This is a genomic window from Sphingomonas sp. R86520 (assembly GCF_042466285.1).
Classification (GTDB): Bacteria; Pseudomonadota; Alphaproteobacteria; order Sphingomonadales; family Sphingomonadaceae; genus Sphingomonas.
Genome location: NZ_JAXHBZ010000001.1, coordinates 1760344 through 1818014 on the forward strand (window position 1 = coordinate 1760344; position 57671 = coordinate 1818014).

The 57671-nt window shown below is 65.4% G+C and carries 48 protein-coding genes (2 of these 48 only partly in view); 17 read left to right on the forward strand and 31 right to left on the reverse strand.

The window, feature by feature from the left end; translation table 11 throughout:
* Positions 1-1768, reverse strand: the 5' portion of a protein-coding gene (locus SJY41_RS07965; RefSeq protein WP_380780609.1) for a putative bifunctional diguanylate cyclase/phosphodiesterase. 374 nt of this gene lie to the left of the window's left edge; 1768 of the gene's 2142 nt are visible here — the first part of the coding sequence; its start codon is at positions 1766-1768; the stop codon falls past the left edge of the window.
* A 233-nt stretch (positions 1769-2001) separates the two neighbouring features.
* Complete coding sequence (locus tag SJY41_RS07970) at positions 2002-2553, reverse strand: YkgJ family cysteine cluster protein (RefSeq protein ID WP_380780610.1); 552 nt, start codon at positions 2551-2553, stop codon at positions 2002-2004.
* Positions 2554-2845: 292 nt separating this feature from the next.
* On the opposite strand from SJY41_RS07970, the gene SJY41_RS07975 reads away from it, so the two are divergent.
* Genes SJY41_RS07975 through SJY41_RS07985 form a run of 3 tightly spaced genes read left to right on the forward strand, consistent with a single transcriptional unit; the run spans position 2846 to position 6981 of the window.
* On the forward strand, positions 2846-4006 hold the full coding sequence (locus tag SJY41_RS07975) for an HlyD family secretion protein (protein WP_380780612.1): 1161 nt from the start codon (positions 2846-2848) through the stop codon (positions 4004-4006).
* Positions 4003-5520 (forward strand): DHA2 family efflux MFS transporter permease subunit, encoded by a 1518-nt coding sequence (locus SJY41_RS07980; RefSeq protein WP_380780614.1) that lies wholly within the window; start codon positions 4003-4005, stop codon positions 5518-5520. Before SJY41_RS07975 ends, SJY41_RS07980 begins: the two co-directional genes overlap by 4 nt.
* 6 nt (positions 5521-5526) lie before the next feature.
* The gene (locus tag SJY41_RS07985; protein WP_380780616.1) at positions 5527-6981 is read left to right on the forward strand and encodes an efflux transporter outer membrane subunit; all 1455 of its coding nucleotides are present in this window, start codon (positions 5527-5529) and stop codon (positions 6979-6981) included.
* A gap of 89 nt (positions 6982-7070) precedes the next feature.
* Here the strand turns inward: SJY41_RS07985 and SJY41_RS07990 are convergent, their stop codons facing one another.
* The 5 genes from SJY41_RS07990 to SJY41_RS08010 all read right to left on the reverse strand — a co-directional run bounded on the left by SJY41_RS07990 (position 7071) and on the right by SJY41_RS08010 (position 13598).
* Positions 7071-7316 (reverse strand): hypothetical protein, encoded by a 246-nt coding sequence (locus tag SJY41_RS07990; protein WP_380780617.1) that lies wholly within the window; start codon positions 7314-7316, stop codon positions 7071-7073.
* Positions 7317-7408: 92 nt separating this feature from the next.
* On the reverse strand, positions 7409-8617 hold the full coding sequence (locus SJY41_RS07995; RefSeq protein WP_380780619.1) for a histidine-type phosphatase: 1209 nt from the start codon (positions 8615-8617) through the stop codon (positions 7409-7411).
* Positions 8614-9705, reverse strand: a complete 1092-nt coding sequence (locus tag SJY41_RS08000; RefSeq protein WP_380780621.1) for a Ca2+-dependent phosphoinositide-specific phospholipase C — start codon at positions 9703-9705, stop codon at positions 8614-8616. Before SJY41_RS08000 ends, SJY41_RS07995 begins: the two co-directional genes overlap by 4 nt.
* Positions 9705-12386, reverse strand: a complete 2682-nt coding sequence (locus SJY41_RS08005) for a TonB-dependent receptor (RefSeq protein ID WP_380780623.1) — start codon at positions 12384-12386, stop codon at positions 9705-9707. The genes SJY41_RS08000 and SJY41_RS08005 overlap by 1 nt, the downstream gene beginning before the upstream one ends.
* Positions 12387-12590: 204 nt before the next feature.
* The gene (locus SJY41_RS08010; protein WP_380780625.1) at positions 12591-13598 is read right to left on the reverse strand and encodes a class 1 fructose-bisphosphatase; all 1008 of its coding nucleotides are present in this window, start codon (positions 13596-13598) and stop codon (positions 12591-12593) included.
* Positions 13599-13764: 166 nt separating this feature from the next.
* Here SJY41_RS08010 and SJY41_RS08015 point away from each other — a divergent pair, with 166 nt between their 5' ends.
* Entirely contained in the window at positions 13765-15963 is a 2199-nt protein-coding gene (locus SJY41_RS08015; protein WP_380780627.1) for a xanthine dehydrogenase family protein molybdopterin-binding subunit, read from the forward strand.
* Between the two features lie 172 nt (positions 15964-16135).
* Here SJY41_RS08015 and SJY41_RS08020 read toward each other — a convergent pair whose 3' ends face one another.
* Positions 16136-19507, reverse strand: coding sequence for a TonB-dependent receptor (locus SJY41_RS08020; protein ID WP_380780629.1), 3372 nt, complete (start codon positions 19505-19507; stop codon positions 16136-16138).
* A gap of 161 nt (positions 19508-19668) precedes the next feature.
* Here SJY41_RS08020 and SJY41_RS08025 point away from each other — a divergent pair, with 161 nt between their 5' ends.
* On the forward strand, positions 19669-19974 hold the full coding sequence (locus SJY41_RS08025; RefSeq protein WP_380780630.1) for a tryptophan 7-halogenase: 306 nt from the start codon (positions 19669-19671) through the stop codon (positions 19972-19974).
* A complete protein-coding gene (locus tag SJY41_RS08030; protein WP_380780632.1) occupies positions 19971-21479 on the forward strand; it encodes a tryptophan halogenase family protein in 1509 nt (502 codons plus the stop codon). Before SJY41_RS08025 ends, SJY41_RS08030 begins: the two co-directional genes overlap by 4 nt.
* 53 nt (positions 21480-21532) lie before the next feature.
* On the opposite strand, the gene SJY41_RS08035 is transcribed toward SJY41_RS08030, so the two are convergent.
* The 5 genes from SJY41_RS08035 to SJY41_RS08055 all read right to left on the reverse strand — a co-directional run bounded on the left by SJY41_RS08035 (position 21533) and on the right by SJY41_RS08055 (position 25376).
* Positions 21533-22573: a cupin-like domain-containing protein gene (locus tag SJY41_RS08035; RefSeq protein WP_380780634.1), complete on the reverse strand. Its 1041-nt coding sequence runs from the start codon at positions 22571-22573 to the stop codon at positions 21533-21535.
* Positions 22574-23109: 536 nt separating this feature from the next.
* Positions 23110-23541 (reverse strand): DUF1178 family protein, encoded by a 432-nt coding sequence (locus SJY41_RS08040; protein ID WP_380780635.1) that lies wholly within the window; start codon positions 23539-23541, stop codon positions 23110-23112.
* Positions 23538-24362, reverse strand: a complete 825-nt coding sequence (locus SJY41_RS08045; protein WP_380784086.1) for a carbon-nitrogen hydrolase family protein — start codon at positions 24360-24362, stop codon at positions 23538-23540. The genes SJY41_RS08040 and SJY41_RS08045 overlap by 4 nt, the downstream gene beginning before the upstream one ends.
* A gap of 2 nt (positions 24363-24364) precedes the next feature.
* Positions 24365-24619 carry a glutaredoxin 3 gene (gene grxC, locus SJY41_RS08050; protein ID WP_380780637.1) on the reverse strand — a complete coding sequence of 85 codons (255 nt, stop codon included), beginning with the start codon at positions 24617-24619 and terminating at the stop codon, positions 24365-24367.
* A 31-nt stretch (positions 24620-24650) separates the two neighbouring features.
* On the reverse strand, positions 24651-25376 hold the full coding sequence (locus SJY41_RS08055; protein WP_380780639.1) for a ComF family protein: 726 nt from the start codon (positions 25374-25376) through the stop codon (positions 24651-24653).
* 16 nt (positions 25377-25392) lie between these two features.
* Here SJY41_RS08055 and SJY41_RS08060 point away from each other — a divergent pair, with 16 nt between their 5' ends.
* A complete protein-coding gene (locus SJY41_RS08060; protein ID WP_380780641.1) occupies positions 25393-26298 on the forward strand; it encodes a class I SAM-dependent methyltransferase in 906 nt (301 codons plus the stop codon).
* A gap of 59 nt (positions 26299-26357) precedes the next feature.
* Here the strand turns inward: SJY41_RS08060 and SJY41_RS08065 are convergent, their stop codons facing one another.
* The 10 genes from SJY41_RS08065 to SJY41_RS08110 all read right to left on the reverse strand — a co-directional run bounded on the left by SJY41_RS08065 (position 26358) and on the right by SJY41_RS08110 (position 41529).
* Positions 26358-26750 (reverse strand): response regulator, encoded by a 393-nt coding sequence (locus SJY41_RS08065; protein ID WP_380780643.1) that lies wholly within the window; start codon positions 26748-26750, stop codon positions 26358-26360.
* A 64-nt stretch (positions 26751-26814) separates the two neighbouring features.
* Entirely contained in the window at positions 26815-29328 is a 2514-nt protein-coding gene (locus tag SJY41_RS08070) for an ATP-binding protein (RefSeq protein WP_380780644.1), read from the reverse strand.
* A gap of 5 nt (positions 29329-29333) precedes the next feature.
* Positions 29334-30686, reverse strand: coding sequence for an EAL domain-containing protein (locus SJY41_RS08075; RefSeq protein ID WP_380780646.1), 1353 nt, complete (start codon positions 30684-30686; stop codon positions 29334-29336).
* Positions 30687-31264: 578 nt separating this feature from the next.
* Complete coding sequence (locus tag SJY41_RS08080) at positions 31265-32749, reverse strand: flavin-containing monooxygenase (RefSeq protein WP_380780648.1); 1485 nt, start codon at positions 32747-32749, stop codon at positions 31265-31267.
* Between the two features lie 63 nt (positions 32750-32812).
* On the reverse strand, positions 32813-37060 hold the full coding sequence (locus SJY41_RS08085) for a translocation/assembly module TamB domain-containing protein (RefSeq protein ID WP_380780650.1): 4248 nt from the start codon (positions 37058-37060) through the stop codon (positions 32813-32815).
* A complete protein-coding gene (locus SJY41_RS08090; RefSeq protein ID WP_380780652.1) occupies positions 37060-39246 on the reverse strand; it encodes an autotransporter assembly complex family protein in 2187 nt (728 codons plus the stop codon). The genes SJY41_RS08085 and SJY41_RS08090 overlap by 1 nt, the downstream gene beginning before the upstream one ends.
* 93 nt (positions 39247-39339) lie before the next feature.
* Positions 39340-39771 (reverse strand): hypothetical protein, encoded by a 432-nt coding sequence (locus SJY41_RS08095; RefSeq protein WP_380780654.1) that lies wholly within the window; start codon positions 39769-39771, stop codon positions 39340-39342.
* Positions 39768-40523 carry a prepilin peptidase gene (locus SJY41_RS08100; RefSeq protein WP_380780656.1) on the reverse strand — a complete coding sequence of 252 codons (756 nt, stop codon included), beginning with the start codon at positions 40521-40523 and terminating at the stop codon, positions 39768-39770. Before SJY41_RS08100 ends, SJY41_RS08095 begins: the two co-directional genes overlap by 4 nt.
* The gene (locus SJY41_RS08105) at positions 40520-41038 is read right to left on the reverse strand and encodes a GNAT family N-acetyltransferase (protein WP_380780658.1); all 519 of its coding nucleotides are present in this window, start codon (positions 41036-41038) and stop codon (positions 40520-40522) included. The genes SJY41_RS08100 and SJY41_RS08105 overlap by 4 nt, the downstream gene beginning before the upstream one ends.
* On the reverse strand, positions 41038-41529 hold the full coding sequence (locus SJY41_RS08110; protein ID WP_380780660.1) for an SH3 domain-containing protein: 492 nt from the start codon (positions 41527-41529) through the stop codon (positions 41038-41040). Before SJY41_RS08110 ends, SJY41_RS08105 begins: the two co-directional genes overlap by 1 nt.
* 123 nt (positions 41530-41652) lie before the next feature.
* On the opposite strand from SJY41_RS08110, the gene SJY41_RS08115 reads away from it, so the two are divergent.
* Positions 41653-42651 carry a 2-hydroxyacid dehydrogenase gene (locus SJY41_RS08115; protein ID WP_380780662.1) on the forward strand — a complete coding sequence of 333 codons (999 nt, stop codon included), beginning with the start codon at positions 41653-41655 and terminating at the stop codon, positions 42649-42651.
* A 73-nt stretch (positions 42652-42724) separates the two neighbouring features.
* Positions 42725-42925, forward strand: a complete 201-nt coding sequence (locus SJY41_RS08120) for a hypothetical protein (RefSeq protein ID WP_380780664.1) — start codon at positions 42725-42727, stop codon at positions 42923-42925.
* 41 nt (positions 42926-42966) lie between these two features.
* Here SJY41_RS08120 and SJY41_RS08125 read toward each other — a convergent pair whose 3' ends face one another.
* The 4 genes from SJY41_RS08125 to SJY41_RS08140 all read right to left on the reverse strand — a co-directional run bounded on the left by SJY41_RS08125 (position 42967) and on the right by SJY41_RS08140 (position 47095).
* On the reverse strand, positions 42967-43212 hold the full coding sequence (locus tag SJY41_RS08125; protein WP_380780665.1) for a hypothetical protein: 246 nt from the start codon (positions 43210-43212) through the stop codon (positions 42967-42969).
* 156 nt (positions 43213-43368) lie between these two features.
* Positions 43369-44007 (reverse strand): LysE family translocator, encoded by a 639-nt coding sequence (locus SJY41_RS08130; RefSeq protein WP_380780667.1) that lies wholly within the window; start codon positions 44005-44007, stop codon positions 43369-43371.
* A gap of 479 nt (positions 44008-44486) precedes the next feature.
* A complete protein-coding gene (locus tag SJY41_RS08135; RefSeq protein ID WP_380780669.1) occupies positions 44487-45890 on the reverse strand; it encodes an NAD(P)H-dependent flavin oxidoreductase in 1404 nt (467 codons plus the stop codon).
* Between the two features lie 68 nt (positions 45891-45958).
* Positions 45959-47095 (reverse strand): glycosyltransferase family 4 protein, encoded by a 1137-nt coding sequence (locus SJY41_RS08140; RefSeq protein WP_380780671.1) that lies wholly within the window; start codon positions 47093-47095, stop codon positions 45959-45961.
* 275 nt (positions 47096-47370) lie between these two features.
* On the opposite strand from SJY41_RS08140, the gene SJY41_RS08145 reads away from it, so the two are divergent.
* Positions 47371-47727 (forward strand): hypothetical protein, encoded by a 357-nt coding sequence (locus SJY41_RS08145; protein ID WP_380780673.1) that lies wholly within the window; start codon positions 47371-47373, stop codon positions 47725-47727.
* A gap of 50 nt (positions 47728-47777) precedes the next feature.
* Here the strand turns inward: SJY41_RS08145 and SJY41_RS08150 are convergent, their stop codons facing one another.
* From SJY41_RS08150 to SJY41_RS08160, 3 genes are all read right to left on the reverse strand, one after another.
* A complete protein-coding gene (locus tag SJY41_RS08150; RefSeq protein WP_380780675.1) occupies positions 47778-48884 on the reverse strand; it encodes a glycosidase in 1107 nt (368 codons plus the stop codon).
* Positions 48885-48950: 66 nt separating this feature from the next.
* Entirely contained in the window at positions 48951-49709 is a 759-nt protein-coding gene (locus tag SJY41_RS08155; RefSeq protein ID WP_380780677.1) for an SDR family oxidoreductase, read from the reverse strand.
* Between the two features lie 55 nt (positions 49710-49764).
* Entirely contained in the window at positions 49765-50646 is an 882-nt protein-coding gene (locus tag SJY41_RS08160) for an alpha/beta fold hydrolase (RefSeq protein ID WP_380780679.1), read from the reverse strand.
* 37 nt (positions 50647-50683) lie between these two features.
* Here SJY41_RS08160 and SJY41_RS08165 point away from each other — a divergent pair, with 37 nt between their 5' ends.
* The 7 genes from SJY41_RS08165 (at position 50684) to SJY41_RS08195 (ending at position 57474) form a co-directional block, all read left to right on the forward strand.
* Positions 50684-52045: a protein adenylyltransferase SelO family protein gene (locus SJY41_RS08165; RefSeq protein ID WP_380780681.1), complete on the forward strand. Its 1362-nt coding sequence runs from the start codon at positions 50684-50686 to the stop codon at positions 52043-52045.
* Between the two features lie 35 nt (positions 52046-52080).
* Positions 52081-53493: a succinylglutamate-semialdehyde dehydrogenase gene (gene astD, locus SJY41_RS08170; RefSeq protein ID WP_380780683.1), complete on the forward strand. Its 1413-nt coding sequence runs from the start codon at positions 52081-52083 to the stop codon at positions 53491-53493.
* An 85-nt stretch (positions 53494-53578) separates the two neighbouring features.
* Positions 53579-54370, forward strand: a complete 792-nt coding sequence (gene cobA / locus SJY41_RS08175) for a uroporphyrinogen-III C-methyltransferase (RefSeq protein WP_380780685.1) — start codon at positions 53579-53581, stop codon at positions 54368-54370.
* Complete coding sequence (locus SJY41_RS08180) at positions 54367-54663, forward strand: DUF2849 domain-containing protein (RefSeq protein WP_107955139.1); 297 nt, start codon at positions 54367-54369, stop codon at positions 54661-54663. The genes cobA and SJY41_RS08180 overlap by 4 nt, the downstream gene beginning before the upstream one ends.
* A gap of 1 nt (position 54664) precedes the next feature.
* Complete coding sequence (locus SJY41_RS08185; RefSeq protein WP_380780687.1) at positions 54665-56296, forward strand: nitrite/sulfite reductase; 1632 nt, start codon at positions 54665-54667, stop codon at positions 56294-56296.
* Positions 56289-56729: a DUF934 domain-containing protein gene (locus SJY41_RS08190; protein ID WP_380780688.1), complete on the forward strand. Its 441-nt coding sequence runs from the start codon at positions 56289-56291 to the stop codon at positions 56727-56729. The genes SJY41_RS08185 and SJY41_RS08190 overlap by 8 nt, the downstream gene beginning before the upstream one ends.
* Entirely contained in the window at positions 56722-57474 is a 753-nt protein-coding gene (locus SJY41_RS08195) for a phosphoadenylyl-sulfate reductase (RefSeq protein WP_380780690.1), read from the forward strand. Before SJY41_RS08190 ends, SJY41_RS08195 begins: the two co-directional genes overlap by 8 nt.
* A gap of 162 nt (positions 57475-57636) precedes the next feature.
* On the opposite strand, the gene SJY41_RS08200 is transcribed toward SJY41_RS08195, so the two are convergent.
* On the reverse strand, positions 57637-57671 hold the 3' portion of the coding sequence (locus tag SJY41_RS08200; RefSeq protein ID WP_056050676.1) for a replicative DNA helicase. Its footprint extends 1456 nt past the window's final position; 35 of the gene's 1491 nt are visible here — the last part of the coding sequence; its start codon lies off the right edge, out of view — the gene reads right to left on this strand; the stop codon is at positions 57637-57639.

A 57671-nucleotide genomic window follows, 5' to 3' on the forward strand; every position in this document is an offset into this window, starting at 1 on the left:
CCGCACCTCGACCCAGAAATACCGTTTCGGTCACCTCGAGTTCGATACGGGACGTCGCGATCCCGGCGCGATACAAGCGTTCGAGAACGCGCGAGACGAGAGACTCGTGCCGGAACTCTGCGGGCGACAAGTTCACCGCGATCCGCCCGAATTCAACGCCGTCATCGAGCCAGCGCCGCATATCGCCGACGATCTGGGTCAGCATCCGCTCGCTTATGCTCGTCGCAAGGTCCAGGTCTTCGAATGCGGCGGCGATGGTTCCCGGCGCCTGGAGACCCAGAGTGGGGTGCCTCCAGCGCAATAGCGCTTCGAAACCACAGATCGCGTTGTCGTGCAGCGAGACCTTCGGCTGATAATACGGCACGATCCGATCTTCGCGCGCGGCGTCGCGTGCGACGCTGATCATCGAGGACCGTCTCTGAAGATCCGCGCGCATCGCCGGTCTGAAAGTCCGCAACCCGCCGCGATTGCTGGCCTTTGCGGCATAAAGCGCGATGTCGGCGGCCTTCAGAAGTTCTGCGGCATCGGCGCCGTGCTGCGGAAACACCGACCCGCCGGCTGTCGCCTGGCAATCGACGATGCGCCCTTCATACGTGAATGGCTCGCGCAATGCATCCAGCGCCGCGTGGACCTTGACGACCATGACGTCTTCGTCGGTCAGTTCGAGGATCGCGGCGAATTCATCACCGCCGAGCCGACCGACGGTGCCGCGCTTGCCGAAAAATTGGGTGAGCCGGTCCGCCAGGGTCTGGAGGAGCAAATCGCCAGCGTCATGCCCGATGGTATCGTTGGTTTCCTTCAAATGATCGACATCGAACAACACCAGCGCGACGTGCGTGCTCTGGCGAACGGCAGCGGCGATCGCGTGCTCCAGTCGGTTTACGAACGCCGTCCGGTTGGGCAGGCGCGTCATCCCGTCGTGATCGGCAGCCCATCGGATCCGGTCTTCGACGCTGCGCTCCTCGGTCACGTCGCGTATCGTCACCAGGACACGGTGCAACCGGCCCAACGGCGCCTCGATCCGCCAGCCGGCGGTCTTCATCCACCGTTCTTCGCCGGTGTCGGTGCGCCGAATGCGCACCATCGTTTCGAACCGGTAACCGCTATGACCTGCGCGAACCGCACCGATTAGGGCCAGCAGCTTCGAGCGATCGTCCGGCACCACGCAGGACAGCGCGATATCGATCGACGGTATCGCGTCGACAGGCAGGCCAAGCATCGCCTTGAACTCTTCCGACCATTCGCGCCGATCGTCGAAGGCATTATAGTCCCAGATACCGATACCCGCCGCCTGAGCGGCCAGCCGGAACCGCTCTTCGCTATCGCGCAGCGCGTGCTCGGCAACCTTGCGGTCGTGGACATCCTCGAGCGTGCCATACCAGCGAACCACCTGCCCCGAGACGTCCAGCCGAGCCACGGCACGCGCACGAACCCATCGATACCCGGTGGCGCACGTCGCCAGCCGATACTCGACGTCGATCGGCGATTTCGTCTCTACCGATATATTCCAGGCTTTCGTCGTATCTGCGACATCGTCGGGGTGGAGCTTTGTGATCCACTGATCTCCGAGCGCTGCGCCGGGGTCCGTTCCGGTCATCTCGGCCCATCGACGGCTGACACGTTCGACCCTGCCCTCGGGCGTGGCCGTCCAGTTTATCTGGGGACTAAGATCCACCGCGTACCGAGCGTCTTCGTCACGTTCGTCGGGGAGGTCTCCTGGTGAAGGAGGGGGAAGGATGTCCGTCGCCGTGTCTTCGGCCGGCAACATGTCTTCGGAAACAGGGTCTCGCGACCCCTCCCCGTTCTCGTCAGCCCTGAAGCCGTGATACCCCAGCTGATCCAAACCTGCGTCTCTCCGACCACCGTGCGTTGCTGCACGTGAACCGTTGATCGGGGGTCGCGCCTAATGAAACGTAACCAAACCATTACGGGGTGGAGCACATGCCAAAGCAGATGGAGATGGCCAACGCGTATTGATGCTCGCCTACCCGTCCGGGCGTCTCAGACGAATGCGCTGTACTTCTCGCGCCATGCCCGCACTTCCTCCTGCAGATGCGCGGGTGGAGCATCTCCCGAGATGACGAGGCGGGCGACGTCGTCTTCGGGATGCATGAGCATCTTCCTGGACCCGTCGCTGAACCAGACCGGGACCAGTTGATCGCACAGGGTGTCGAGCACCGCAGCGGCCATGCCATTCTGTATCGCTTCGCTGCCGGGGAGCGCACGGACGTTGATCGAGACGCCTTCGAGACAGTTTTGCGGCTCGCTGACGAAATTCAACGACACGATGAGACCGGACCGATCGGGCCGCGCCGCATCCGGCATGGCCGCGACCCGCCGCCAAGCGCAGAACCATGTACGGCAGATGTGGGGGCGTACGGCATGGATGCGGCACCCGCCCGCGGAAAGGTTGGCGCAGGGTGTTCCCGCAGGTTTGGTGAAATCGGGCGTATCCACGGTGAGCACGGTGCAGCATGCCGTGCAATCGCCGCAGGCGCGGTCGGCGAGGACCGGTCCCAGTAAAATGGTCTCCACGTCGGGCTTCGTGTGCATCCACGTCCGGTGCCCCTCCGCCGATTGGAAAACAAGACCCGAGGCCGATCCACGCTGCGTTCCGCCGCCTGCAACAGGTGCCGGGGCTCGGCGCTTCCCGCGCCACTTCGCGTTGGTATCGATGGAAGCAGCGTGGCTCGACCCGTATGACGTCCCCCCCCGCCCTTACGAAATATATACGTAAGCATTGCTGCACCAAACAGCTGATGCTACCGACGGTCCGACTTCGAGCCTGCTAGCGCTCTGGAGCACGGCTGCGAGCAGTACGGCCTTAAGACAAACGTCGGGAATCATGAGCTTGGATAACGAAGCACGCCGTTCGGGCGCTGACACGGGACTTGAACAGTCGGTACCAGTGACCGAGCCCGCGCCGATCGTGCAGGGTGTCGATACCCCCTCCCCGCGTCGACGCCGGTTGCGCACGCCGTTGCTGCTCGCGGCACCGATCGTCGCGGTCGTCCTCGGCCTGTTCTTCTACCTCAGCGGCGGCCGGTATCAGGAGACCGACAACGGCTATATCCAGTCGGGTCTCGTCCCCGTCAGTGCCAGCGTCAGCGGACCGGTCGTCGCGATCGCGGTCGTCAACAACCAGCGCGTGAAGGCCGGCGACGTCCTGTTCCGGATCGATCCGGCGCCGTACCAAGCCGCCGTCGACGAAGCCGCCGCCGAACTCGCCAACGCCCGTGCGCAGGTCTCGTCGCTCCGCGCCAGCTACCGCGAAGGCGAAGCGTCGCTCCAGGCCGGTCGCGACAAGCTCGCTTATGCGGACCGCGAGGCCGCCCGGCAGAAATCGCTGCTTGCCGAGGGTATCTCGTCGCAGAACCAATATGACCAGGCGGTGCTTGCCGCGCAGACCGCCCGCCAGCAGATCCAGACGTCGGTCCAGCAGAACGCGGGTGTCGCGGCCACCCTGACCGGCAGCGTCACCGCGCCGACCGAACGCCAACCCGGCGTCCAGCGTGCGCAGGCGGCACTGGAGCGGGCCACGCTCAATCTCGGCTATACCGTCGTCCGCGCGGCGCAGGCCGGCATCGTCACCAAGGTCAACCAGTTGCAGGTCGGCAGCTATGTCTCCGCATCGAAGCCAGTGTTCACGCTCGCCGGCACGCGGCTGTGGGTCGAAGGCAATTTCAAGGAAGACCAGCTCAATCACATGCGGATCGGCCAGCGCGCCACCTTCCGTGTCGACGCCTTCCCGGATTTGAAGCTCACCGGCCGGGTCGCCAGCTTCAGCCCCGGCACCGGCAACAGTTTCTCGCTGCTCCCGGCCGAGAACGCGACCGGCAACTGGGTCAAGGTCGTCCAGCGCCTGCCGATCGAGTTCAGCATCGACGCGCTGCCCAGGGACCTCCCGCTTCACGCCGGTCTCAGCGTCGAGGTCGAAGTCGACACCGGCTATACGCGGCATTTGTTCGGTGCAGCGACGCACGAGGGGGCGGCGGGCGGCCGATGACCGGCGCCTATCCGGAGCCGACCGCGCGCCGGTTCATCACCGCATCGGTCATGGCGGCAACCGTCATGAATTCGCTCGACAGCACGATCGCCAACGTCGCGCTGCCGCATATCCAGGGTAGCGTATCGGCGTCGGGCGAGGAGATCACCTGGGTCCTGACCTCGTACATCGTCGCCGCGGCGATCATGACCCCGCTGACCGGCTGGCTCGCCGGGCGGTTCGGACGCAAGCGGCTGATGCTGTGGTCGATCGTCGGCTTCACCGTCGTCTCGGGGCTCTGCGGAGTCGCCAACAGCCTCGGCGAGCTGGTCGGGTTCCGCCTGCTCCAAGGCGTGTTCGGCGCTGCCCTCGTGCCGATGAGCCAAGCGATCCTTCTCGACATCAACCCACCTGAACGCCACGGCCCAGCCATGGCGGTCTGGGGCATGGGCGCGATCCTGGGGCCGATCGTCGGCCCGGCGCTGGGCGGTTGGCTGACCGACAATCTGTCGTGGCGCTGGGTGTTCTACATCAACCTGCCGATCGGCCTGCTTGCGTTCGCCGGGCTGTCCGCCTTCCTGACCGAGACCAAGGATGCCGCGCGGCCCCGGCTCGACCTGTTCGGCTTCGCGATGCTCGCACTGGCGATCGGCTCGATCCAGCTGATGCTCGATCGCGGCCAGACCAAGGACTGGTTCAGCTCGCTCGAGATCTGCATCGAGGGCGCGATGGGGCTGTTCTTCGGCTATCTCTTCGTCGTCCACACGCTGACCGCGAAGAAGCCGTTCATCGACATCGGCATGTTCAAGGACCGCAACTTCCTGACCGGGTCGATCTTCGGGTTCTTCCTAGGCACCGTATTGTTCGGCGTGCTCGCGCTGCTGCCGACGATGCTGGAGACGCTAATGGGCTATCCGGTGGTGCTGACCGGTCTGGTCACCGCGCCGCGCGGGGTCGGCACCTTGTTGTCGATGATGCTCGTCGGTCGCCTGATCAAGACCGTCGATGCGCGGCTGCTGATCCTCATCGGGTTCGCGATCGCGGCGTACTCGCTCTACGTCATGTCGGGCTTCTCGCTCGGCATGAACGAGAACCTCGTGATCCTGTCGGGGTTCGTGCAAGGGCTCGGCACCGGCCTCGTCTTCGTGCCGCTGACGACGATCGCGTTCGCGACGCTCGATCCCAAATACCGCAACGAAGGCGCGGCGATGTTCACGCTGACCCGCAATATCGGCTCCGCGGTCGGCATCTCGGTGTTGCAGGCGCTGACGATCCGCAACGGCGCGACCGTCCATTCGCGTCTGGTCGAGGGCATCCGGCCCGACAATCCGGCAATGGCTCAAGGCTTCGACTTCGACCTGCCGAGCGCGGTCGCCGCGCTCAACGCGCAGATCAATCGGCAGGCATCGATGGTGTCGTATGTCGACGCCTTCTGGCTGCTGTTCATCCTGACCCTCGCGGTGATCCCGCTCCTGCTGTTGATGCGTGGCCCCCGCGCCGGCGCGGACGCAGGGCCGACCCTCCACATGGACTGACCCGTCATGCGCTATCTTCCCCTTCTTCTCGCCGCCAGCGCACTGGCAGGCTGCACGGTCGGCCCGAACTTCGCGCCGCCGCAGGCGCCGACGGCCACGACCTATCTCGGCGCGAACGAGCGGTCGGCGCCGTCGCCGGGAACACCGGGCATTGCGCTCGGCGCCGGCCCCGCGTCGCGCTGGTGGACCGCGTTCGGATCGCCCGAACTCGACGCGCTGGTCGACCGGGCAATGGCCAACAACCAGAGCCTCGCCGCCAGCAACGCCACGCTCGACGCGGCCCGACACGAACTGCGCGCGGTCGCCGGCCGCCGCCTGCCGCAGGTCGACGCGAACGCGCGGGTCGACCAGCAACAGGTCAATCTCGCAGGCTTCGGCTTCTCCGGCTCGAACCCGCTCGCGACCGGCGGCAACCCCGAATTCCTGCTCTATTCGGCGGGCGGCGGAGTCAGCTACGACCTCGACCTGTTCGGCGGCCTGCGTCGCCAGATCGAGCAGAGCGCGGCGCAAGTCGAGGCGCAGCAACGCCAGACCGAGGCCGCGCATCTGTCGATCGCCGGCCAGGTCGTCACGCAGGTCCTGACGATCGCCGCGATCCGCGCGCAGATCGCCACCGCCAACACGCTGCTCGCGGACGATCAGCGCAACGTCGACCTGACCCGCAAGCGTCGGACGGGCGGCGACGGCACGCTGGTGGAGGTACTCAACGCCGAGAGCCAGTACGCCGCCGACCGCGCCGACCTGCCGCAACTCGATCAGCAACTCGCCGAGGCTCGCCATCTACTGGCGACTCTGGCCGGGATCGCGCCCGCCGATCTGGGGCCGACCGACATCGACTTCGACCGGCTGACTCTGCCCGCGTCGATCCCCGTCGCGCTGCCCTCCGAGCTGGTCCACCGCCGCCCGGACATCCTCCAGGCCGAAGCCGATCTCCACGCCGCCGCGGCTGCGATCGGCGTCGCGACGGCGCGGCTCTATCCGGACATCACGCTCGGCGCGACGCTGACGCAGGGCGCACCGGGGGTCGACGGCCTCTTGAAGAACGCGTTCCGGGGTTACGACATCTTCGCCGGGCTGACCGCGCCGATCTTCCACGGCGGCACCCTGAAGGCGCAGCGCGCGGCCGCGATCGACCGCGCACGGGCAAGCGAGGCCACCTATCGCCAGACCATGCTGACCGCATTCGGCCAGGTCGCCGACGTCCTGTCCGCGATCCAGAGCGACGCACGCTCGGTTACCAACCAGAACGACTCCGTCTCGGTCGCCGATCGCTCGCGGCATTTGTCGCGCCGCAGCTTCGACGTCGGCAATTCCGGTATCCTCCAGGTGCTGGAATCGGAACGCCTGTATCAACGCTCGCGCAACGGCCTGGTGCTGGCACGTACCCGCCAACTTTTGAACGTCGCGCGGCTCTACGCCGCAACCGCGGGCGGATGGACCGGGCAAGCCCCCGGCCGATGATGACGTGCGACGACAGCGGCCATCCTGGCGGTTCGGCCTCTGTAATTTTCCTGCGGTATCCGGTCTGACGCCGACCGGGCGCGCAGCTCTCAGTCGCGGGGGGCGCGTGCGATAATCGCCTGCGCCGGACGAAGCCGAGCCTTCCATATTTTTACCGAAGGATGCCCGGCAGCCAGACCGGCAAGACGTCCCTCGATCTGCACAACCTCCCGCTTGGCCGCTTCGAGCTCGGCGGGCGTCGGCGGGGGCTGGATGTTGGCGCGTGCATGTGCGCCCGTACGTCCCTTGCTTTTCGTCATCGGTGCCTGATGGCCTTTGATGCCGGCGCTGGTCAATGCGGGACGGCATCGAACAGCTGGATTATCTCGGCGCGTTGGCCTTCGGCGTTGCGCACGTCCCCTGCCGGTCCGGCAAGAATGCGCGGACATCATCTGCGTATCTGGAGCGGAGCCAGATGTGACCCGAGCAGCCTGGAAAACGTTGCGGCAGGACACAACAGGCCCGCACAACCCGGGATCTTCAGCGCCACGAGCGAAGCCGACTGCCCGAGCCCCCGAAGCGTCGCAGGCGACTGCGTACGGTACGACACCCGGACGAACCGCGCCCCGGTGCGCGCGTCCCGCAGGCGTTCGATCAGCAGCGCCCCGCCCGGCGGAACGTCGTTGATGGCATAGCCCGGCGCCCTGAGGTCGACCCGAAGCGCGGCGGCGAGTGCCGTGACGTTGGTGTCATGCCCCATGAATACCGTCAGCCGCGGTCCCGTCGCCGACAAGGACGCCAACACCGCGCGGCCAAGCACGGCGGCCTGGTGCGCCGCCATATAGGGCGGGTGGGTGAACACGGCGAACAACGCGGCATGAAGCGCGCCGAGCTGCTCGAGCGTCACAGGATCCGCACGCCCCCAACCGACGCTTTCGCGCGGCAGGCCCTCGACCTCCTCCAGCAGCAGTACCTGGGCAATACCGGAGGCGGCACGGATCGGCCCCGCCAGGACGAGATCATGGCCGTCGGCGCTCGGACCAACCGCAGCTGTGCCGGCAGGCACGCATCCCCGCTCCACCGCCGTACAGCCCAACACCTCGTCGAGACGGGCGAGCGCCGCGCCGTGACGTCGGACGAGCGCCGCCATGCCGCCCGTCTCACGGTTGATGGAAGCGATCGCGGCGGCCGCGTCGAAGTCCGTGGCCCGCGCGCGCAGCGGCTCGAAGATCGGGTCGGCGACACCCAGCGGTTCATGCGCGATGCCGAAATTGCAGCTGGGCGCAAAACCCGCCGCATAGGCCTTCCCGCTGGCGATCGTCCGCTCCGAACTGTTGGTCTTGATCCGGATCGCCGGGCACCCACTCGCCCTGAGCAATCCGTGCGCAACGAGCAGCTGCCGGTCGTAAGCCGCCACCTGCTCAAGCGCTCGCACGCCGTGGGGCGTGATCCGGCTTTCCGCCACCGGCCAGGTCGGCCACGGTGCGCCGGTTCGCGTGTCCGCCAGCACCTCACCGTCGAGCGGCGCACGGATGCCGTGCCGCATGACCAGCACCGCGCGCTCGATCACCAGGACGCGCTTCGGCGCGGCAACGGCAAACGGCCCGACCAGCAGCCCGGCGGCGGCGCACAGGGTACTGAGCAGCTTGATCCTCATGGCTTCAAGTTACACCCGCCGGGAACGCGCACCGGACTGCAGCGCGCCATCGCCTTCCCCGCCAGCGTCACCGCGAAGCGCGCATGCAGCGGATCGGGCGCCCCGGGGTAATAGTCGGTGCTGACCGCCTGTGCGCCGCTCGCCATCGCCGCACTCGCCTTGGAATAGTCGCGATTGCGGGCTTCCACCGTGTTGGCGTCGGTGCGCGTGCGGACGATCACGCCCTCGCCGACCCAGCGGCGGATGCGTTCGCCATCGACCAGCGGATCCTGGACGATCTGGATCGCGGACTCGGGCTGGTCGTCCGGGTACCAGCCGAACATCGCCCGACCGGCGAGCGAAGGATGGCCGTCGCGGTAGACGTCCGACACGGACTTGCGCACGTCGAGCAATATGTAGATCCGCCCCCGCGCCGCCGCCAATGTTGGCCAGCCGTGTGCATGTACCGCCTCGCGCAAGCTGGGTGCCGTACCGCGCACCTCGTCCGGCGTAATCAGCCGCTTACCCGGCAGCACCGATCGGATCTCCCCGTCGAGTGAATCGAGCAGCGTCTTGTCGTCGAGCGGTATGGGGCTGCTGATCCCCGGCCGCGCCGACGCGGTGTCGGCTGCGTTGATCGTGACCATGATCGGCAGATGCCGCGGGTGCGCCCGCGACCAGCGGTCGACCTCACCGAGGCAGCGCAGCAGCGTCACACAGGTGCTGATGTAGTCGATATCGGGGATGTGGAAGACCTTGAACCCGGGCTTGAGCATCGCCGCGTGATCGAAGCTCGTGGTTTCGCCGGCGGCCTTTGCCCATGCCTCGCCCTTCGGCGACGCGTAGCGCGCGCCCTCGGGGTCGGCGAAGACGTCGATCTCGATCTGGCGCACGCCGCGATCGAGCTGTTGCGACAGCGGGAGGTGGTAATAGTCCAGCCCTTCCGCCAACCGCGGCTCGGCCGCGCGCAGCTTTGCCATCACCGCGGTCGGGATCCGTGCCTTGAAGCTGTTGTGCGAACCGACGACCTGGATGTCGTTCATCGCTCGCTGTGCCGCAGCACCGGTCGAAACCAGCGCGGCGGCGACGAGGAGCATTGCCCTGAGCATCAGAACTGCGCCCGCACGCCGAACAGGATGGTCCGGCCGTAATTGTTGATCTCGCCGAACTGAAGCTCCTTGTCATTGTAGCTATAGGTGTTGGCATTGGCGATGTTGATCGCCTCGACGCTGAAGGTCAGCGCGTTCGTCGCACGCACCGAGATATTACCGTCCAGCGATCCGAACGCCGCGACATAGGTCGGCACCTGCGTGGTGCTGCCGATGCCCGACAGATACTTGTCGCGCCAGGTATAGGAGATCCGCGCCGCCAGCGGTCCCTTGTCGTAGAAGCCGACCACGTTGAAGCTGTTCTTCGACAGACCGATCAGCTGATCCTTGATCGGTCGCGCGCCCGCGGTGTAGCTCGCCTGCACCGACGTGTGCGTATAGGAGGCCTGCACGCCGAGCCCGTCGAACGGAGCCGGCAGGAACGTGAACACCTGGTTATAGGCTGCTTCGGCACCGTAGACCTTGGCGCTGCCGCCGTTGACCTGCGTGCTGAGCAGCACGGTGCCGCGGCCGGGGATCTCGACGTTGATGTTCTGCGCGGTGATGTAGTCGTCCATCGCCTTGTAGAACAACGCGCCGGTGAGCGAGCCGGAGCGGTTGAAATACCATTCGAGCGAGCCGTCGAACTGCGTGGCGAGGAACGGCTGCAATGCCGGGTTGCCGCCGCTTGCGGTCGGCTGGTCGGTCGAGACGCTGATCTGCGGCGCGCTCTGCGTCACGTTCGGCCGCGTGAGCACCCGGCTGGCGGCAAGGCGCCCGACCAGATCGCGGGACAGCTCGGCGCGCAAATTGAAGCTCGGCAACCAGTTGCTGAACGTCTGCGGGAAACGTGCCGGGGTGACCACATTGCCCGCGGTCAGATTCCCGCTCGCCACCTGATCGGTATGGACATAGCGCACGCCGGCATTGCCGGTGACCGCCACGCTGCCGACCGGGAACGCATAGTCCGCACGGACATAGCCGCCCGCGGTCTTCTCCGTGACGACATAGGATGCGCGCAGGTCGCCCGCCGACAGCGGGCTGTTGGCGATCGCGTCGGTGAACAGCTTGTCGTAGAACACGCTCGTGATCGGCACGAGCCAGGTGCGCGGGACGTTGCCGCTAACGCCCGACAGGAAATCGTCGAACGGCAGCTGTTCGTAGCCGTTGGGCGCGAAGCTGGTGAGCGACGTGTTGGCGGCCGGGTTCACCGTGAAGTCACGACGGCGATAGTCGCGCTTGCGCCAGTGATACTCGCCGCCAGCGGCCAGCTTGGTGATGAAACCGTCCATGTCGTGATCGACATCGAGCCGTCCGTACGTGTCCCAATCCTTGCTGTTCTTGGGCGCGATATTGAAGGGGTAGAGCGTATAATTGGCAGGATCGAGGACGTTGACCGGCGTCGAAAGGGTCGGGATCACCTGATAGCCGCCCGATGAATCATAGGTCAGCGGCGCGAAGAACTGGATGCGGCTGCGTACCGTCCCCTCCGCGTTGCTCGGATGATAGCTGTGCGCGAACGACCAGTTGGCGTTGGCGACGACGTGCCAGCCGTCCGGTGTCCAGGCCTGCTTCAGCCCCACCGTGATCAGGTCGTGGCGGTTGAGGCTGTATTCGCGCGTGCCCATGAAACGCACGTCGTTGATCGTCGCGGCGACCACCGTGTTGCCATCGAGCTTGACCGATCCGGGGACCAGCACCGGCTTGTGACCGGCGACGCTGGCATCGTCCGGATAGATATCGAGGCCGTATTCGTCATAGGCGATGTCGAGCCGGGTCGCGAGTATGTCGAGCGTAGTCTCCAGCTCGGCGCTGGGCTTCCACTGCGCCGAAATCATGCCCGACAGGCGCTTGCGATCCTCGGTTTCGACGGTCGGTCGCGTGCGTCCGGGCGTGTAGAAGCCGGTCCCCAGCGTCGAGGCGAACTTATCGAGATACCAGCCGGTATTGTAGAGCCGGTCGTTGCGCACCTCCTTGCCCCAATATTGCGCGCCGGCCAGGATGCCGAACGTGCCGTCGTCGGTCTTGGCGCTGGTCAGCACGGTGGCGTTGGGCTTCACCTTGTCGGTCAGGGTCGTGTAGGTGCCGCGCAGGTTCAGCGTCGTCTTGTTGCCGACGTCGAGCGGGCGGAACGTCTTCACGTCGATATTGCCGCCCAGCGCGCCCTCGGTCATGTCCGAGGTCGGCGTCTTGACCACGTCGATCTGCGACACGAACTCGGCCGGCAGCATCTCGAAACGGAACTGGCGACCGTTCGCGCCGCCATTCTCGATCAGGTCGTTGATCGCCACCGGGCGGCCGTTGAGCAGCGTGCTCTGGAACTGCGGGCCAAGCCCGCGGACGCTGACGTACAGGCCCTCGCCGCGCGGGCGGGTGATGGTGACGCCGGGAACGAGCTGCAGCGCTTCGGCGACGTTCTGCGCGGGAAACTTGCCGATGTCGGTCGCGTTGATCGCGTCCACGCCGTAGCCGGCCTGCCGCTTGGTCTCGGTCGCCGCGGCGAGGCTGCGCGCATAGGAGCCGGTGACGACGATATCCTGGGCGGTATCGGTGCTGGAATCGACCGCGATATCGGTAGCAGTCGTCCCGCTGTTCGCGCTGGACGCGCCAGCGTTGGTCTGCGCGCTGGCCGATTGACCGGCGCCCAGAGCCGCGAGCGTAAGCGGCAGCGTCGCCAAAAGCAGGCGCGAATAATGCAACATGTCGTGTGTTCTCCCCCCGGACCAACCGGTCCGAACGAGGGAGGCTTTAGAAAGCGCATGTTGCGGTTTGACGGCCTGATCGTTTCAGAGGCGTTACGATCTAGCGTCAGAATTGTTGCACCGCACAACAGAATAACACAGGGACATCAAGCCGCATGTCTGCGCTGACGCAATGTGACGACCTTCGCCGCGGAGCTGCCGACGTCAGTTCCGATACGCGCTGGTCAGTGCCTCGACCTCCGCAGGATCGCCCATGATCAATCCCACGCGTTGATGCAGGGCGGTTGGCGAGATCGTCATGATCCGCTCTTCGCCGTCGCTCGCCGCGCCGCCGGCCTGCTCCATCAACATCGCCATCGGGTTGCCCTCGTACATCAGCCGCAACTTGCCGACCTTCCCGGGCTTGGTGACGTCGCGCGGGTACAGGAACACGCCGCCACGCTTCAGGATACGGTGAACGTCCGCAACCATCGAGCCGGTCCAGCGCATGTTGTAATCGGCGCCCAGAACGCCCTGCGTTCCGGCGACGCGGTCGTCGATGAAGCGGTGCACTGCCGGCGACCATTGCCGTGCATTGGACATGTTGATCGCAAACTCACGCTTGCCGGCGGGGATCTTCATGTCGGTATCGGTCATCACCCACGACCCGATCTCGCGGTCCAGCGTGAATTCATGCACCCCGGCGCCCAGCGTAAGGACGAGGATCGTCTGCGGTCCGTAGACGGCATAGCCGGCCGCAACCTGAAATTCGCCCTTCTGCAGGAAGTCGTCCTCGACGACATCCTTGCCTTCCACGCGTGCGGGTGCGCGAAGCACGGAAAAGATCGTGCCGACCGACAGATCGACATCGATGTTGCTCGAGCCGTCGATCGGATCGAACAGCAACAGATATTCGCCTTGCGGGTACCGATTGGGCACGAGATGGATCGTTTCCATCTCCTCCGACGCCATCGCTGCCAGATGCCCGCCCCACTCGTTGGCCTCAAGCAGCATTTCGTTGGCGATCACGTCGAGCTTTTTCTGCACTTCGCCCTGGACGTTCTCACTGTCCAGACTGCCGAGTACGCCGCCGAGCGCGCCTTTGCTGATGGAATGGCTGATCGCCTTGCAGGACCGGGCCACGACCTCGATCAGAAGGCGAAGTTGCGGCTGCAGAGTCCCAGCCTCGCGTTGTTGTTCGATCAAAAACTGGGTCAGGGTCTTGCGCTTCATCGAGCTCCGGCCTGCAATTTAAGGAAAAGATGCCACTGGCTAGCCTGTGTGACGACGTTGCGCCATCCGCTTTAACGCTATTCGGCTGTGCCAAAAGTCGTTGTCGGACGTTGACCAGCCGGCGCGGTTTGGACCGGTATTCGTTTCCGACCGAGCAGGAGGTGTGATGGTGATTTCGTCTTCGCCGAACCGACGTTCAGGGTTCGGGATCCGGGCGCAAACGCACGGTGGCGTCACGCGTGTCGGTGAACCGCAAACGCGGATCGATGGCCCCCTGAAGGTGCGCGGGATGGCGGATTTCCCAGGTGACGTGGCCGTTCCGAACCTTGCCCACGCCGCGCTGGTCGTCAGTCCGATCGCGCGCGGACACATCACCGACATTTACAAGGACGCTGCCGCCTCCGCCCCGGGGGTGATGCTGATCCTGACCTACAAGGAGGTCGGCGACGCGATCCGACCGATCGACCACCTGATGGAGGGCGGCTGGACGAACAGTAGTTGGCGGCCGCTCGCGTCGTCCGAAATCCGCTATGCCGGCCAGATCGTCGCGATGGTCGCCGCCGATACGCTCGAAAATGCCCAGGCCGGCGCGGCCGCGATGCGGCTTTCGTATCACGCCGAGCAACCGGTCGTCGCTTTGACCGATCCGGGCTGCGTCACGCAACCGCTTACCGCGATCGATCCCGAACACCACGCGCGTGAGAAGGGCGATCTGCTGGCAGCGCTCGCGGCGGCTGCGGTCACGGTCGACGAACGTTACACGACCCCGGTACAGCATCACAATCCGATCGAACTGCCCGGCACCACCTGCCAGTGGAACGGCGACATGCTGACGGTCCACGAACCGACCCGCTATATCGGCGCCGCACAGCACGGGCTCGCCGCGCAGTTGGGCATTGCGCCGGAACAGGTGCGCGTGATTTCGCATTTCATCGGCGGGCACTTCGGCGCGAAGCTGGCCCTGTCGCAGCATACCGCAATCTGCGCGCTGGCGGCCCGTCGGCTAGGGCGTCCGGTCAGGCTGGATGTGTCGCGCCGTGATCAGTTCACCGTCGCCAATCATCGGACGGAAACCAGTCACCGCCTTCGCCTGGGCGCAGATAAACGAGGTCGGTTGCTGGGTATCGGCCACGACGCCGCGACCGTGAGCTCACGCTTCGACAATTTCGCGATGGAAGGCACCGACGTGTCGACCGCATTGTACCACGCGGATGCGGTCGCGTGCGAAGAGCGCCTGGGTCGGGTCGATCGCAACACCCCCGGCCCGATGCGCGCGCCACCCGAAGTGCCGTTCCTGTTCGCGCTCGAAAGCGCCATGGACGAGCTTGCCCATGCGCTCGATCTCGACCCCGTCGAACTGCGCCGCCGTAACGATACCGACGCCGATCCCGTCACCGGAAAGCGGTTCACCACGCGGCCGCTGATGCGCTGTTTCGATGCAGCCGCGGAAGCGTTCGACTGGGGACGCCGTATGCCCGAACCGCGCAGCACGTTGCGCGACGGGTGGTGGATCGGTCACGGCTGCGCAGCGGCCGCCAGACCCGTCAAGCTCGGACCCGTTTCGGTGCGGGTCGTACAGGATGCGTCCGGCGCCGTGCGGGTGGAGACGGCGCATCACGAGATCGGTAACGGCCTGTACACGGTGCTCGCGACGATCGCCTCGGAGCGGCTCGACGTACCGCTCGATCGCGTGACCGTGCTCCTTGGCGACAGCGCGCTGCCGCACGCCGGAATATCCGGTGGCTCGTCCACCACGACTAGCCTGGCGAATGCGCTGCGTGAAGCCTGCACCGCGTTGCTCCGCAAACCGGCAGGCGCGCGCGAGGTGACACTGGATTATCTCCCGCCCGGCGCGGACGAGAAGGCCCTGGCTGCGCTGCGTGACGGTCACATCAAACTGCTGGCCGGCTCGGAAAACCAACTGGCGTGGGCGTTCGGCGCGCATATGGTGGAAGTGAAAGTACACGCCGCGACCGGGGAAGTCCGTGTGGTCCGCCATGTCGGGGCGTTCGCCGCGGGCCGCGTGCTCAATCCGCTGACGGCACGCAGCCAGCTTCTCGGCGGCATGATCTGGGGACAGAGTTCGGCGCTGTTCGAAAAAACCGAGATCGATCCGCGCACCGGCGTCTACATGAATCGCGATCTCGAGGAGTATCTCGTGCCGACCGCAGCAGATGTCGGCGACATCGAAGCGATCATGGTGCCTGACGACGACGCAGCGGTAAACGCCGAGCATGTCAAAGGTCTGGGCGAGATCGGCATCATCGGTGTCAACGCGGCCATCGCGAATGCCGTTTTCAACGCGACCGGCATCCGCGTGCGGAATCTCCCGATCCGCGTCGAAGACCTTCTTGGTGCCGTCTAGGCGAGCATCCGCGAGAAGCCTCGCAGCCCGATCTTCCCACGTCCGGGGCGTCAATATGACCGGCGAGGTCGCCATCCTGCTCGACCGGCACGTCATTGCCCTCTCTGTGGGGGTATCCAGCGGACGATGGATACCCCGTATCTAGAGACGCATCGGAGCCTTTCGCCTGCCCTTACTTGAACGCGGCGCGGATCGAGAAACTGAAGCGCCGGTCGCTGATGAACCAGTTGCGCGGACGCGTCAGCAGATCGTCGTTGATGACATACGACGTACGCGTCACCGACTTGGTCAGGTTCACGCCCTGGAAGCCCATCCGGATCGACGGAGTCACCGCAAAGAACACCGATGCGTCGAGCTGGCCGTAGGATTCCGCATAAACGGGTGCGAACGGCGTGATTACGTCGCGGATCGTCAACAGGTTGCGCGATCGCCAGTTATACGCCGCACGCAACTCCAGGCCGTTGCGTTGATAGAACGGACCGATGTTGAACTGGTATTTCGACAATCCCTGCAACGGCAGTTTGCCGGTATCGACCGACGAGATGATCCCGGCAGCGACGTTCGGATCGCTCGGATCCAGTTGCTGCTGCGATACGCCGGTCGAATGCACGAAGGTAAAGTTCGCCGACAATCCCAGACCGCCGAGGACCGACGGCAGGAACCCGTAGGTTTGTTGATAGCCCACCTCGAACCCGCGAACCTTGCCGGTATCGGCGGAGTTCAGCGGCGTCGTCACGATCGCATCGAACGTCGCACCGTTGTTGGTGAAGCTCAGGCGCTGCGTTCCCACCGACTGCACGCCGTACAGATTCTTGGCGAAAGCCGAGAATGTAAGCTGACCGACGCTGGAGAAATACCATTCCGCGGTGAGATCGTAATTGTCCGCACGAACCGGCTTCAGGTCGGGATTTCCGACGTCGAAGATGGCGACGGCGCCGTTGTTGAACAGGATGGTCTGGTCGCTGGTATTCAGGTTGATGTTATAGAACGACCGGGTCTGCCCGAAATCGGGCGGCGCGACGCTTTTGTTGAACGCTGCCCGGAACTGCAGGCCACCGCCGACCGCCAGTTTCGCGTTGAAGCTCGGCAGGAAGTAATCGTAGGTCAGCCTCGCATCGTTGGGGATGAGGGCGCCGTTCTGGAAGGCCACGGCGGCCTGCTGCGTCGCGAGCGGCAACGAACAGAATCGCGAGATCGCAGCGCCGTTCGCGGGTGGGACGCAATTGAACGACTGGTTCGGGAACGAGAAGAAGCCGGACGAGATGCGCCGTGTCTTGGTGTAGCGCACGCCGACATTGCCGCTGAGGTTCCACCCGTTCGACAGATCGTTGCCGAACCGGACCGAAACATAGGCGGCGTTATTGCGTTCGCTGACCGGGTTGACCTCGCCCGGACGGAACGGCGTGCCCGCGATCACGCCGGCCCGCTGCGCCAACGGCACCCAGCCATCGGCACCGGAATTGTTCGACGTGAAGTCACGCCATTCATGCGCGATCTGGCTGATCTGCTGAACCGCTGTGCCATAGTCCTGCAGCGCACTGCCCGGATAGAACACGCGACCGCCGTTCGACGGATCGTTCGCCTGCCCGCGGAAGAAGTTCTCGTACAAGAACGCCTGCTGCGGCCCGGTCTCGCCGGTCGTACGGGTCGCCGGATTGCCATCGATCGGCCGGTCGAACCAGACCGGACCGCCCGCGCCCACCGAGGCGCCGGCCGCATTGGTGCCGCCGCCCCAGATCTCGCTGAGCACGCCCCAGTTATAGGCGGTCGAGCGGGCCTCGTTCTGCCGATCGGAAAAGCGATAGCCGGCCCGGATCGAGGTCAGCCAGCTGTCCTCGGGGAACGAATAGTCGAGATCGATCCGCGCAGCGTCCTCGTCGCCCTTGCTGTCCTCGATATGGTCCATCGCCGAGCGGTAGAAGCTGTTATACGGATCGAGATAGCTCGGATGCACTGCGTTCTGGTAATTGTTCGGCTGGTTGGTGACCGGGACGAAGTTGACGTAAGCCGGATCATTGCCGTTCAGGCGGATGTCGGCGTTCTGATACGTCGTGCCCCAGACCGTCAGGTCGGTGACGTTCACCTTCGACCAGACATGCTGGTAATCCACCGTGACGCCCAGGCGCGTCGTCGGCTGCCATTTGAGGTTCAAGCTGGCATCGTTGGTGACGAAGCGAGACGTGTTGCCGCGCGCAATGTTGTTGCTCTGCAGGCCGTTGGTTGGCGTGCGCATATCGGTGCCCTGATCGGCACGGTAGCCGTTCGGGCCCGTGATCAGACCGCTCGTGAACGCGTTGTCCGCGTCATAGGTGAAGCTCGTGCCCGGGAAAGGCTGCGAGTCGCCGGCGCTCAAGACGTTGTCGGTCGCGACCTCGATCGAGTTCTCGGTCCAGGCCTCGCGGGAGTCCGACCGCAGGAACTGCGCGGTCGCGGTCATCTTCTCGTCGTTGCTCCGCCACTGGCCAGCGGCCGAATAGCCATAGCGCGTACGATTGAATTCCTGGCTGCGGATCGCCGCACCGCGCGGCACGTACACCGTCGTACCGACATTGGGCACGTTGTTGGCATCGAGTGGCTGAAGCAGCGCCCCCGAACCGGTCAGTACGCGCTCGCCCCAGTTCGAGATCTGGACGCTGTCGGCACGCGAACGGACCTGGGACCGCACGAAGCTGCCTAGAATGCCGAACTGGCCGATGCCGGTCTGCCAGCGGTCGCTCGCGAGTACGGACACAGTCGGGGCGGATTTCTTGACGAAGTCGCCGTAATTGTTCTCGAGCGTGCCGCCCAGCGTGAGGCCGCTGGAGTCGAAGGGAAGCCTGGTACGCAGGTTGACCGTACCAGCGATGCCGCCCTCGATCATATCGGCCGACGGGCTCTTGAAGACGTCGACGCCGCCGAGCAATTCCGATGGTACGTCGGCAAACGACAGGCCACGGCCGTTGTTGGCGCTGAATGAATCCCGGCCGTTGATTTCAGACCGCGTGTAGGTCAGCCCGCGGACGACGACGCCGGAGCCTTCGGTCGAGAAATGGTCGGGATCGACGCCGGCCGAGAAATGGCTGATCGACACGCCAGGAACGCGCTGCAGCGCCTCGGTCACCGACCGGTCAGGCAGCGCCCCGATATCTTCTGCAGAGATCGAGTCGACGACGACTTCGGAATTCTTCTTGATCGCCTGTGCGCTTTGCAGGCTCCGGCGGATGCCGGTCACGACGATATCCTGATTGGACGCTTCGTCCTGCGGGGTCGCGGTGGATTCTTCGGCACGGGTCGGCGTTACGCCACCCGAGGGAACCTGCGCGTTCGCCGAGGGCTGCGCCGGGCCCGCGACGGCCGAACCTGAAGCATCAGCGGCGGCGCGATCAGAAGGTGCGGTACGCTGCATCGCGCTGGGCGTCGGCGTAGACTGACGTGTTTCAGTGTCAGCCTGTTGTGCGAAGGCTGCTTGCGGCGCCGCCGAAAGGCACAATGCGATTAGCGATACGCTGCCCTTCAGCGCCACTGAACGGCCGGACAGGTCCACGAATTTCGGTCTCACCCGCATTTCAAAATCCTCACCCTGTGGTAGCGCTAACATTCAACGTAGCACTTTGCACGGGATCGTTGATAACCGTATGGTTCGCAGGAGACCAGAGGTAAAATACTGAATTGCAGCGAAATACGATATACGTGACCGAATTGTGACACTGCGGAGGGGCTGAAGTGATGCGACTGGGAGTGATTCCGAACGGTGCCAGTGTTGGCGGTACCTCGACTTGGATCGCCGCCGCGACGTCGACGCTGCAATCCGATGGACGGCTGATGGCGGCCACGTCGGCGGAGTCGGCACGGATCGGAATGGGGAATGTCCCCAAGGCGACGATACCGGCCCGCCGTTCCTTTAATCAAAGATCGGGTATCGAACGCAGGCGGTTCATCGAACGCACCGATACGACGTTCGAACGCGAGATCGCCTTCCGCGGTCGGAACCAGCCGCGTTCGCACGTTGCCGCCGAACTGATCGCCGCGTGACTGCGGTTCCAGCTGCCCGTCGCATCGTCATAGTCGGCGGCGGGACTGCGGGGTGGATGGCGGCCGCCGCGTTCGGCCGGCTGCTGGGACCAGCCGGCATCCGCGTGACGCTGATCGAATCCGACGACATACCGACGATCGGCGTCGGTGAGGCGACGATCCCGCCGATCCGCACGTTTCACGCCATGCTGGGAATCGAGGAGGACGCGTTCCTGCGTGCGACCGGTGGCAGCTACAAGCTCGGTATCCGGTTCGAGGGCTGGACACGACCGGGCGAAGCCTATGTCCATCCGTTCGGACAGATCGGTACCGACATCGCCGGCATACCCTTTGCCGCGCAGTGGCTGCGCGTCCGCCAGTCCGGCGCGGCCGGACAATTGGACCGGTATTCGTTGGAAGCCCGCGCCGCCGAGAGCGGCCGCTTCTCACGTCCGATCGCCAATGGCGACTCGCCCCTTTCGCGGATCGGTTACGCCTATCACTTCGACGCTGGGCGCTACGCGACGTTTCTGCGTGGCCAGGCCGAGGCGCACGGGGTCGTCCGCCGCGAAGGGCTGGTCGATTCCGTCGAACACGCCGCAGGACAGATCGACGCGGTGCGTCTCGCCGATGGTAGCCGCATTGCCGGCGACCTGTTCGTCGACTGCTCGGGTTTTCGCGCGTTGTTGATCGAGGGCGCTTTACAGTCCGGCTGGACCGACTGGGCGGAATGGCTCCCGTGCGACCGTGCCGTGGCCGTGGCGTCGGTCGCCGATGCCGCCCCGCTACCCCTGACCCGGGCCATTGCCGAACGCGCCGGATGGCGCTGGCGCATCCCGCTGCAACACCGCACCGGCAACGGGTATGTCTTTTCCAGCCGGCACCTTAGCGAGGACGAGGCAACCGCAACCTTGATCGCGGGCCTTGAAGGCGACGCCCTTGCCGAGCCTCGCACGATCCGTTTCGCGACCGGGCACCGGAATCGCTTCTGGAGCGGCAACTGCATCGCCCTGGGCCTCGCGGCCGGGTTCATGGAACCGCTCGAATCGACGAGCATCCATCTGGTGCAGAGCGGGCTGCAACATTTGCTGAAGATGCTGCCCCTCGGCAGCCACCCTGCCCCCGCGATCGTCGACCGCTACAACCGCGTCATGACCGCCGAGTTCGTCCGCATCCGCGATTTCCTGGTGGCGCATTATCATCTGAACGCGCGCACCGAACCCTTCTGGCGGGAACGGGCCGCCGCCGCGATACCCGAAGGCCTTGCGGAAAAGCTTGGCTTGTTCCGCGCGGGCGGGCGCATCTTCCGCGAGGCGGACGAGCTGTTCAACGAGACCAGCTGGCTTGCGCTGCTGACCGGTCAACATGCCCCGGTCGCTGGCCATGATCCGATCTGCGACGCCGTGCCGCTTGACGCCGCAACGAACCGGCTCGCGCAGATCGAACGCGTCGTCGCCGCGTCGCTGGCACATATGCCACCGCACACCGACGCGCTCGCGCGGCTGAATGCGAACAGGCCGGGGTAAGCCCTACCCTGTCCGCCAGCGGCTGCGGCGATCGCTATACCAATGGCCAGCGATCAACGCCGCTGAAGCGACTTCAGCAGATAGTTGCGGATCCGTTCGGTACGGTCGGGCGATGCCGGGCCCAGCACGCCCCGCGCCGCTTCGGGCAGATGATCGCCTGCGGCCGCCGCATCGTCACCGAACACGTAATGCTCGAACCACGCGCGCCATCCTGCTTTCTCGGCCGCCGAACGATCGCGTACCGCCATCATCGCGTGGACCATCGCATGGAAGGGAGACACGGTCGGATCGTAGGACCACCAGTAATTGCATAGGATGTTGAGCGTTCCGAACGCTTGGACGTGATGCCACCAGATCGCGGGTATGAACAGGGCATCACCCGGCTCCAGGTCGGCAACCAACGCGTGGTCGAGCGCGTGTGCATAGCGCGGATAGCGATCCAAGTCGGGCGCCAGCGGATCGACCATGCTTGACGGTGGCCCCGCGAGAGTCCGGTCGAGCGGCCCGATATACAAATTGCCGACCTGATCGGGCGGGAACAGCGTGAAGCGACGCCGCCCCGCGACGACACACGCCAGGTTGGTCGATCCATCATAATGCGTCGCGGTCTGTGATCCGTTGCCGATCCACAGGCGCGGCGTCGCATCGCCGAGCGGCAAATCGAGCGGATTAGCCGCCGCCCAGCCCGGCAGGTGCTCGGGCGCCGTCGCTGCATTGGCGTAGAGGATATGCCGCTCCCGCTCCGGCAACGTCGACAACCGGAGCAATTCATTCAGCAATATTTCGAGGAGCGCCTGCTCGCGGTGGAAATTGAACCCTTCGAGATTTTCACCGCGATAGAAGAAGCGGCCACCGAATTCCGGACTGCCGATCAGCACCTCCATCGGCTTGCCGCCATCACCAAGGCTTTTCAGATACGTTGCCGTTGCCCGATCGCCGTCTCGCCCCGCGCGTACGCTCGCCCAGTGCGCGACCTGCCCACGCAAGACGATCGGCCTGTCCCGCGTCGCGACGTCGGCGGCAAAGGTCGCGGTGTCGACGCCAGCACGTTCGTCGACGCGGGCATCTGTGGCGGCGCGAGGAAGCATATTCATGCCCGTGCGATATCGCAGGCGAATGCCGCACGCCATATCCAGCGTGATGCTTGAAGTTAACCTTCGTTACGGAGCATCCCCACCGTTGGCATGAAGGCCACGAGCGATTTGCAGGATCGCACGTCCGGTCTGCGATGCGGTCGACGCGCATCCGTGGACCGCAGGTCACCGGGCATCAGCCGGTGCCCAACATCGCAAGGCAAAAAAAATGGCCGGATGAACCGGCCAAAAGTTTTAGGAGAGGATGCCTGAAAGGCACCCTTAAATTGCCCGACCAAGGGTACAGACGCAATTGAGTTGTGCGGCTTAACGATTGCACGAAGTGCAACTGGACCGACGCATCCGGCTATTCGCCGCCCGTCGTTTCCTCCGCGGGACGCCCTACCGCGGCGCCCGCCTCGAGCGGTCCGTCGAAGACCCAACCCGATATCGACTCGTCGTTGATCAAGAGACATTGGAAGATACCCGTGGGATTTGGCAACGGGCGCCGATCTTCCCGTCGGTAGCCGTCATCGATGATCGCCATTGCCGAAGGATCAGTTGGCCTTGCCCGGTGGGACGATCGGTAAGCGCAGCGGCAGGACGGGCACGCCTTCGTCGACAAGCGCCTTTACCTCGGCAAGGCTTGCCTGGCCGTGGATCGTCGCCTGCTTTTCCTCGCCGAGATGCATCGCACGAGCCCGGTCGGCGAATGCGCCGCCGACCCATTCGGACGATTCCAGCGCCTTGGCCTGTTGCGTGGCGAGCCTCTTCATCGCCGCTTTTACGGCGTCAGGACTGGGCACGGGAGCCTTCCGGTTGCCCTTCATCGGGATCGCCGGCGCCATCAAGGCCTTCGCGATGTCGGTATCGTCGCAGATCGGACAGCGGACATGCCCGGCGGACAATTGCGATTCATAGGCGCTGCTCGATCCGAACCACGCCTCGAAAACGTGACCGCTGCCGCATTTCAGATCGAAGACGATCACGGCGCGAGGGTGGCGACGGGTATCGGTCGGCGATGCGCCAGCACGGGAATGCGCGTCCGCACTTGCTCGACCCGGTCGAGGTCGAGGTCGGCATAGCCAAGCCCGGCACGCTCGCCCATATCGAGGACCACGTCGCCCCAGGGATCGACGACGAGCGAATGGCCATAGGTCGTGCGGCCATCCGCATGAACGCCGGTCTGCGCGGCGGCGACGACGAACGCGGCAGATTCGATCGCCCGCGCGCGCAGCAGCACGTGCCAATGCGCCGCACCGGTCGGACGCGTGAAGGCCGCCGGTACCGACAGGAGTGTCGCACCGGCATCGCTGAGCGCGCGGTAAAGGCCGGCAAACCGGAGATCGTAGCAGATCGATGTACCGACTTTGCCTGCGGGGGTATCGACGACCATTGCCGCGTCGCCGGCGACATAGGCCGCCGATTCCCGCCAGCTTTCACCGGTTGGAAGGTCGACGTCGAACAGATGCATCTTGTCATAGCGGGTACGGACGGTACCGGTCGCGTCGATGACGAAACCACGGTTGGCGAACTTGCCGTCCGACCTTCGCACCGCGAGCGATCCGAGATGGACCCAGATCTTCGCATCCGCCGCCGCGCTGCAGACGGCCGCCAGCACCGGGTCGTCCTGCTCGGCGACGATCGAGGCCGCGCCGCGCGATCGATCCCGGTCGATCAGCCCCGACATTTCGGGCGTGAACAAAATCTGCGCACCGGCCGCCGCCGCGGTGCCGATCGCCTCGACCAGCGTCGCCGCATTGACCAGCGGATCGATCCCGCCCGTCATCTGGAGGACGCCGATCTTGATCGTCATCCGAGCAGCGGGTCGAGACCACCCCTTGCATCGAGCGCCGCGAGATCGTCGGACCCGCCGATATGCTTTCCGTCGATGAACACTTGGGGCATCGTCATCCGTCCGCCCGAACGCTCGACCATCTCAGCCTTTTTCGGGCCTCCCATGGTGACGTCGAACTGCTCCGGCTCGACGCCCTTGGAGGCAAGAAGCTTTAACGCCCGCGTGCAATACGGACAGAAAGCCTTTGTATAGATTTCCACTTTAGCCATTCGGCGGAAATGTGGTCTCGACAGGGACTTGTCAATCGTCGGCGGTCGCGGACAGCACGCGCGCCCAGCACAGGATCGTGACGGACCGCACGCCGGCCCTCAGCATGACCCGCGTGCACGCATCCGCGGTCGCACCGCTGGTGTAGACGTCGTCGATCAACGCCACGGTGCGCCCCTGCAGACGGCTCGGGATCGGGACGGCGAATGCGCCCGCAACCATTTGCGTTCGCTGCCGCCCGCCAAGGCCGCGCAACGGGGCGGTGCGGCGCGTGCGGACCAGAGCGTCGCAGTCGTGGCGGATGCCCGACAGCGTCGCGATCCCGTCCGCGATCAACGCCGCCTGATTGAAGCCGCGCGTCCAGATCCGCCAGCGGTGCAGCGGCACCGGTATCAGCAGGTCGACGTCCGCCGGGAGCAACCGTCGCATCTGACGCGCCATCGTCTCGGCAAAGGCGATGCGGCCGGCATATTTCAGTCGCAACGCCAGGTCGCGGGCAACCGGGCCGTAAGCGACAGCCGCGCCGACTCCTGAATGGCGGGGCGGGTCGGTCAGGCAGGCGGCGCACCGGGCGTCGTCGCCGCGGTCGAACGCGAACGGACGGTTGCAGCCGGCGCACCAGGGCGGCCCGAGGAACCGAAGTCCGGCCCAGCATAAAGCACAAAATCGGTGATCTTCGCCGACGGGTATCCCGCATCCTGCGCAGCGCGGCGGCAAGGCGATCGCGACGATGTGGCGAAGCGGCGCGAATATCCTCATCTGACCTCCCCCCGCCATGCCCCGCGTACCGCGTCGGACAACCAAGTGCTTGTCGTGGAAGCCCGACCACGCCACAAGCGCAACCGTGTCCGAAACCGCACCCGAAATCTTCGACCGTTCCGCCCGTCGCCTGCGCCGCGATCGTGCCGCTCCCGGTTTTGCCGGGCATGATTTCATACGCGCGACGATGCTCGACGGCATCGCCGAACGGCTCGATGCGGTGACGCGCAATTTCACCGACGTGCTGGATCTCGGGTGTTTCGACGGCGCGTTCGTCGCACCGCCGGGCGCGCGGGTGGTCCGCTGCGACGCCGGCTTCGCCTTTGCCGCCGGATCGTCGGGCGTACAGGCGGACGAGGATCGCCTGCCGTTCGCCGATGCCTCGTTCGACCTGGTGGTAAGTGCCGGCGTTCTCGATCAGGTCAACGACCTGCCGGGCGCCCTGACGCTGATCCGCCGCACTTTGCGCCCCGACGGCCTGTTCCTGGGCGCCTTCGTCGGCGCGGGAAGCCTGCCCGCACTTCGCGGCGCGCTGAGAGCCGCCGAAAGCGATCGTCCGGCGGCGCGGCTCCATCCGCAGATCGACGTGCGCTCCGCCGGCGATCTTCTCATGCGCGCCGGATTCACGCTGCCGGTCGCCGATGTCGAGACGCTGGACGTCGGCTACCGCGATATCGGCCGGTTGTACGGCGACCTTCGCGGCATGGCGGCCAGCAACGTGCTGGCCCAGCGCCAGCCGCTGCGCGCCGATACGCTAGCGCGGACGATCGCGGCGTTCGCCGCTGCAGCCGACGACCGCGGCCGTACCCACGAAACGTTCCAAATGGTGTTTCTGACCGGCTGGTCGCCAGACCCGTCTCAGCCCAAACCGGCGAGGCGCGGCAGCGCTACCGCCTCGCTCGGCGACGCCCTGCGCCGGTAAGCGCACCTGTCAGCGTGCGCCGGTGAGCGCCCGTCAGCACGTGCCGGTGAGCGCGCACGTCAGCCGATCATTCCCTCGCCTTCGATGCCCCGCGCCAGGATCGCGCCCATCGCCTCGAACAGGGCATCCATCGCGACCGGCTTGAAGATCACGTCGTCGGCACCCGCTGCCAGACACCGCTCGCGCAGATCCGGCGCGATGTCGGCAGTGACGACGATGATCGGCACGCTCGCCTTGGCATCGCCGCGAGCACGGATGTGTTCGATCGCGGTGATGCCGTCCATCCCGGGCATGCGCAGATCGACGAGGACGATCATGAAGTCCTGTTGGCCGAGGATCTCGAGGCCGCGTTCGGCACTTTCCGCCTCGACCATGGCAACGCCTGCGACATCGAGCATGTCCTTGACGACTCGTCGGTTCATCCGGTCGTCCTCGATGAAGAGGACTTTCACGACCGTCTCCGCGATAGTTCGAGTAGCGGAGGAAAGATGATGGCCATGGCGCAGCGTCTACGCGTCATGCCGCATGCGATACAAGGTCCGGAGTGGTGCTGTTGGTCGCAACGGGTTTGCCGAACATCGCTTCGACGAGCCCCGCACCGCTGACCGGTTTGGCGACCACGCGTGTCACGCCGGTCGCAAGCAGGTCCTGACGTTCCGATTCCGCCTTGGCGGGCCACAGGAGGGTCGTCTCGGCACCGCTGCCTTTGGCTGCGCTGACGATTTGCGACAGCGCGATTTGGGGCTCGTTCCCGGCGCGTATCGTCGCGTCTTCGATCAAAGCGCGGGACACGCCGCCCGCCGCGAGGCACGTGACCGCTTCGTCGACGGACCCCGCAAACACGATCGGCCCGGCATGGGGCGCCAGAAGCGCCTTGAACATGCTGCGCGTGATCGGATTGCGATCGACGATCAGCGTCGCCATCCCCGTACCCGAAGCGACCGTATCCGGCGTTGACTGATCGGTCGCTTCCGGTACGCGTACCAGCGGCAGGACGAGCGTGAAGGTCGCACCCTGCCCGACGACGCTGCTCACCGATACATCGCCGCCCATCGCGCGCGCCAGATTGCGACAGATCGACAGGCCCAGACCGGTACCGCCGAACTGCCGGGTGGTTCCCGCATCGGCTTGGCGGAACGACTCGAAGATGTCCTCGAGCTTGTCCGCTGGGATGCCGATCCCCGAATCGGTGACCGCAACGCGTAGCCGATCGTCGTCGCCGACGTCGATCCGCAGCATCACATGGCCGGACTTGGTGAACTTCAACGCGTTGGACAACAAGTTGAAGACGATCTGACGAACCCGCGCCGCGTCGCCCAGGATCATTGCCGGACAGCCGCCGACGTCGACCGTGAAGGTAAGCCCCTTGGCCCGCGCCTGTTCTTCCCACATCCGGGCCGCGTCGGTTACGGTGGCGCACACGTCGAACGGCGCTGATTCGATCGTGAGGTTGCCCGTTTCCATCTTGGCGACGTCGAGGATGTCGTTGACCAGGGCACGCATCGTCATCCCGGCGCCGTGCACGACGCCGAGCCGGTCGCGCATGGCCGGTGAAAGCTTCGCATCGGCAAGCATGACCTGCGTCATCCCGAGGATACCGTTCAGCGGCGTCCGGATTTCATGACTGGTGGTGGCAAGGAACTCGGTCTTGGCGGCAAGCGCCTTGCCCAGCGCGCTGTTCGTAATGGCGAGGTCGTCGTTCGCGGCACGAACCTGATCACGGCTCCGCCGGATCGTGAACAGGCCGTAAGCGAGCAATATGATCACCACCGTCACCGCGGCCGCCGCGCTGAGCACGACGTAACGCTCGGTCTGCGCACGCGCCCGCTCGAAGGCGATGCTACGCTGCAGCTCGGTGGCCTTGAGCTGGCTGATCCTCAACTCCTGGTTCGCAAACCGGAACCGAGCGGCCATCAGCGCGGTCTTCGTACTCGTCGCGAGCTTGGTCGCGTTGTCGTCCAGGCGTTTCAGCGCCTGAAGATGGCTGAGCGCACCGTTGGAGTCCCCGGTTGCGATCGCGACGTCATAGGCCGTCTGATGGACGTCCCGGAAGGCGATACCGGTCGTCTTGACGTCGATCCCGACCAACGCCGGATCGAGCAGCGCCTTGGCGCGGGCTGGAAATCCGTGCTGCAGTGCCGATTGCGCCGCCGTCGCGATCAGTCGGGCTTTCAGTCCGGCGTCCTTCGGATCGGCAAACTTCCTGCCCATCGCAATCGCCTGGTCTGCCGAGCGCAGATCGCCGCTCGCCAGTTCGACCCGAGCGATATTGATATAGATCTGCTGGACCAGATTGCGACTGTCCAGGCGCCTGGCCAGGTCCAGCGCCATTTTCATCTGTTTTTCGGCGAGCGCATATTGGTGGCTCTCGGCGAACGCGAGGCCCCGATTGTTGTAGATCGACACCGACATGTTGATATCGGATTTGTAGACCTCGATCGCCTGTTCGTAATAGCGGGCCGCCGCCTCAGGATCCAACGCCTGTGTGTAAAGCAATGCGATGAAGACCAGCGCTTTGGCCTGACCGCGAGGGTCGGGCAACATGCGGTAGATTTCGAACGCCTGCTGATAGTCGAGAAGCGCATCGCCCACGCGGCCCTGGTTGCTGTCCAGCCAGCCCAGCGACAACAGGATGTCGGCCTGCAGCTTCGACTTCGGCTGGAGGCGGCCGACCGTCGCGGTCGCCTTCCTGATCGGAGCGTCAGCGCGATCCGAATCGTTCGCGCGGAGATAGGCCTCGCCTTGCAACCAACGGGCCGTCGCGACCGCGATGTCGCGCCGCGCGACTTTCGGAATGAGTGCGCCGAACCGCTCCGCGTCGACTGCTCGGACCAGGGCGTCGTTCGGATCGATCAGCATCGCGGCTTTTGCAGCGGCGACCGCCGTCTCGTACTTCTCCGTCGCCGCAGCCGCCGCCTCGGATACAGCAGGACCGGAGGTCGCCGGGGCCGACACGCGCGAGGCCGAAACAGCACTCGCGCCAAATAAAAGGGTTCCAGCAGCGACCGCCGCGATCCAGCGGTACGTCATCGATCTCAGCCGCGTTTCCAAACAGTGGCCAGCCGATTGAACGGCGCGCGCATGTCCGCCGCCATCGCCTGATACTTGCCGTCTTCCATGAAGTGGATCAGCGCGTCGAGATTGATCGGGCGACTGATCAGGAATCCCTGGATCATGTCGCATCCCATTACCGACAGCAAGGCCATGGCGGCCTGTGTCTCGACGCCTTCGGCAACGACTTCCATCTCGAGTGCATGCGCAAGGTCGATCGTCGACCGAACGATGAGCGGATCGCGGTTGGAGCTCGTCAGCTGCGTGACGAACAGCTTGTCGATCTTCAGTTCGCGCGCCGGCAATTGCTTCAGATAGGCCAGCGACGAGAGACCCGCGCCATAATCGTCGATCGCGATCACGATGCCGATCTCGGCGAATATCTTCAGGTTGAGGATCGCACTGTCGGGGTCACGAATGACGGACGTCTCGGTGATCTCGAACCCGAGTTGCGCTCCACTCTCTTCGACCAGCGCGCACGCCTGCCGGACAAAGCGTTTATCGGCGAGGAGTACGCCCGCGATATTGATGAAGATGCGCAGGTCATGGCCGTGCGCGGCGAGCGTCTTCTGATCCTTGATGGACCGACGGATCGTCCACAACGTCAGCGCGACGATATCCTGCGACTCTTCCGCCAGGGGAATGAAGTCGCCGGGCAGCACCAGCCCGCGCGTTGGATGGTTCCAGCGAACCAGTGCCTCGACGCTAGCGATTTCTTGGCGTCGAAGGTGAACCTTGGGCTGATATTGGAGGAACAGCTCTTCCCGGTCGATAGCCCTGGTCAAGTCGCGGGCAAGGTCGGAGCGATCGATCGAGGCCGTATTGCCGGTCACGTCCCGCGCGACGGTAACACGCTCGGTGCGGGCCTCGGCCAGCGCGCTTTCCGCCTCCTCGACGAGATGCACGTCGTCGCCGTGCCCTGCCGCTGCGGCCGCACCTAGGCGGATGTGAATGAGGTGCAATTCGCCATCGATGTCGAATTGCCCCTCGAACGCCGCTTCCAACGCACTGACCGCCACGTCCAATGCGAGTCTGGCGTCGCATTCGAACGCGATTTCGGCGCGGTCTCGTCCGAAGATATCGACTCGTGCGTCCGGCAGCGCGTCGCTGATCCGCGCGGCGACGTCGAGAATGAGCATGTCCGCCCTCGCCCTGCCCAGATGCCGCCGCAACACCGCGAAGTTCGCGATTTCAGCAAGAATGAGAAAGCGCCAGTCGACTTGCGCAGCGCGGACGACGGGAAGCCTCGCACCAATCGCGGGCAAATCGGCATCGCATGGCCGTGCGTCACCACGCGCGATGCTGTTCTCGAACTGCGAGTGGCGAACGTCCGTCATGCAGCCCGGGATATCCGAGACGGATAAAGATACCCTTAAGGATATACCACGCGCCATCCCATCAAAGATGGTTAACAAATTACAAACGATATTGTTTAACGCATCGTTAGTGAGTATGAAGTCGAGGCGCCCACTAGGGTGTCAATAAGGGAGCAAAAACATGCTGAAGCTCATCATTTCGCTTATCTATGACGGCATTCGCCCCTGGTGAATGCGGTTCGTCGGCCCGAAAATCGATGACCTGTTGAATAAGAACAGGTTTCGGCGTTCGGGCCGGCACTTTAATGCTAGATATGGCGGGTCGGTTCGCATCTTAACTTAGATCATCGTCGAACAGCCCAAAGTATTGTCGGCATCGAGGCTGATAGTCGTACAGCTTCTCGAACCCGAACCACCCGTCCAGTTAGCCGCGACCTACGCGCTTTCGGTGGACCAGACTATCTTTGGATAATAGCACGTCGTCGTTATCAGGCATTGTTCACGCAATTCGCGTCATTGCTATCGACAGACAGGATCTCGGACGCAGCCATCGCGTGTCGTAGAGATTTCATCCACGCCTTCCCAATTCCAGTGGTCGATCAATGGACCCGGACTCGCTCCTTTGCTGGCGCGGGGACCGGATTCGAGAAGCGCATCGCGTCATCGATGGAGCCGAACTTGAGAGCAATTACGTCGAGCGCGTAATTCTGGTTCAACTTCCACGGCTTGCGTTCGCCTTGCGCGGGCAATGTCGCTGCCGCCCGCTGAACATAGCCGGACGTGAAATCGAGGAACGATTCGCTCTTCATCGTCGGATCGTCGTTGAACGGCGTGGCCTGACGAAGTCCTCGTTTCGTCATCGTATTGAGCAACCGGCACATATAGATCGCGGTCAGGTCGGCTTTCAGCGTCCAGGACGCGTTTGTATAGCCGAACGTCGACGATAGATTGGGCACCCCGTCGAACATCATGCCCTTATACTGGAGCCGCCCCGCCAACGCGAGCGGCGCCCCGTCGAGGCTAAACGCGATGTCGCTCATCAGCTGCAATTCGAGCCCGGTCGCCGTGACGATCACGTCCGCGGGCAGGTCCCCGCCCGAATCGAGACGGATACCGTCGGGCGTGATCCGCGCGATCGTGTCGGTCACGATCGACGCACTTCCGGCATTGATCGCCGCGAACAGGTCGCCGTCGGGCACCAGGCACACCCGCTGGTCCCAGGGATTGTAGCGCGGGGTGAAATGCGTCGCGACGTCGTAGTCGGGGCCGAGATGATCGCGGACCATGCCGATCATCCGCTCCTTCATCTTCGCCGGCTTCTTCCGCGCGAGGCGGTAGAAGAACATGCCCATCAGCACGTTCTTCCACCGGGTGATACCGTAGGCGGCCTTAGACGGCAGCTTCCCGCGCAACCAGTTTGCAACCCGATCCTCGCCCGGTCGCGCGACGATGTAGGTCGGCGAGCGCTGAAGCATGGTCACGTGCGCGGCGGTCTGCGCCATCGTCGGCACCAGCGTCACGGCCGTCGCCCCGCTGCCGATCACGACGACGCGCTTGCCGGCATAGTCGAGGTCTTGCGGCCAGAACTGCGGATGGACGATCTGCCCGGCAAAGCTCTCCGCGCCTTCGAACTCGGGCGAATAGGCCTTGGCGTAGTTGTAATAGCCCGCGCACATCGACAGGAAATTGCACGTCAGCGTCACCGGCTCCCCGTCAGGTCCGGTAGCCTCGACCGTCCAGCGCGCATCCTCGGTCGACCACGCGGCCGACTTCACGTGATGGCCGTAGCGGATTTTACGGTCGATGCCGTATTCGCGCGCGGTCTCTTCGACATACGCACGGATCGACGGGCCGTCGGCGATCGACTTGGCGGCGGTCCAGGGATGGAACGCGAACCCCAGCGTGTGCATGTCCGAATCGGAGCGGATGCCGGGATAGCGGAACAGGTCCCACGTCCCGCCCATCGACTGCCGACCCTCCAGGATCGCGTAGCTCCGGTCGGGGCAGCGGGTCTGGAGGTGATAGCCCGTGCCGATCCCGGAAATTCCGGCGCCCACCACGATCACGTCGACATGCTCGGTCATGCTGCATCCTCTCGCCCCGGCGTTACGCCGTAGGTTTCATAACCGAACCTATCCCAGTCCCGATCAATAGTCCTTCGAATATTTCAGGCTCGCGCTCTGCCCGCCGCTCGATCCCGCCGCCGACAACAGGCTCAAGGCCTTGGTCAGCGCAACTTCCAGCTGCGTCGAGGTATAGCCCTTCGCGTCGGTGACGATCTCTACATAGATGTTCTTCGCCAGATACTTGCCTGCTGCCAGGCTCGTACCGCGCCCGGTGGCCTCGTCGGCGCCGAGCACGCGCAACCGGTCGAACCCGGTCGCCGAGCGCAGCTTGCCGAGCGGGTTCAGCCCGCCCCCGCCCGACCCGCGCAGCGAGTTCAGCGCGGACGCCAGCTGGATCGCCTCGGTCGCCGACAGGTTGGCCGGGCTTGCCCCGAACAGCAGGCGGCTGAGCACCTCGTCCTGTGGCAGCACCGGCGTCGACGTAAAGGCGATCTGCGGACGCTGGCCGGTGCCCGTGACGTTGATCGTGACCGTGATGTCGCTCGTCGTGGTGCTCGCCTGGATGTTGATGTCGGGATCGGTCAGCGCACCGCCGCGGAAGCGAATCTGCCCCTTCGTCACCTCGAACCGCTTGCCCGAGAACGAATAGGTGCCGCGGACGATGTCGAGACCGCCGGTGATGATCGGCGCGGACGACGTCCCGCCGATCCGCATGTCCATCTCCCATTCGGACTCCAGGCCCATGCCCGACACGAACAACTGGTTCGGCGCGCGCACGCGGAGGTCGAGCTTGAACTTGCCGACTGCCGGCACCTGCGACCGATCGGTCGACAGCGGCGTGCGGATGTCGCTCTTGCGCCGGACGCCGGTCAGCTCGGCGACTTCCGCCTGGCCCTGGCGGATGATCTGATACCGTGCCTCGGGGATCTGGAGATCGCCCTGGATCAGCCCGCCATCAGGGCCGTTGGTCAGGTGGATCGTGCCAGTCGTGGTGGCGCTGATCGCATCGCTCTTGGCGAGCTGCGCGTTGTTCAGCGTCGCGCGCAGATCGATCGGGAAGCCGCTATCCGCCGCGAAACCGATCGAACCCTGCGCCTGCACCGTGCCATCGCCGGCCTTCGCACTGAGCTGAGTCAGTTGCAGCTGCGTGTTGGTGAAGCGCCCCGCGATCCGCATCTGCGACAGACGCGTGCCATAGGTCTCGTTGTCGTAGGTCAGGTTGTCGGCACGGACGATGCCGTTCAGCTGCGGCGCCTGCAGACGTCCCGAGAAGTCCGCCGCGATCGCGATCGGCCCCGAGAGCTGCTGATTGGGGATCGCCGCAAAGCTGAACAGCACCGCCGACGGGCCATTGTAACGGATCCCGCCGGAGAGCGGCGCGGCCATCAGGCGCGTGCTCCACGAGCCGTTACCCGCCGGCAGCGGCCGCAGGTTCGCGACCATCCGACCGACCACGGTCTGGCCACGACGGAACAGCGCACGGCCGACGCCGCCCTCGCCGCCCAGCGTCCCGGCGAACACGATGTCGACGGGCTCGGAGACTGCCGAGAGGCCGGAACGCGTGAAGTTGGTCACCGTCACCCGCGCATCGGCGGTCGGCAACGCGGCCGAGTTCGCCTGCGAGAAGTCGAGGCTGCCGGTCGCCTTGCCGCCAATCCCGAGGTTCGGGATTAATGCGGAAAGCGTCGACAGGTCGAGCCGATCAAGCCGGACCTGCGCATTGGTGCCGCGCCCGTAGCTGCCGGCGAGCCGCGCCGAGCCACCGCCCGCACCACCGAAGTCGATCCGGGTCGGCGCGAGGCGGTACACGCCCTTTACCGCCTGGATGCGCGCCGGATTGACGGTATGGAAGTCGATCCCGTTCGCCTGCCCCTGTGCCGCGACGAGGTAGTTGTTGGGGCTGAGCTTGGCGTTAACCGCAAGGCGGAACGGTACGCCGTTCGACCCCGTCAGCAACGCCTGCGCGGTGCCATTGCCGCCGACATAATTGACCTTCGCACGCGCCGCCGAGAGGACGATCGCGCCGTAACGCATATCGGCGATCTGCGCGTCCGCCACGATCTGCGGCGTCGGCGTCAGGACCGCACTCGCCGACACGATCGCGCGGCCGATGGTGAAGTCGACCATGCCGGGGATCTTGGCGCCATTGGCCCGCGCCGCAACGTCGGCACGCTGATAGCCACCCTGGTTGACTAGCCGGACATTGCCCGACAGGCCCTGCCCTGCGAACTGGAGCGCGCCCGCAAACGGACCGGCCGCGGTCTGCACGATCCGGCCGCTACCGACGATCCCGGCGAACACCACCCGGTGCACGTCGACCGCAAGTTGCGCGCCGGGCCTGACCAGCACATCGGCGGTGAACGGCCCGTAATTGGTGCCGCCGCTCGCGGTGACGGCATAGGCGCCGCCCCGGCCGACGATCCGCGCATTGAGGTTGACGAGCCCGACGCCGACGCCCGGCCGCGGTGCCCGCAGCACGACGACCGGCGCGGTTGCGCTACCCGTGACGCGCGCGGACAACGGGCCGTAGACGGTGGAATACGCATCGGCATTCACCAGCACGGCGCCGCTCGCCGGATCGAACCTGCCCTCGCCGCGCGTGACACGGAACTGTGGCGCATTCATCCGCAGGTTGCGGAACGTGACGATCCCTTCCGGGCTGTAGCCGATATCCGAACGGATGATCGCGTTGCCACCGAGGAAGCTGCGCGCGCCTTCGTTGAATATCTGCGAGGTCTGCGCGACGACCCGGCCAGTGATCCCGAAGCCGCCCTTAGGCCCCGGTACCAGCTTCGCGTCGGTCGTCAGGTTGACGATGCCGATGCCGTCGACGCGGTAATTGTTGACCCGCCCCTTCAGCGCGCCGGTGTAGCGTCCGGTCGCCATGTTCGCGACGACGACGGCGGTCGCATCGATCTTGTCCGAACGGATCTTGAGGTTGTCGGACAAGACGTTGACGCCCGAGATCGCGAAGTTGCCATCGATCGCGACGTTGGTCGCAAGCCCGCCGACTGCCGCGTTCAGACCCGTGACCCGTCGCGCCCGCGCCTTGATCGGCACGAGGATGCGGTCGGAGTTTACCCGGGCAAGACCCTCGGCGTAGAGATTCTCGACGCCCATATCGCCGAACGCAATCGTCGCCGCACGGACCTTGTAGTCGACGGTCGGCGTCGCGAACGCACCGTCGAGCACCACGCGCGCCGTGACGTCACGGCCGCGCAGGTTCGGCAGGATCGCGCCCGGCGTCAGCAGTTTCGCGTTCACCGCGAAATTGCCGAACCGGCTGTTGGCGAGATCGATCAGGCCGCCAGCGTCGACCGCCAGCGCGTCCGACTTCAGCGTCATCCGCGTGTCGGCCTTGCGATCGTTCAGCGTCGTGTCGATCGCCACGTCCAGCTGCGGCGCGGTCAGACGCTCGACCGGACCTTCGAGATACAGACCGGGACGCGTCGAACCGCGCACTTCGATATGCCCGTTCCTCGCGACCAGCCCGAGGTTCGCCAGCTGTCCGCCACCAAGCGTCGCAACCGCACGCCCCTGCCACGATGCCCAGCTACCGCGCCCGTCGACGCTCGCAGTCAGCGGCGCCTTGAACGATCCCATCGTCGACACGACGCCGCCGACCGGCGCGGTCAGCTTCACGTTCACGTCGAGCTTGTTCTGCTCCGGCACCGCATCGAGCTTCAGCACGAGGCGATCACCACCAGCGATCCCCGGCCCGGTCAGTGCTGCAGCGCTGGTCGTCAACTGCGCACGCTTGTCCGCGATGTGCACTGCGCCGTCGATCTTCACGATATGCGTCTGGCCGGTCACCGGCTTCGCGATCAGGAAGCGATCGATCACAAGCCGGTTCACGTCGATGTCGAGGTCGGGCAGCAACGGCGCGTTCGGGTCGGTCGGCGTCGCATTCAAAATCGGGCGTCGCTGCAACGTCACCAGCGGCGTGGTCAGAGAGCGCACGTCGACGTGGTTCTTGGCGAACGCGAACGGGCGCCAGTCGACCGCCAGCTTCGGGCTGGTCAGGAACACGCCCTTGGGATCCGACACGCGCACGTCGCTGAGCGTCATCGCGCCGTAGATCGAGCCATCGATCCGTCCGACCTTGATATTCAGCCCCGACGCGGTCGTGTAGCCGCCGATCTGGTCCGCGACGAGCCGCCGGCCGGGATCGGTGTTGATTCCGAACAGCACGAGCAGGATCAGCACGATCAAGCTGACGAGCAGGATCGCTATCCATTTCAGGATACGCTGCCACAGCGGCCGCCGCTCGACGATGACGGTCTGCTCGACCGGAACCTGCTCAGCAGGAAGAGTGCCGTTGTCGGCCATCAGAATGCCTGCCCGATCGAGATATAGAGCGCGACCTTGCCGTCGCCCTCGCGTGGGTTGAGCGGCGTCGCGATATCGAAACGCATCGGTCCGAAATTGGTATAGAAACGCCCACCAATGCCCGCGCCATACCGCAGCGAGGAGAGGTTCGGCGTGCTGCTCTCATAGCTGTTGCCGGCGTCGATGAACGGCACGATGCCGAAATCGCCGAACCGATAGCGGGCTTCGAGCGCGAATTCGTTCAGCGAACGCCCGCCGACCGGATCGCCATTGGGATCGAACGGCCCGAGCCGCTGATAGCCATAGCCGCGCACCGATCCGCCGCCGCCGCCATAATAACGCCGTGACGGTGCCAGATCGTCGCGCGAGACACCCTGGATCGAGCCTGCCTTGGCACGTCCCGCGATGACGATGCTGGTCGAGACGGGATAGTAGAATGTCCCCTCGATCATCGTCCGGACATAGGGTTTCACCGAGCCCTGCACCGACGTTTCCGGGCTGAGGTTCAGCGTCAGGCGGTAACCCTTGGTCGGGTTCAGCAGGCTGTCCGAGCGATCGAACTTCAGCTGGCCCGGCAACGCGACGATGCCGTAGGTCCGCCGCACGCTCTTGCCCTGCGCGAAATCATAGACGCTCTCGTTCGTCCCGACGAGCTCGCCGCCATAATAATAGGTCAGCGGCTTCTGCCAGATCGGCGTCGAATCATAGCTCCAGCGCACGCCGACGCTGGTCGTGAACGCGCTGTATGCGTCGTAATTCGAATGGTTCGCACCCGCGGTGACGCTGAACGTACGATCGCGGCGGCCTGCGTTGGCCCGACGGAACGTGCCCGACAGGCCCTGCTCCTGCGTACCCGCGATCACCGACGCGATCAGTGCGCCCTCGTACGGGAACAGGTTGCGGTGCTGCCAGGTACCCTCCGCGCGGAAACCCTGCCCCGTCGAATAGCCGAGATTGCCGCCGAGCGTACGGACCTTGCCCGCGCTCTGGCGGACCAGCAGATCGACCTGCTCCGTGCCGTCGGCGTTGAGAGTCCCCGTCCGCACCGGCTCCACCGACACGGTCGAGAACATCGACGTCGCGACCAGCGCATCGCGCAGGTCGTCGGTCATCCGGTTGTCGTAGAGTTCGCCAGCCTTGAACCGCGGGAACACGTTCAGATGCTCGAGGTTGAACACCGGGTCGCCCTCGGTGCGCAACTGCCCGAACGAAGAGCGGGGCCCGGTATCGACCGGCAGCGTGTACGCCCCCGTCGGGGTCTGGTCGTCGAGCAGGATGTCGCGGTCGCCGACCTTGACGAACGGATAGCCGCGTTGTGGCAGCACCAGGCTGACGTTCGCCTCGGCGCCCTCGATACGCGCAGCCTCAATCGGATCACCAACCTTCAACGGCAGCTGCGAGCGTACCAGATCGGGCGGGGTCGTCGCATCCGCCGTGACGGTGACCGACGACAACGAGTAAAGCCGGCCCGGCTGTGCGCTGACGGTCGCCCGCAGGCGGCTGGCCTTAGTGGTGTTGGCGTTCGGGATCGTCTCGATCGTCGAGATCGCCGTGGCGTCGTAATAGCCGAGCGACTTCAACAGCCGCACGGCCAGCGCCTCGTCCTCCTTGGCCCGCGCGGAAACCTGAGTCGCATTCGCCGCCTTGCCCTTGCCCTCGGCGAGCGCGGACAGCGCCTTGTAGCGCCCCTCCAGCCCATCGCCCGCCTTGTCGAGACCCTTGATCGCGGTGTCGTACCGGATCTCCGGCGCATCCTTGTCCTTGATGTCGGCGGCGGTCTCGAACGGCACGGTATCGAAGCTCGCGAGCGGAGTCAGCGGCTGCGCGAGTTGCGGATCGCTGGGACCGGTCGGAGGCAACACGTCGCCAGTCACCGTGGTGGCGGACGTCGTTGCGGTCGCGGGCGTCGCTGCCTGTGGTGTCGCGGCTGTCATCGGCTCGAGCGGCGCGTTCAGGTCACCACTGAGCGGCGGCAAGGCACTGTCGAATTCCACATCCGGCACGATCGGCGCGTCGGACCGTGGGTCGCTCGACTGCGCCTGATCGCTGGGTTTGGGCGCGTCGGGGCCCTTGGCCGGAGCGGTGCCCGGCTTTGCAATCTGCGCGGAAACCGATCCCGCGAATCCCGTAGATGACGCTACCAACGCCAGAGCGAGCCAATGATGCCGGCTAGTCGAAGCTGTCACACGATCCCCTTCATGGGAGGTGTCGTGTTCGACTAAACCCCCATCTCCGTCCCGTAACGCACGGATGACGGCTTGGTTTCACCAAAATTTACGTCAAACGCAGCCGATCAAGCCGCCGACCGGCACGACCACGGTATCGCGTCCCGGACGGTCGATCCGCAGCGTCGCCGCAGTGACCGTCGCGCCGGCGGTGATGTCCGCCCGCGTCGCGATCGCCATGTCGAGCGTCGCGGTGACGTCGTCACGGCGGTACTGCGTGATCCCGCCAAAGCCGAACCCGATCGAGTCCGATTGCGTAGCGCGCGCGTAATCGCCGACCTTGCCGTCGATCGCGAGCCGGACCTGCGCTGGATCCGCGCTCGCCATCGCGATCATTTGCCGGTTGCCGTCGAGCGTCCAGAGATAGGCGGCACACCCGCGCACGGGCAGTTTCTGCTGTCCGATCGCACCGAGCGGACCGGGGCCGGGATCGACAACGGTTGCCGGAACAGCGGCCTGGAGCGCGAGGACGAGAGCAAGCATCATGGCGCGAGACCTATCATGAAGAGCCAGGCCGGATAAGCGGCGATCGCCAGCAATGCGCCGAACGGCAGCGCGGTATCCGCGGCCATCGCCCGCCCCTTCAGCTGCGCGGCGAGCACGACGCCCAGCCCGATCATGCTCGCGATCAACAGTACCGCTGGCAACATCTGCCAGCCGAGCCAAAGCCCGATCGCCCCGAACAGTTTAGGATCGCCGCCGCCCATCCCGTCCCGCCCGCGGAGCCTCCGATAGCCGAACGCGACCAGCCACAACACGCCGAACCCGGCGGTACCACCGATCAGCCGTGCGACGATCGGCGGATCGATGCCAAACGCAGCGCTTGCCAATCCTGCCAGCGCCAGCAAGGCGGTCAGACGATCGGGCAGCCAGAACGCCACGAGATCCAGGCTCGCGAGCGCCAGCAACAGCCAACCGAACACAGCGCCCGCGATCGCGACCGGCCCCGGCGCGACGATCCCCGCCGCGACGCCGATCGCCAGGGCGGCAAGCTCGGTCCGCCAATGCACCGGGCTGATTGCGGCACCGCAGGCGCGGCACCGCCCCCGCAAGACGAGCGCGCTCACCAAGGGTACCAGTTCGATGGCCTGCAACGTCCGCCCGCACGAATCGCATGCCGACCGGCCCTGCATCACCGACCGCCCATCGGGCCAGCGCAGCACCAGCGCCGCGACGAAGCTGCCGAGCAGCACGCCGAGCGTCCCCAGCGACAGCCCCCACGCCGCGGCTCCAGTCACAGCGCCAGCGTGTAATAAGTCGCGAACTGCGTATCCGAATAAGCGCCGAACGGGCCACATTCGACGAAGCCCGCCGTCGCATACAGCGATCGCGCGGCGGCGAACGGCGCGGTATTTCCGGTCTCCAGGCTCACCCGGCGGTATTTGCGCCGTCTGGCTTCGGCGACCAGATGATCCAGCATCGAGCGCGCCACGCCGCGCCGCAGATGCGCTGGCGCGGTCCGCATCGATTTGAGCTCGCCCTCGCTACCGCCATCGCCAAGATCGTTCAGCGCGCCCAGACCGACGAGATCATCGCCATCCCACGCCGACCAGACCGTCACCGCCGGATCCCGCAACCCACCGATGTCGAGCGCGAAGACGCTACCTGGTGGCGAGTTCTCATGCGCCGCGCGCAGGTGAAGCACGATCAACGCGATCACGTCGGGATGCGTCAGGTCGTCGCGGACGATCCGCCAGCCTCCCGCCGGACGCCCGGGTCGGCCAACGTCCGGGTTCGCGTCCGGCGACTCCATCAGGGAAGCGCCTCGCCCGCCTCGATACCCCACAGGCTGCCGATCTGGACGAACCCCGCCTGCCCTTTGACATCCATCCGGCACCAGCCATTGCTGCAGTGGCTGAGTCGACCGACCACGCCCGGTGCGGCCCGCCACATCAATCGGCTCGACGCGTTCGGCGTCTCGCGCAGGTCGACGGGCACGGCGCCGCGGACCACAGCGGTACGCGTGCCGCTCAGCAGGTTCGCCTGCATCCAGCCTTCGGTGCCATCGGGATCGGCGATCTTGCGCCATTCCTTGAAGATGGCGACGACCTTGATCGGCAGATCCTGCCGCTGGTACAGCCAGCTCGCCGGATAAGTCCGTGCAGGCCCCGTCCTCATTCGCGCGCGCGACGCCGAAATCGATGCGTAATAGGGCACGGATTTCTTCCCCTCGGCGGCGAACGCCGGGTCTGGCACCAGCGCGGCTACAACGAGAGCGGAGAGCGCGGCGGCGAGAATGCGCATGATCATGTCCTAAACTGGCGAACCACGTCCTATCGCGCCGGCGCCCTTTCCTCAACCGGTCTCGACGCGGCCAACACGTGTCTCGGCGTTGACGCGCGCGAACGGCTTGGGCAAGCCGTTCGCATGACCGACACCCGCCGCTGTCCGAACCCGAAAGTCGTCGTCACGCGCGAGCTGGCCGACACGCTGATGGACCGGATGGAGGCGCTGTTCGACACGCATAACAACCGCGCCGATGCGAAACTGACGCGCGACCAGCTGGCCATAGCGATGGCCGACTGCGACGTGCTCGTCCCCACCGTCACCGACGACATCGACGCGGACCTGATCGCCGGCGCTGGCGACCGGTTGAAGCTGATCGCCAATTACGGTGCCGGCGTGAACCATATCGACCTGAAGGCGGCGCGCGCCCGCGGGATCATCGTCACCAACACGCCGGGCGTCCTCACCGAGGACACGGCCGACATGACGATGGCGCTGATCCTCTCCGTCCCGCGAAGGCTGGCGGAGGGCGAGAAGCTTGTCCGCTCCGGCCAGTGGAAGGGCTGGAGTCCCGGCGGGATGCTCGGCCACCGGATCGGCGGGAAGGCGCTCGGCATCGTCGGCATGGGCCGCATCGGCCAGGCTGTCGCATTGAGGGCACGCGCGTTCGGGCTCACGATCCATTACCATAACCGCACCCGCCTGCCCGCGGTCCGCGAGGCGCAGCTCGCGGCGACGTTCCATGCCTCGCTCGACGACATGCTCGCCGCGGTCGACATCGTCACGATCCACACGCCGCTCAATCCCGACAGTCGCGACCTGATCGACGCTCGGCGCATCGGCCTGATGCGCCCACACGTCTACCTGATCAACGCAGCCCGCGGGGGCATCGTCGACGAAGTCGCACTGGTCGATGCGCTGGAGAATGATCGTCTCGCCGGCGCCGGGCTCGACGTCTGGGCGCACGAACCGGCGATCGACCCTAGGCTGCTCGCACTGCCCAACGTCGTGATGCTGCCGCACATGGGCTCGGCTACGCTCGAAGGCCGGGTGGCGTCGGGCGAACGGGTCATCCAGAACATCCGCATGTGGGCCGATGGCCACCGTCCGCCGGACCAGGTCCTGGACGGCTGGGCCTGATCCTAACACAGATCAAAATATCGGAACTCATCCCGCGGTGCAGCATTTATCGGCCACCCCCGGAGAAAATGGAGTGTCCCCGATAAAGAAAATTGCCGTTTCCGCCCTGCTGCTCGCCTCCGCCGTCTCGATGAGCGCCTGCTCGACGCTCAAGGGTGCCGGCATCGGTGCAGCCGGTGGCGCAGGCGTCGCGGCGGCAACCGGTGGCAGCGTCGAGAAGGGTGCAGCCGTCGGTGGCACCGGCGGCGCGGTCGTCGGCACCGTCGCCGACTGATTCACGCTCGTGTTCCCCTCCCTCGTCGGGAGGGGAAACGTTCAGATCGCGCGCATCCAGTGCGTGCGCGTCACCGTTCCGGTCATCACTTTCGACCCGAACGCCTTGATGATCTTGGCCGCGTCGTCGCTGTTCATCAGCACGACGCGCGTCCCGCCCGATGGCAGCGTCTCGATCGCGCTGATGATCGCATTATGCTTCTTGCACATTGCGAGGACTTGCGGCTGCTCGACGGTGACGTTCACCGCCCGCGAGATCGGCACGACCGTTTCGACGCCCGTTGTCACGACGTCGCACCGATGGTTGCGATGGAAGAATAGTGTGTCATGCGGCATTCCCGGCTCGGAGCGGGAGCGCAAAGCATCTCTCAGTCGCGGCCTGCCCGTACGAAGCGCCGCAATGGCTTCCCTATGCGCCCGATAGGCCGAAACGGCAATGGCACGTCATGTTCGCACTCGCAGCAAAGCCAGCCCGAAGCCGACAAAGATTGCCCCCGTCGCCCGATCGAACGCGCGTCGCAACGCCGGCCGCGTCAGATGCCGCGCCAGCGTCCGCCCGCCAGCCGCATAGACCGCGTACCAGAAGCTCTCGATCACCGCGAACGTCGCGACGAGGATCGCGAATTGCGGCGCCTGCGGTGAGGCGCGGTCGACAAACTGCGGCAGGAACGCCGCCGCGAACAGCAGCAGTTTCGGGTTGCTGATGGCGATCACGAATCCGCCCCGGAACAGCCGTCGGGCCGACAGCGTGACAGGCAAGCCGCCCTCGCCCCAGCCCGCGCCCACGTCGATCAGCGAACCGGCGCCCCGCCATGCCTTGATGCCGAGGAAGATCAGATACGCGACGCCCGCATAGCGCAAAGCATCGAACACTTGCGGCCACGCCGCCAACAGCGCAGACACGCCCGCCGCGGACGCCGCCAGCACGAGCACCAGCGCGGTCAGACATCCCGCCATCGCCGCAACGCTCCGCCGCGCGCCGAACGCCACGCTGCGGGTCATGACATGTAGCATGTTCGGACCGGGCGTGCCGGACAGGAGGAATACGGCGACCACGAACAGCCACCACAGATGCAACGTCATCACCTTCCCCGATTGTTAGCGAGATGCCGCGGCCAAGCCCGTCATGCCAACCAATTCCGTCACCCCGGCGAAAGCTCAGGTAGCGTCGTGTGGCCCCGTTCGCCCGTTACGAGGGATACCCCAGCTTTCGCTGGGGTGACGGCCAACATCAGGCTCCCGAGCACTTACGCAACCGCTCGTCGAAATCCGATCGACCGCACGCAGGTCCGAGGTTGCTACCCCGCGTCTAACCGTCAACCGAAGCCTGAGTGGTTGCGCCAGCGCCCAACCCGGACGCCGCGCCAAACCCGTCACGCCGCGCCAAGCCCGTCACCCCTCACCTAGCCCGTCACCCCCTCGCCAAGACCGTCACCCCAGCGAAAGCTGGGGTATCATCGTGTGACTCCGGCCGCCTGCCAGTCGAGAGACCCCAGCTTTCGTCGGGATGACGCCGTTAGGTTGGAGAAATGCGAGGCCTACTGGACGTCCTCGACCTGACCTCAATCCCCGATCAGGATCCGATCCACCAACTGCCCGACGCTCGGCACGAACCCGTTCGAATAGAACGGATCCTTCTTGAAGTTATACGCCGCGTGCCCTGCGAACATCAGGTTCTGGTCGATATCCCCACCATGCGCGATGTCCTGCAGCGTCTTCTGGATGCAGAAGCTCCGTGGATCCGCCAGCCGCCCGGTCGAGTTCGTCTCGGTATCCGCCCAGCTCGAGAACGAGCATTGCGACAGGCAGCCCATGCAGTCCGCCTGGTCCTTGCGGATCATACCCTTCTCGTCCGGGCTGACGAACACGAGCGTGTTGTCGGGCGTCTTCAGCGCATCGGTATGCCCCTCGCCGAACCAGGTTCGTGCGCGCAGCAGGTCGTTGCGCGTGACCCAGAAGTTCTTGCCCTTCACGCCGACGTCGAGCTGGAACACGTGGTCGCCAGCCTCCTGGGTCGAGAACGCAATCTGCCGCTCGGACCGGGCCTCAAGCGACCGGAGGAACGGGTTGCGCACCGCCGACGAATAGAAGCCGGTCGGCGAGAACTTGTGCAGCAGCACGTCGCCTTCCTCGATCTGCGTCAGCGCGTTCTTCCAGCCCTCGGGAATCGGGCTCTCGCGGGTGAGCAGCGGACGGGTGCCGAACTGGAACGCGATCGTCCCCAGCTCTGGATTGTCGATCCAGTCGTTCCAGTCGCGCAGATACCAGACGCCGCCGGCCATCACGATCGGCACATCGTCGCTGATGCCGCCTTCGCGCATCACGTCGCGCAGTTCCTTGACCCGCGGATACGGGTTCTGCGGCTTCAACGGGTCCTCGGCGTTCGACAGGCCGTTATGGCCACCGGCAAGCCAGGGATCCTCGTACACCACCGCGGCAAGCCACTCGGCGGCCTTCGAATACGCCCGCTTCCACAGCGCGCGGAAGGCACGGCCGGAACTGACGATCGGCAGATAGCTGACACCGTAGGACGCGGTGATCTCGGACAGCTTGTACGGCATGCCCGCACCGCAGGTGACACCGGCTACCTTGCCGCGGGTCCGCTCCAGCACGCCGTGCAGGATCCGCTGCGCGCCGCCCATTTCCCAAAGGACGTTGATGTTGATCGCACCCTTGCCGTCCGCGATCTCGTACGCGCGCTCGACCTGCTGGACCGCGCCTTCGATCGCGTATTCGACCAGCTCCTCGTGACGGGCCCGCCGCGTCAGGGCTTCATAGACCTGCGGGATGATCTTGCCTTCGGGATCGTAACTATCGGCATTCACGGCCGAAACCGTGCCGATGCCGCCTGCTGCGGCCCAGGCGCCGGCGGACGCGTGGTTGGTCGCGGCCACACCCTTGCCGCCTTCAACCAGCGGCCACACTTCGCGACCGTTATAGACGATAGGCTTCAGGCCCTTGAACACGACGTCACCTCTCCCGGAAAATACGGCCTCCTAGAACGCACGGACGCATCGTGCGAGCAAATTAAGACCTAGGTTAAAGCTCCGGGCCGCTGCAGCGCGCTTTCATACAGATCGCGATAGCGAGCAATCATAACCGCTTCGTCGAATTCCGCCCGCGCCTTGGCCTGGTTCGCGGCGCCGACCGAGGCCCGCAGTGCAGGATCGGCCACCAGAGCCTGCAGCGCGTCGCGCAACCGAACTTCATTCGCGATCTCGGTGATGAACGGCAGATTCTCCGCCGAGACCATCCGTGTCATGTCGCCGACCGGATAGCTCGCGATCGGCAGGCCTGCCGCCATCGCCTCGACCACCGAGATCGGGAACTGCTCGCTGCGGGACGATACCGCGAGCATGTCGAAATGGCCGATATAGCGATACGGCCGATCGAGAAAGCCGGGGAGGACCAGCTTGTCCGCCATTCCCATCGCCGCGGCGGCTTGCAGGATGTTGGCCCGCTCCGGCCCCTCGCCGACGATCACGAGCCGGACACGGCCCGACACGCCGCCGACCGCCCGCACCAGCGCGGTCAGGTCCTTCACCTCGCGCAGACCCGCCAGTGCGCCGATCACGACTTCCTTGGCATTGCGCGTGAACCCGGGAATCGCTTTCGGTTCGGGCTTCTGCGCATAATATGCGGTGCCGATCCCGTTGACGATCCGGTGCACCCGCTCGCGCGGCTGCTTCCAGGTTTTGAGCGCGATCCCTTCCAGCACCTCGGATGGCACTGCCAGCGCATACGCGGCACCCAGCGCGAGCCGTCGATAGATGTTGCGCTCGATCTTCAGGCCACCGGCCTCGTCCGCGTTGAACCCGTCCTCGTGATGGACGATCGGCGGCGCGCCCTTGCCGAAGGCCCGCCGCGCCATCACCCCGTCGATCGCCCCCCAATTGTACGTCAGCACCAGGTCGAACCGCCGCATATACTGCGCGATCGCCTCGTAACGCTTGACCGAAGGCTTGCCGGTCAGCGGCGGCGGGTTCTGCGCGATCTCGTAGCGCACGCCCTTTGCAATCGAATCCCGCGCATTCGTCGCGTCGGGCACCGCCGACACGATCGTGTGCCTGGCCCGATCCCCGAACGCGTTCATCAACCGAACCGCCCGCGCCTCCTTCCCGCCAAGGTCGAACGAAGAGTGGAGATGCAGAATGTTGACGGGAGTGGCCATTTCGGAGCGATGCCGATTTCTCGGCCCGCTTTCAAGAGCGGCCCGCAATGGGTCGGCACGGCGTCGCGGGGTGCAACAGCCGCGTCGATACGATGTCAGATCGATCCGAAATGCGGACTAAACATAGGCTCATTAATCAGACCAACAGGGCAAGCCGATGCTTATGTATTCATTTCGGACCTCGAAACTACTGTTTCGGACTATGATCTCCAAGCCAGCATGTTGAAACAGAGTTAGTCATCGGATCCAAGAAAAATACTTAGGAGGGATCCACCATGACTCACTATGATTTCGACAGCAAAGCAATCGACAGCGTTCTCGAAGCGGCGAAAGGCAATGACGCGGCGCCTAAACTCACATCGGTCAACCACCAGACCGATCTGGCGTCGGGTGGCAAGCTTACTTTCGGCGCGACCTGCGTTACCGTGACCGTCAACAACGGCAAGGTCTGTCTCAACCTGCCGTTCGGCTTCGGCTCGGTCTGCCTGCCGATCCCGGCGATCTTCCCAAGTGGTACCGCCGGTCAGGCATGTCTCGACATCTGCACGACCTGGGGCGTCCCCACCGGTATCAAGGTCACCGTGTCGATCGCCGGCAGGACGGTCGTCCAGCAGACGTTCGGCTTTTGCTGATCTGAACTAGCCCGGTCGACGCACGGATATGTGCGTCGACCGGGCGACATTCACGCGAACACGTCCTTGGCGATGTGCGTGATCCGGCACGCCAGATCCGCCTCGCCGCTCGCGACCACGTAGAAGTCGCCAGCGTCGGCGATACCCGTCGTGAAGACCACGTTGTCGACGTACATGCTGTCCTTCAGCGGCTCGGTCAAAGCCGGGTTCGGTTCCAGCAGCGCAGCATGCTCGGTCGCGACCGTGATCGACGGATCGTCCTTGTCGAGGATCGACCAGTATGTCCGGTAGATGCCGACCACGCCCGATGGCTCCACCCCGTGCCACAGCGCCAGCCAGCCCCGATCGGTCAGGACCGGCGGTGCGCCACCACCCATTCGCGCCGTTGCGACGGTTGCGGAATGCGGTCGGATGCCGGGCTTGTCGTGCGGTTTCCAGTGCAACGCATCGGGCGAGCGCGACAGGTTGATCGACGGCCCGCTGCGCCATTCGCTGCCCGGCGGATACGCGAAATACAGGTCGCCCAGCGGCCGCGTCTGCGCCCAATACTGCCCGGCGATCAGCCCTTCGAAGATCAGCATGTCCTTGTTTTGATGATCCAGCACGATTCCCTCGAGCTGCCAGTCGAGCGCATTGGCGGACGTATAAAGCGTCGTCGAATGTCGCTCCGGGCTCACGGAACACGTCGTCATCAGATAGCGGTCGCCGACTTTCGAGATCCGCGCATCCTCGACGCCGTAGCATTGGTACGAGGTCCGCGGCGCGATCGCCTTGTCGTAATGCACCGCGACCACCGAGCGCCCCTCGGCGTCGAGCTCGACCGGCAACAGCCACGACAACGACGTCAGCGCCATCACCCGCCACCCGCCACCGGGGATCAGGAATTTACGAGGATCCTTGGTATCGACCATCGCCAACGGCCACGCATCGAGCAGACACGCACCATCCTGCCAGCGGATCGCATGGACGTTGCCGTCCTTGACCGGGTGTCTGAGCGCTTCGGCGACGCGCACCATCAGCAGCAGATTGCCGTTCGCCAGCCGCGTCATCCCCGGATTGAACGCGCCCAGCACATAGGTCTCGGCGCCGATCTTCCCGGCCAGCGGCGAGCGCGACAGGTCGATGTCGGCGGGGGTGAAGACGAGCTGATCGAACATGCTATTCTCCTTGATACGTATGCCGTCCGCGTTCCCCCGCGAAAGCGGGAGAACCAGAAGGGACGGTTACTCCCCCTCAAGCGCCCGCGGGACGATCACGATCTGCTGGATCACGGTCCGCGTCGGCTGCGTCAGGACGAATTCCACCCCGACCGCGATGTCCTCGGCGCGCAGCATCTGCTCCGCCTCGATCATCTGGCGCTGCTTGTCGTCGGGCACGTCGGGATACTGCATGTTCGAGCCGACCTTGCCTGGCTCGACCAGCGACACCTTAATGCCTTTCGGTCCCAGCTCGCGCCGCAAGGCTTCCGAGAAACCGGCAATCCCCGACTTCACCCCGGCATACACCGTCGAGCTCGGCCCGAGGATATGCGCGCTCAGCGAACCGATAATGACGATGTCGCTGATCGGCGTCATCCGGTGCGCGGCGTGATGCGCGCTGAGCAGATACGCGGTGAAATCGACGGCGATGGCGTAGCGGAGTTCGTCCTCGCTCATCTGCGTCAGGCCGCCGGCTGCGACCGCCGCGTTGACGATCGTGATGTCGAAGCCGCCGAGATACGCCTCGCCCGCATCGAAGAACGCGCGGACCTTGTCGGGATCGGCGAGTTCGGTGACCATCCCGTCGCCCTCGCCCACCTCGCGAATACGCGCCAGAGCGTCCTGCAGATAGCGCTCGTCGCGCCCGCAGATATAGACCTTCGCCCCTTCGGCAGCCAGCAGCACCGCGATCGCCCGGCCGATCCCGGTCGTGCCCCCGGTAATGATCGCGCGGCGGCCCTTCAGCGGGCGGACATTGGTGTGGGCGTCGGAGAGTTCGGTCATCAAGTATCCCGGCTTGTCAGCAGATTGGCGGCGAAACGCTTCGCGCCGCCCTCCCCTAAGCGCGGATCGCCGCCCCCTCAAGCGCACGCGCCAGCAACCGGTCGATCGGCTCCTGCAGCATCGTCTCGCTGAGCGTCGGCGCGTGGCCGACCCCCGGCACCGTCATCAGCTCGGCCTGGTCGAGCGACGCCGCCATCCGCTCCGCCGTCGCCGCCGACAGCAGGTCGGAGCGCCCACCGCGAACGATCAAGGTCGGCACGTCGCGCAATGACGCCAGCCCCTGCCACATGTCCGGCCCCGCCTCATTACCCGGCACGCGGAACGGCTCGGCGATCTTCAGGTCGTAGTCGAGCACGATCCGCCCCGAACTGTTGAGCCGGTACAGCCGCTTGGCCATCGCCAGCCAGTCCTCGATCTGCCAGTCGGGATAGACGTCGGCGTTGTTCTCGGAGACGCAGCGCGCGGCGTGCATCCAGGTCGGGAAGACGCTCGCCTTGCCGACATAGCCGCGGATCCGCGACAGGCCCTGCGCGTCGATCTCGGGCCCGACGTCGTTAAGCAACGCCGCTGCCATCCGGCCCCGCGATGGCCCCGCCATCAGCATCGTGACGATCCCGCCCAGCGACGTGCCGAACGCGATATACCGGCCGATGCCGAGCTCGGTCAGCAACGCCTCGACGTCCTGCACATAGGTCAGCGGGACGTACGACATCGGATCCTTCGCATACGCGCTCTCGCCGCGCCCGCGAAAGTCCACCGCGATCAGGCGCCAGCGCCCTGCCAACCTTGCCGCGAGCGCATCGAAATCGCGCGCATTGCGCGTCAGGCCGGGCATGCAGATGATCGGCGGCTGGCCTTCCGCGCCCCCCGGATAGTCCCGCGCGTGCAGTCTCAGCCCGTCGTTGGACCACCAATAGAGGTTTTCGTAAGCGGCCATGGTTGCGTCCTTCGGGTAGCGGCCACCATATCGCCGCATGCCCATCCGCCCGCAAGTGTATCGCCCCGAAGCAAAGCTCCTCGACCTCGGGGACGGCTTCTTCGACCCCGTCGCACCCGCCGACTTCCCCGAGACCCGGCTGCGCTTCCGCAACGACCGCGCCGCCGCGCAGATCGGGCTCGATGCGCTCACCGACGAAGCCTGGACCCGCCATTTCGGCCGGTTCGAGCCGCTCCCCGACACGCTCCCCCAGCCCTTCGCGCTCCGCTATCACGGCCACCAGTTCCGCAGCTACAATCCCGAGCTCGGCGATGGTCGCGGCTTCACCTTCGCGCAGATGCGCGACGATCGCGGTCGCCTGATGGACCTCGGCACCAAGGGTTCGGGCCAGACGCCCTGGAGCCGCGCCGGCGATGGTCGTCTCACGCTCAAGGGTGGTGTTCGCGAAATCCTCGCAACCGAGATGCTCGAAGCTTTGAACGTCCCGACCTCGCGCACGCTGTCGCTGATCGAGACCGGCGAGCAGTTGCAGCGCGGCGACGAGCCCAGTCCGACGCGCTCCGCCGTCCTCGTCCGCCTCAACCACAGCCATGTCCGCATCGGCAGCTTCCAGCGCCTCGCCTATCACCGCGACGAAGCGGGATTGCGTAAACTCGTCGGCTACACCCTGCGCAACCTCTACGACGAGGACAGCGAAGACCCGGTTCGCCTGCTCGATCTCGTCGTCGGTCGCACCGCCCGCCTCGCCGCGCGCTACATGGCCGCCGGCTTCGTCCACGGCGTCCTCAATTCGGACAACATCAACGTCACCGGCGAGAGCTTCGATTATGGCCCGTGGCGCTTTGCGCCGACCTGGGACGCAACCTTCACTGCGGCCTATTTCGACCACCAGCGACTCTACGCGTTCGGCCGCCAGCCCGAGGCGATCCACTGGGACGTGATGCAACTCGCGGTCGCACTTCGGCAGATCGCCGACAGCGATCCGCTGGTGGCTGCGCTCGACCAGTTCGGACCGCGCTACCAACCCGAAGTCACGCAGGCGATTCTCTGGCGTCTCGGTGTCCGTCCGCGCGATCCGCAGACCGACCAGGACCTCGTCCAGGCTACCGAACGCGCGCTGCGCACCTCGGGCGTCGGCATCGACCGCTTCTTTTTCGATGCATTTGGCGGGGACCTGCCCGACACGTATGCCGACCCCTGGGTCGAAGTCCGTGCTGCACTCGCTACGTACGAACCGCGCAAAGATCGCTCGCATTCCTATTGGTCGGGAGACCCGTGCAGCATGCTGATCGACGAAGTGGAAGCGATCTGGGCGCCGATCGCCGAGCACGACGACTGGACGCTGCTCGACGCCAAGGTCGCGGCGATCCGCTCGATGGGCGAAGCACTCGCCGAATAATTGGAATCGTCCATGATTTGAGGCAAGAGCGACGAATGTCCGACGAGATCATCTCCCACGAACCGGCTACCGGTGCGGTCCTCTGGCGTCACCCGATCGGCGACGTCGACGCCGAAGTGTCCTGCGCGCGCGCTGGCTGGTCGACTTGGGCCTCGAAGCCGCTGGCCTTCCGGATCGAGACGATGCGGCGCTTTGCCAACATCGTCCGCCAACGCAACGACGCCTTCACCGACCTGATCGCGCGCGAAACCGGCAAGCCGATCTGGGAAGCGCGCGGCGAGGTCGAGACGGTCATCGCCAAGGTCGACATCTCGGTCAGCGCCTATGCCGATCGCACCGCGCAGCGTCGGCTCGAAGCGACGATGGGCTCGCGTATCGCCGTCCGTCACAAGCCGCACGGCGTGCTGGCTGTTCTGGGGCCGTATAATTTCCCCGCGCACCTGCCCAACGGCCACATCGTCCCGGCCTTGATCGCCGGCAACGCGGTCGTTTTCAAACCGTCGGAGAAAACCCCTGCGGTGGGTGCGTTCCTGGTCGAATGCTTTCGCGCCGCCGGCGTGCCGCCCGAGTGCATCCGCCTCGTTATCGGTGGCCCCGCGGAGGGCAAGGCGCTCGCCGCGCATCCCGGTATCGACGGACTGTTGTTCACCGGCTCTGCCCAGACCGGTCTCGCGCTCAACCGTGCCTTTGCCGACAAGCCCGAGAAGATCCTTGCGCTGGAGATGGGCGGCAACAACCCGATCGTCGTCTGGGACACGCCCGACCTGCACACCGCGGCCGTGCTGGTGATCCAGTCCGCGTTCACCACGGCTGGCCAGCGCTGTACCGCTGCACGCCGTCTGATCATCGACACCAAGCTGTACGACCCGTTGGTCGCGACGATCGATAAGATGATCGGCCGGATCATCGTCGACGAACCGCATGCCAATCCGGCGCCGTTCATGGGCCCGGTCATCGACAACCAGGCAGCCGATCAGCTTGCCGAGAGTTTCCTCGCGTTGCTCGCGCATGGCGGGCGCGCGATCCGTCATCTCGAACGGCCGGTAGACCATCTCCCTTTCCTGAAGCCCGCGCTGATCGATGTCACCGACATCCCGGACCGTCCGGATATCGAGCTGTTCGGCCCGATCCTGCAGGTCATCCGCGTCGACGATTTCGATGCCGCGATCGCCGAGGCGAACAACACGCGCTACGGCCTGTCCGCCTCGCTCATCAGTCAGACGCCAGCGCTGTACGACCGCTTCTGGGCGAACATCCGGGCCGGTATCGTCAACTGGAACAAGCCAACGAATGGCGCGTCGTCCGGCGCCCCGTTCGGCGGCGTCGGCTGGTCGGGCAACCACCGGCCAAGCGCCTATTATGCGGCCGATTACTGTGCCTACCCGGTCGTCAGCAGCGAATCCGAGAGCGCCCGCGCGAGCATCGGCATCGGCCTCAGCGACGCCTGACCGCCTGACGGACAAAAGCTCTCCTACCTGCCGCCAAAGCATCATTCGGTTGCGGCGCAGCGCGCATCCGCCCATCTCCCGTCGCATGGCAAGTCTCCTAGACCCAACCGCCCGCGGGCGCGTCATCCTCGTGGGGGCCGGCCCCGGCGACCCCGGCCTGCTCACCGTCCGCGCGGTCGAGGCGCTGAAGACCGCCGACGTCGTCGTGCATGACGGCCTGATCGATCCACGCGTGCTCGACATCGCGCCGCCGTCGGCACAGCGCATCTCGGTCGCCAAACAGCGCGCGCGCCATACGCTGCCGCAAGACGCGATCAATGCGCTGATCATCGCGCATGTGAAGACCGGCGCGATCGTCATTCGCCTGAAGGGCGGCGATCCGTTCGTGTTCGGTCGCGGCGGCGAGGAAGTCGAGGCGGTCCGCGCCGCCGGCCTCCCCGTCGAAGTCATCCCCGGCGTGTCGGCCGCGCTCGGTTGCGCCGCCGAAGCAATGCTGCCGCTGACCCACCGCGATCATTCGAGCGCGGTCAGCTTCGTCGCGGGCCAGTGCAAGGGTCTGACCGAGCAGGACTGGTCCGGGCTTGCCGGCCAGGGCCGTACGCTGGTGATCTACATGGGCGTGGCCACCGCGACCGACATTGCCGACAAGCTGATGGCCGATGGCGTCGCCCCCGACATGCCCGTCGCCGTGCTCGAGCGCGGCACGCTCAAAGGAAGCCGAGCGATCCGTACGCTGCTCGCCGATCTCGGCGCGATGGTAACCCGCGAGGCGGTGAAAAGCCCCGCGATCATCGTCGTCGGCGAAGTCGTCCTGCTGTCGGACGCCGAAGACAAACTCGCCCGCTGGGCTCGCGTAGCAGAGGACGCCGCCGCATGAAGCTGTTGACCGGAAACGACCTTCCCACCGGCGATGTCGTCTGGTGGACCGGCAATGGCTGGTCGCGCCATATCGAGGACGCGGCAGACGTCGGCGTCGCGGGTGAAGCCATTCTCCAGGCGGAGGAAGGCGCTCGCCGCGTCAACGTGCCCTATCTGATCGAGGCGACGCAGACCGACGAAGGTCCCCGCCCCGCCCACATCAAGGACCGCATCCGCGCTTTGGGCCCGACGATGCGGCCCGACCTGACTCTCAAACCCGCCGACCCCAACGCCGGCAGCTGGGTGATCTGATATGTATAAATACGACGAATACGACCAGGCGATCGTCGACCAGCGCGTCGACGAGTTCCGCGATCAGGTCCGCCGCCGCCTCTCGGGCGAGCTGACCGAGGACCAGTTCAAGCCGCTGCGGCTGATGAACGGGCTGTACCTCCAGCTGCATGCCTACATGCTGCGCGTCGCGGTGCCGTACGGGACGCTCGACGGCCGCCAGATGCGGATGCTCGGGCACATCGCGCGCAAGTACGACCGCGGCTACGGCCACTTCACCACGCGCCAGAACATCCAGTTCAACTGGATCCAGCTCGACCAGACCCCCGACATTCTCCAGGAACTCGCGACGGTCGAGATGCATGCCATCCAGACCAGCGGCAACTGCATCCGCAACATCAGCTCTGACCAGTTCGCCGGGGCCGCCGCAGACGAGGTCGCCGACCCGCGCCCCTGGGCCGAGCTGATCCGCCAATGGTCGACGTTCCACCCGGAATTCACGTTTCTGCCGCGGAAGTTCAAGATCTGCGTGATCGCGGCGGACGAGGATCGCGCGGCGATGCGTTTGCACGACATCGGCATCGGTCTTCACGTCCGCGACGGCGAACTCGGCGCGAAGATCTTCGTCGGCGGCGGCATGGGCCGTACGCCGATGATCAGCCACGAGATCCGCGACTTCGTCCCCGCCGACGACCTGATGAGCTATCTCGAGGCATGCCTGCGCGTCTACAATCGCTATGGCCGGCGCGACAACATCTACAAGGCGCGGATCAAGATCCTGCTTCACGAGATCGGCCCCGACGAATATCGCCGCCAGGTCGAGGAGGAGTTCGCCGCGGTGAAGGGCCTTGGCCTCGATCCTCCACGGGCTGAGCTGGAGCGTATCACGAGCCACTTCGGCGCGCCTGATTTCGACGCCAACGCCTCGACCGACATCGACCGCAGCGACCCCGACTTCGCGGTCTGGCTCGACCAGAACGTGAAGGCCCACAAGCAGCCCGGCTATGCGATCGTCAACATCAGCCTGAAGCCGATCGGCGGCATCCCCGGCGACGCGTCGGCGGACCAGATCGACCTGATGGCTGACCTCGGCACCCGCTACAGCTTCGACGAACTGCGCGTCACGCATGCGCAGAACATCGTCCTGCCACATGTCCGCATCGCCGACCTCCACGCGGTATGGTCGGCGCTGAACGACGCCGGCCTCGCCGAAGCCAATCTGGACTTGATCAGCGACATCATCGCCTGCCCCGGTCTCGATTATTGCAGCCTCGCCAACGCCCGCTCGATCCCGCTCGCACAGAAGATCGCGACTCGCTTCGGCAGCCTCGACCGCCAGCGCGACCTGGGTGAGTTGAAGCTCAAGATCAGCGGCTGTATCAACGCGTGCGGGCACCATCACGCGGGCCACATCGGCATCCTCGGCGTCGACAAGAAGGGCACCGAGAATTACCAACTCTCGCTCGGCGGCTCGGGCGCGGAGGATGTGAGCCTCGCGAAGATCACCGGCCCCGGCTTCTCCGAGGACGGCGTGGTCGACGCGATCGAGCGTGTCACCGACCGGTACCTGCAGGTCCGCGACCCCGGCGAGCGCTTCCTCGACACCTACCGCCGCGTCGGCTTCGAGACGTTCAAGGAGGCGATCTATGGTTGAGTATCCGGACCAGACGCTGCTCCGTTTTCGCGACGACGAGCCGCATGACGAACCCGCGGTGACGCTCGATTCGTTCATCGGCCAGAGCAATGCCGCCGCCGTGCGCCTGGAAGCGGGCGACGACGCACGTGCGCTGTTGCCGCAGATCGACCAGCTTGCGCTGATCGAGGTGAGCTTTCCCGGCTACCGTGACGGGCGTGGCTATTCGTCCGCGCGGATCCTGCGCGAGGCGGGCTATGCCGGCGAACTGCGCGCGCAGGGCGACGTGCTGGTCGATCAGATTCCGCTGATGCGGCGCTGCGGGTTCGACAGCTTCGCACCGCAGGCGCCGATCGATATCGACGTGCTGCGTGCGAGCCTCGAGCGCTACGATACGCCGTACCAGAAGGCGGCCGATGGCGCGGTGCCGGTGTGGAAGCTGCGCCATGGGTGAGCCCGCGCGCCAACTCGACATGATCGACGTCACGCCGGCGTTCACGCGCGCCGATGCGATGGCGATGCAGGACCGGTTCGAAGGAGTCTCCGCGCAGGAGATGCTGTTCGAGCTACTGGTCGGCGAGTTGCGCGGGCGGATCGCGGCGGTGTCTTCGTTCGGCGCGGAGTCGGCGGTATTGCTGCACATGGTCGCGCAGGTCGATGTCGACGTGCCGGTAATCTTTACGAACACGCAGAAGATGTTCGGCGAGACGCTGGCCTATCGCGACGAGCTGGCGGAGAAACTGGGGTTCACCGACCTGCGCGTGTTCCGCCCGGATCCGCGGTTGCTGGCGATCAAGGACAAGACGGGGTTGCGCTGGTCGTATGATCCGGACGGGTGCTGCGATCTGCGCAAGGTCGAGCCGTTGCGGCGTGCGCTAGCCCCGTTCGATGCGTGGATTTCGGGGCGGAAGGGGTTTCAGTCCGGCACCCGCACCGCGCTACCGCGGTTCGAGGAGGATGAGGGGCGGTTGAAAATCAACCCGCTTGCCGACTGGGACAAGGCCAAGCTCGACGCCTATTTTGCCGAGCACGACCTCCCGCGTCATCCGCTCGAGGCACAAGGCTATCTCTCGATCGGCTGCGCGCCGTGCACCACTAAAGTCGCCCCCGGCGAAGACCCGCGCGCTGGCCGCTGGCGGAGTTTCGACAAGGTCGAATGCGGCATCCACGCCCCAACAGACTACGACCCGATGATCTGACCGCTATCCCTCGCCCCTCCGGGGAGAGGGAAGGAGGAGCGTAGCGACGGAAGGGAGAGGGGTGGTTGGGATCCAGGTCCCTAGCCTCACGCCCCTCTCCCTTCCCACCGCAAGGGCGGCGGGCCCCTTCCCTCTCCCCGAAGGGGCGAGGGACTCAGACACTCAATACTCGGCGAGATCCGAGAACTTGGTGATCG

Coding starts and splice junctions, on each gene's coding strand:
- SJY41_RS07970 (WP_380780610.1), bottom strand. CDS start 2,553: ATGCACACGAAGCCCGACGTGGAGACCATTTTACTGGGACCGGTCCTC.
- SJY41_RS07975 (WP_380780612.1), top strand. CDS start 2,846: ATGAGCTTGGATAACGAAGCACGCCGTTCGGGCGCTGACACGGGACTT.
- SJY41_RS07980 (WP_380780614.1), top strand. CDS start 4,003: ATGACCGGCGCCTATCCGGAGCCGACCGCGCGCCGGTTCATCACCGCA.
- SJY41_RS07985 (WP_380780616.1), top strand. CDS start 5,527: ATGCGCTATCTTCCCCTTCTTCTCGCCGCCAGCGCACTGGCAGGCTGC.
- SJY41_RS07995 (WP_380780619.1), bottom strand. CDS start 8,617: ATGAGGATCAAGCTGCTCAGTACCCTGTGCGCCGCCGCCGGGCTGCTG.
- SJY41_RS08000 (WP_380780621.1), bottom strand. CDS start 9,705: ATGCTCAGGGCAATGCTCCTCGTCGCCGCCGCGCTGGTTTCGACCGGT.
- SJY41_RS08005 (WP_380780623.1), bottom strand. CDS start 12,386: ATGTTGCATTATTCGCGCCTGCTTTTGGCGACGCTGCCGCTTACGCTC.
- SJY41_RS08010 (WP_380780625.1), bottom strand. CDS start 13,598: ATGAAGCGCAAGACCCTGACCCAGTTTTTGATCGAACAACAACGCGAG.
- SJY41_RS08015 (WP_380780627.1), top strand. CDS start 13,765: ATGGTGATTTCGTCTTCGCCGAACCGACGTTCAGGGTTCGGGATCCGG.
- SJY41_RS08020 (WP_380780629.1), bottom strand. CDS start 19,507: ATGCGGGTGAGACCGAAATTCGTGGACCTGTCCGGCCGTTCAGTGGCG.
- SJY41_RS08025 (WP_380780630.1), top strand. CDS start 19,669: ATGCGACTGGGAGTGATTCCGAACGGTGCCAGTGTTGGCGGTACCTCG.
- SJY41_RS08035 (WP_380780634.1), bottom strand. CDS start 22,573: ATGAATATGCTTCCTCGCGCCGCCACAGATGCCCGCGTCGACGAACGT.
- grxC (WP_380780637.1), bottom strand. CDS start 24,619: ATGGCTAAAGTGGAAATCTATACAAAGGCTTTCTGTCCGTATTGCACG.
- SJY41_RS08055 (WP_380780639.1), bottom strand. CDS start 25,376: ATGAGGATATTCGCGCCGCTTCGCCACATCGTCGCGATCGCCTTGCCG.
- SJY41_RS08060 (WP_380780641.1), top strand. CDS start 25,393: ATGCCCCGCGTACCGCGTCGGACAACCAAGTGCTTGTCGTGGAAGCCC.
- SJY41_RS08070 (WP_380780644.1), bottom strand. CDS start 29,328: ATGACGTACCGCTGGATCGCGGCGGTCGCTGCTGGAACCCTTTTATTT.
- SJY41_RS08075 (WP_380780646.1), bottom strand. CDS start 30,686: ATGACGGACGTTCGCCACTCGCAGTTCGAGAACAGCATCGCGCGTGGT.
- SJY41_RS08080 (WP_380780648.1), bottom strand. CDS start 32,749: ATGACCGAGCATGTCGACGTGATCGTGGTGGGCGCCGGAATTTCCGGG.
- SJY41_RS08085 (WP_380780650.1), bottom strand. CDS start 37,060: ATGGCCGACAACGGCACTCTTCCTGCTGAGCAGGTTCCGGTCGAGCAG.
- SJY41_RS08095 (WP_380780654.1), bottom strand. CDS start 39,771: ATGATGCTTGCTCTCGTCCTCGCGCTCCAGGCCGCTGTTCCGGCAACC.
- SJY41_RS08105 (WP_380780658.1), bottom strand. CDS start 41,038: ATGGAGTCGCCGGACGCGAACCCGGACGTTGGCCGACCCGGGCGTCCG.
- SJY41_RS08110 (WP_380780660.1), bottom strand. CDS start 41,529: ATGCGCATTCTCGCCGCCGCGCTCTCCGCTCTCGTTGTAGCCGCGCTG.
- SJY41_RS08115 (WP_380780662.1), top strand. CDS start 41,653: ATGACCGACACCCGCCGCTGTCCGAACCCGAAAGTCGTCGTCACGCGC.
- SJY41_RS08130 (WP_380780667.1), bottom strand. CDS start 44,007: ATGACGTTGCATCTGTGGTGGCTGTTCGTGGTCGCCGTATTCCTCCTG.
- SJY41_RS08140 (WP_380780671.1), bottom strand. CDS start 47,095: ATGGCCACTCCCGTCAACATTCTGCATCTCCACTCTTCGTTCGACCTT.
- SJY41_RS08145 (WP_380780673.1), top strand. CDS start 47,371: ATGACTCACTATGATTTCGACAGCAAAGCAATCGACAGCGTTCTCGAA.
- SJY41_RS08150 (WP_380780675.1), bottom strand. CDS start 48,884: ATGTTCGATCAGCTCGTCTTCACCCCCGCCGACATCGACCTGTCGCGC.
- SJY41_RS08155 (WP_380780677.1), bottom strand. CDS start 49,709: ATGACCGAACTCTCCGACGCCCACACCAATGTCCGCCCGCTGAAGGGC.
- SJY41_RS08160 (WP_380780679.1), bottom strand. CDS start 50,646: ATGGCCGCTTACGAAAACCTCTATTGGTGGTCCAACGACGGGCTGAGA.
- SJY41_RS08165 (WP_380780681.1), top strand. CDS start 50,684: ATGCCCATCCGCCCGCAAGTGTATCGCCCCGAAGCAAAGCTCCTCGAC.
- astD (WP_380780683.1), top strand. CDS start 52,081: ATGTCCGACGAGATCATCTCCCACGAACCGGCTACCGGTGCGGTCCTC.
- cobA (WP_380780685.1), top strand. CDS start 53,579: ATGGCAAGTCTCCTAGACCCAACCGCCCGCGGGCGCGTCATCCTCGTG.
- SJY41_RS08180 (WP_107955139.1), top strand. CDS start 54,367: ATGAAGCTGTTGACCGGAAACGACCTTCCCACCGGCGATGTCGTCTGG.
- SJY41_RS08185 (WP_380780687.1), top strand. CDS start 54,665: ATGTATAAATACGACGAATACGACCAGGCGATCGTCGACCAGCGCGTC.
- SJY41_RS08190 (WP_380780688.1), top strand. CDS start 56,289: ATGGTTGAGTATCCGGACCAGACGCTGCTCCGTTTTCGCGACGACGAG.
- SJY41_RS08195 (WP_380780690.1), top strand. CDS start 56,722: ATGGGTGAGCCCGCGCGCCAACTCGACATGATCGACGTCACGCCGGCG.